The following is a 57,671-nucleotide window of genomic DNA, read 5'->3' as shown; positions in this document are numbered from 1 at the left end:
ATACTAGAATGATTTACAACAAATAAAACTGGCTCATTGGGGATTTTTTCTTTTCCTAAAATATTTACATCTATATCAACTAACTTTAGTGATTTTAGAGCATGTGATTTTAATACATCAAATTGTTCATTTGATGTATATTTATCAGGATTATTTTTATATTTGAGCAATTTAGGTAAAGTTCCTAGAAATCCAATTAACTGATAAATTGCAAATTTTATATAATTAAACAAAACTTTCATCTCCTTAAATATTATAATTAAAGATTTTAGCATAAAATTATTATAAACTCAAAACAAAAAATATGTTCAATTAGTAATAAAAAAAGTATGTATAAAATATAGATTAAGTATAAGTTTTTATATTACATAAAAATTATATTCCCTTAAAGTATTTTAATAAACATAATTTTGGAAATATGTAATTAAAAATTTTAAGAAAATATAGTAGTAAGGAGTATTTATATGGGGAAAAGTATAAAAAGAGTATATGATGAAAAGCTTTTAAGAGTAAAAGTCTTATCTCATAATGGAGATAAAATTCATATAAAATTACCCGTAAACTTTGTAAAAAAAATGATACAAAATAATGCACTAGACTTTTTTAATGATTTAGATGATATAATCGATGGTAAAAAACTTATAAGCTTAGTTACAAGAGCATTAGATGAAAATATAAGTGGTGAAGTTGCACACCTAGAAAGAAAGAATGGAGATATTATAAAAATAATATTAGATTAACACTAAGAATTTCTTAGTGTTTTATTTTTTTATAAAAAATAATATAGCAATAAAAGAATAAATATAATAAATAAAAAAGTTAGAAATAATACTATGAGTCGACAAGGATATGTACGAAATAGTAAAAAGAATTAATTAAAATTAAAAATCAAACAATATTATACCCATTTTTACTAAAAATAATGAAAAAAATATAAAAAAATATAAAAAATGTAAAAAAATTCATAACAAATTTACAAATAAAGTATATAATATATATAAGAATTATTTTGAGAATAAGAACTTTAAATTATATATTGTATAAGAAATAAAAATGGGAGGTTAAAAATGTTAGATAGAAAAGTGGCAGTAGCAGTTTGTGCTACTACAGTAGGACTAGCTATGGGGACTACAGGTGCGTTTGCAGATGGAAAAACAGGAACTGTAACAGTTAGTACATTAAATATAAGAAGTGGACCTAGTACAAGTTACTCAATAGTAACAAAAGTTCATCAAGGAGATAAACTTGAAATATTAGAAAGCTCAAATGGATGGCATAAAGTAAAACTATCAAATGGAAAAATAGGATGGGGAAGTGGAAACTATATAAGTGTATCTGGATCTAGCAGTAACAATAGTTCAAACCAAGTTACAGGAAAGATGGGTACAATAACAACTGCAGCTTTAAATATAAGAAGCGGTGCATCTACATCTCACTCTATAGTAACTAAAGCTTATCAAGGAGACAAAGTAAAGATATTAGATAGCTCAAATGGATGGCATAAAGTGCAACTTTCAAATGGAAAATCAGGATGGGGTCATGGTGGATACATAAGCCTATCTGATTCAAATGCAGGTTCAGGAAATAATGCAAATAACGGTGGAGAAACTTCTACACCAGTTACAGGAAAAACAGGAACAATATCAACAGCAGCTTTAAATATAAGAAGTGGCCCAAGTACTAGCTATGGAATAATAACTAAGGTATATGAAGGAAATAAGGTAGAAATATTAGAAAAAAGTTCAAATGGATGGTACAAAGTAAAATTATCAAATGGAAAAATAGGATGGGGAAGTGGAAGCTATATAAGCTTATCTGACTCAAGTGCAGGTTCAGGAAATAATGCAAATAATGGTGGAGAAATTTCTACTCCTGTTACAGGTAAAAAAGGAACAATAACAACAGCAGCTTTAAATATAAGAAGTGGCCCAAGCACTAGCTATGGTGTAATAACTAAAGCTTATCAAGGTGATAGAGTAGATATATTAGAAAGCTCAAATGGATGGTATAAAGTAAAATTATCAAATGGAAAAGTAGGATGGGGAAGTTCAAGCTACATAAGCTTATCTAACTCAAATACAGGTTCAGGAAGCAATAGTAGTTCAGACAATGGACAAACATCTCAAAGCAAAGTACAAAAGGTATTAAGCACAGCTATGGCACAACTAGGAAAGCCATATGTATGGGGAGCAGAAGGACCTAATAGCTTTGACTGTTCAGGATTAACTTACTATGTATATAAGCAAGTTGGAATAACATTACCTAGAGTTTCAACAGCTCAATATAGTGTAGGTAGATCTGTAAGTTGGAATAACTTACAACCAGGAGACTTAATGTTCTCTAGTACTGATGGAAGTGGAAGAATAACTCATGTTGGTATATATATAGGTAATGGACAAATGATACATGCTCCAAAACCAGGAGATGTAGTTCAAAAGACTAGTATAAACAATAGTTACTGGAAAAATGCTCACGTAGGAGCTAAGAGAGTTTTATAATAAAAAAAACACCATAGCAAAATTGCTATGGTGTTTTTATTTAAAGTTATAAAAAATAGTTAAATAAAGATATAATAAAGAAAAGTTAGTAATATATAGTTTTAAAGGATTGTACTAAAATGTAGTTAATTTTGGTATAATCCTTTTATAGTATAAATACTAAGGAGAAAAATATGAAATTATCAACTAAAGAATTAGTTATATGTTCTATATTTGCAAGTATAACAGCTATACTTGCTCAAATATCAATACCAATACCTTTTACAACTGTACCACTTACTATGCAGATGTTTTCTGTTATGATTTGTGGAATATTACTTGGTTCTAGGTTAGGTTTTTTATCTCAAATTATATATTTAAGCCTTGGACTAATAGGTATACCTGTATTTTCTCAAATGGGTGGAGGAATAGGTGTATTAGTTGGACCTACAGGAGGTTTCTTAATATCATTTCCTATAGTTTCATATATTGTTGGATATTTTTTTGAAAAATATAAAAATAATATATTACTTTTACTTTCAATGTTAATAGCACTTTTTATAAGCTATATAATAGGTACTTTTCAATTTAGCTTAATAGCAGGAGTAAGTTTTTTTAAAGGTCTACTAACTTGTGTAGTACCATTTTTAATTGTAGATTTTATAAAAGTAGGATTAGCGTATATACTTGGAAAATGTATAAGAAAAAGGATAAACTTTAAAAATATATAAACAGAGATAGTAAAATATATTAATGGGTATATAAGTGGTAAATACTTATAGGGGGAGATTTATTTGGAAAGAGTTTTAGAATTGATAGAAAGAAAATTTTTAAAAGATAGTGAGTTATTAGAATTAGAAGATAGTGAATTTGTAATAAACTTAAAATATAAACAGCCTTATAATGCACACTATAACGAGTATTTAATAACTATAAATATAAATGAAACAATAAAAGAATATAGTGTATATTTAAAACATAGATAAAAAGAGCCATTAGGCTCTTTTTATAATATAACGGCAAATATTACTTTAGTATCATTATTTGTTATATTTTCCCAACGATGTCTAGAACCAATAGGAACTTTAACGCTATCACCTTCATATAAAGTAAATTTATCTTCATCTATGTATAGGTTAGCTTCACCACTTAATATATAAGCTATCTCATATCCTTTATGTTCTATAAAATTAGTACAAGAGCTAGTGTTAGGAGATAGGTTAATTATAGCAAATTCAAAATTATCATTAATTTCTGGAGATAATACTTCATAGACTACATCATTATTTCCAGGAAGAATAACTTTTTTTCTATTATCTTTTCTGACTATTAAATTTCTTTTATCAACTTCAGACATAAAGAAAGTAAATAGTGGAACATTTAAAGCAGAGGCTATAGATTTTAATGAATTAACTGATGGATTAGCAAGCCCTCTTTCTATTTGGCTTAGCAAAGATGGTGTAACACCTGCTAGTTTAGCTAAGTCTCTTATGCTTAAATCTTGTTTTTTTCTTATTTCACAGATTTTAATACCAATATTTAAATCATTCATAATTAATCACCTTAGTTAAAATTTTTATAAAACTTAAACAATATACTTATTATAGCATAAAATGCATATTAATAAATGTTAAATAAAATTTAATTAATTAATATATAGTTGACAAAATAGTAGTAAAAACATAAAATTATATTAAACATATTAAATAAAATTTAATTAGTTTAATACAATTTAACAGGGGGATTTATATGCAGATAACAACTTTTGGGGCAATATTTGGACTTTTTACAGCTATAATTCTTATAATTAAGAAATTTCAACCTGTGTATAGTTTAATGTTAGGAGCTTTAGTTGGAGGATTGATTGGAGGTTGTCATTTATCGCAAACTGTAGAGTATATGATAAATGGAGCAAAAGATATATCACCATCTATATTAAGAGTTTTAGCATCAGGAGTATTAGCAGGATGTTTGATAAAAACAGGATCAGTAAATAAGATATCTGAAGAAATAATTAAGTTATTAGGAACAGATAAAGCCATTTTAGGAATAGCTATATCAACTATGGTTTTAGCAGGAGTTGGGGTTAACTTAGATGCAGCTATTATAACTGTTGCACCTATAGGTATGTACATAGGAAATAAGTTATCTTATTCTAAAATATCTATACTTTTAGCTTTAGCTGGAGGAGGAAAGGCTGGAAATATAATATCACCAAATCCAAACACTTTAGCAGTATCAGAAAATTTTAATATAACTTTATCAAATGTAATGGCATCAAATATAGTGCCTGCTATATGTGGAATATTTATAACTGTAATATTAACTAAGTTGATTATAGATAAAGGTAGCAAGTTTGAACAAAGTAATATATTACAAGAAAAAAAGGAAATGCCTACTTTATTTAGATCTTTGATAGGGCCTTTAGTATCTATATGGTTATTATTTCTAGGTAATATATCTAGTGTTTCCATAGATCCATTAATAGCACTACCTTTAGGAGGAATAGTTTGTGTAATTGCAACAGGAAATATTAAAAAGTTAAATAACTATTTAGCCTATGGAGTTAGCCAAATGCAAGGAGTATGTATATTATTAATAGGAACAGGAACACTTGCAGGTATTATACAAATGTCTAATCTTCAAAATAGTACAATAACTGTACTTGAAGTATTAAGCGTACCACAATTTTTATTAGCACCAACATCTGGGATGCTAATGTCTTTAGCAACGGCATCATCAACAGCAGGAGCAACTATAGCATCATCAACTTTTAAAGAAGCTATAATAAGTTCAGGATTTTCAGCTTTAAATGGAGCAAGCATTGTAAATGCAGGTTCTAGTGCTTTTGAGCAGTTACCTCATGGATCATTATTTCATACAAGTGCAAAGAGTGTAAATATGGGTATAAAAGAGAGATTTACATTACTTCCTTATGAGATTATGGTAGGGTTTAGTATGACAGTAGTATCGACTTTAATAAATATTATGTTTTTTAAATAAATATATTAATTAAATTGTCTAAATAAAAAAGGTGAATATAAATTCACCTTTTTTATCTAAAAAATGATAATATAAATAATAGCAATATATTACATAAGTATAAAAGTAATAAAGAAATATTTTTCAATTGGTAGAAAAAATAAAAATGGGGTATAAATATCAATAAAAATTATTGATTGTATCAACTAAAAAGGAGGAATATGTATGAATGTATTAGAAATGTTTGTAAAAAATTTATGTGGAGTATTTAATAATGATAAACAAATACATAAACAAAAACAAGAAGGTAATTTAACTCACCCAAAAGCTAAGCATATAAATGGTATAGCAAATGATAAAATAATAAATTTACCAAAAGACTTTAAAGGATATTTTATAATAGAAGAAAGCTATTATGAAATGGGAGAGAGAAAAAATATATTACCTCATTTATTTTTATTTGAATTAAATGAAAATAATCAAGTAGTATTAAAATCATATGAAATACCTAATAATATATCAAAAGAAGATTTTAGAAATGATAACTTAGATTTAAAATTAGATTATAATACTCTAGAAGAATCTAACAAATTTACACCTATGGTATACTTTGAAAAAGACGGAGTATTTGAAGGAGAAAGTGTTAGTTATTTTTCAAAAGAGGTAAAATTTGTGTTAAAAGAGAGAATAGAAAAAGATACATTATATGTAAGTGAAGTTTTTTACAAAAACTCAAAAATAACATTTGGATTTATAGATCCTATCATATATAATAGAGTGAACTAGTAATTTTATAGAGGTGAAAAGGTGGAAATTGAGTTAGTAAATAAGTATAAAATGGAAATAAATAAAGATTTTAGAAAGTATGCAGAAAATGCGTTAAAAGATTATGATTTTGCTATATCAAATTTAAGATACTTACTTTTAATAGAAAGACGTAGTGGAATAAGTTTAAATGAAATAGCTATAGAACTTAATATAGATAAGGCTATGGTAACAAGAGGAATAAAAAAACTTGTAGAACTTGGCTATGTAAATAAAGAACAAGATAAAATAGATACTAGAGTATATAGGCTGACACTAAGCAAAAAAGGTGAGGAAGCTTTAGGTTCATTAAGTGGTATATTTAAAGAATGGTTTGATAAAGTAACTCATGATTTTGATGAAGAAGAAAAAGATATATATATGAAATTAATTAAAAAAGTATATGAAAATAGAGTATATAAATAATTAAAAAGTGTTAAGGTAGATAAATACCTTAACACTTTTTTTGAAAATAACTAAAGTGACTTTAGATATATAAGCTTTTGATAAAATAAAAGGTTAGAAATATTAATATAATAAATTAAATTAATTTTTGTATAAAAAGGTTGACTGCATCAATTTGCGGTAATATAATTAGAATTGTCGACAAAAAACTTACAAAAACGACAAAGGGAGATGATATTATGGAAAATACATTAGAAGCAATTGCAACTAATAGATTGTTACTAATATTTGCTGCAATTGCAATAACAGGTATTGTACTTGGAAAAGTGAGTGAAATAATAAAAGTACCTGATGTTATATTATACTTAATAGCAGGGATAATAATAGGACCAGCAGTCTTAAACCTAATTAGTATAGAATCTTTTCCTATTGAAAATAATTTAATACTTACATTTGGATCTGCATTTATATTATATGAAGGTGGTAGAGAAGTTAAATTAAAAGTACTTAACAAGGTCAAGATAAGTGTAGGAATGCTTGCAACTATTGGAGTCTTAATATCTACTGTAGTTGTAGGAGTATTTGCAGGAAAAATATTTAATATAGAAATTATGACAGCTCTTTTAATGGGAGCAGTTATAGCATCAACAGACCCAGCAGCACTTATACCAGTATTTAAACAAGTTACTATAAAAAATAAAATAAAGCAAACTGTAGTTAGTGAATCAGCATTCAATGATGCTGTAGGGGCTATAATTGTTTCAACATTACTTGGAATAATAACTAGTGGAGAATTTTCTCTTGGTAAAAGTGCAGGTGAATTATTAATATCTGCATTAGGTGGAGTTGTTGTTGGTGTGGCAGTTGGGTATATATTCTCATTATTAATATCAGATAAAAAATGGGGAATATTCCATTCATATGCACCAATAATGTCAGTACTTAAAGTTGCATTAGCTTATGAAGTAGCTACATTATTACATGGTAGTGGATATATGGCAGTATTTATAGCAGGTCTTATAGCAGGAAATAAAAAAATATTTGGACTTTGGGTACCAGAACATGACTTCCATTCAGAGCACTTATTTAGAGAGAGTGTAGGAGCATTATGTCGTATGGCGATATTTGTAGTCCTAGGAACACAAGTTGATTTAACATCACTCTCTGCTTATTGGAAGGAATCTTTAATAGTTGTATTAGTATTAATGTTTATAGCAAGACCACTTGTAGTTTTAATATGTACAGCATTTGATAAAGAGGCTAAATGGAAATTTAAAGAAAGATTATTTATGATGTGGGTTAGAGAAACAGGAGTAATACCAGCAGCATTATCAGGGATAATAGTATCAATGAAACTTCCTGGATACGAAATAATATCTTCAGTAGTATTTATGACAATACTTGTAACTCTTATAGTTCAAGCAAGTACAACAAAACTAGTAGCTAAGAAACTAGGGGTACTAGAAGAAGTTGAAGAATTAAAACAAGTAGCATAAAAAAAGGGTAGATTGATAAAATCTATCCTTTTTTTACATTAAAGGAAATTACATTAAGCATAAAACTGTTGATGACTCATGAAAATAATATATATCAATAGGTTTGAAAATGTAAAAAATGATATTTTGAGCAACGGACAAAGTCGTTGGCGACATGAGCGAAGCGAATTTTGTTATTTTGTAATAAAAGTTTCGCAGTTAGCATTTTGTGGATTTATCTGAACAAAAGAAGCACTACATCCACCACTTATATTATATTTGCAGTTATCAGCACTGCATGAAATATTTTGAGTACTTGTTAAGGATATATTTCCACCATAATTTGACAAACTAAAAGAAGAAGAGTCTCTAAATGTATCACAATAAGTTTCAGGTGTTATGTAAGCATCATATCCTTCTACTTTTATATGAGAAGCATAGCAGCTACCAGATTTATTGAAAGCACATTCTTTTTCTAGACATAGTAAATTAGTTTCCATATTATTACCTCCTATAGCAAATTATATTTATAGTATGGCAATACTTAAAAATTTTTAATCATTTAAATAAATTTAAGAAAAGATATTTATAAAAAATAATATACAAGGCATAGTAAATACATCAAGTAAGAATGCAGCAACTAAAGGAACTATTAAAAATGCTTTTTTTGATTCACCATATATTTGACATACAGAACTCATATTAGCTAATGCATTTGGAGTAGCACCAAGCCCATGTCCTATAAGCCCACTTACCATAATAGCAGCATCTAAATTTTTACCTAAAACTTTATATACTACAAATATTGCAAATAACACTATAAAAATTGCTTGAGATACAACAATAATTATTATAGGGCCAAATAAACTAGATAGCTTAAATAAATCAATACTCATAAGTGCCATGGTCAAAAATATTCCCAAGGAAATATCACTAAGTAAATTTAAAATATCAAAATCAAGATTTAAAATTTTAAATTTATCATTAGAGTTTCTAAATATTACGGCAATAAATATGCATACACTTATAGTAGGGATTAATATATTAGTAGATGTATATATTATATTAGAAATAAGTTCACCAATATTTATACAAAGAAAAACAACTAAAATTTGTTCTAAGAATGAAGTAGAATTTAAAGTAGAAGTACTTCTAGTTAAAGATATGTTTTTTGTGTATGTTTTTATTAAAGAAGTATTAATATTATTATATTTTAGGTTATTTTTTTCTATAAGAAATTTTCCGACAGGTCCACCTAAAAGCCCTGCAAATATTAGACCAAAGGTAGCTGATGCTATTCCAACACTAGATGCATTTGAAATTCCAAGAGATTCTATAGTAAAGCCAAAGGATGCAGCATATCCATGTCCACCTTCCATTGATATAGTCCCACACATAAGGCCAAGTAAGGGATGTATACCAGTAAATTTAGCTAAAACTACTGCCAGTAGGTTTTGACAAAATGATAATATACCACAGAGTATCCAATATTTAAATAAGTCCTTGCCTCCTTTTTTTATTAATGAAAAGCTAAAAGAAAGACCAACTATAGTAAAGAAAAAAGAAATAAAAAAGCTCATTAAACTAGTATTCATAGTTATAGTACATATATTAAAGAATTTTAAAAGTAAGTTTAATATACAAAATAAAAGACCTCCAACAACGGGAGAAGGTATACAAAATTTATCTAAAATTCTTACTTTATCTTTAATAATACTACCCATTAAAAGCATAAAAACAGCTAATATTAATGTTTGTAAAATATTTAATTCTATAATAATAAAAAACACCCCCTAAATAGTACTAATATAGCTAAAAGATAAGCCATTTATTAAAATATATTAGTACTAGCTAGGAAATATAATAAAAATTATATATTACATATTATATCAAGCAAATCATTAACGCTATCTAGTATATATTTTCCTTTATAGTAATCAAGTTTTATATCATCAAAGTTTTTTACATCTTTAACAGCTTTTGGTCTTTCTTCAAAGTATCCTATAATATTAAAATTTTTATCTAAAACTACTATAGTAGGACCTTTAAAATTTTCTTTATCAATATTTAATATAGGAGATAGAAATTTTTTACCACGAGCCATAGTTATAACAGATATATTAAAGTTTGGATTTAAATCACAAAACTTTTTAAGTATTGTTGTATTTATTTGAAAATCAGGACACCATATTTCTCCTGAGATCAAAAAATTTAATTCTAAATCAATATTCATTATTTTTGATTCAATTTCTTTAGGTAAATTTATTCTAGCATAATTTTTCGGTATTCTAGCTCTTTCTGATTTAGTACCTTCCCCTACAGCACTTTCAAAACTTACTCCTACATCAAAAAGTTCCTTTATAGTCATTTCAATCATAACTAACCTCCCCTAGTAATAGTATATAAATATAGTATCACAACAAGTTAATATAAAAAATATATTAAACATTTAAACTAAAGATAATATAAAGTATTATAAAAACAATTTACTATAAAAACATTGTATGATATCATATATAAGTATTAATTAAATAGGCGATGGAGTTCGCCATTAAATGCGAAAGCTAATGACTCCTACTCTTTTTATAAGGGTAGGAGTCTATTTTTTTGCGAACTACAAAATAAAGGAGGAAGTTATGATTATATTAATTAGTTTGGTAATAATAGGGATATTAGCAAATATAAGTGGAAAACTAGTAGAAAAGGTAAAGCTACCATCTTTAATAGGAATGATGGTATTAGGGATGGTGATAGGTCCATCTATATTTAATTTAGTTCCAAAAGAAACACTAGAAGTATCTTCAGGTATAAAAGATATAGCATTAGTTACAGTATTATTTATAGGTGGACTTGGGATAAATGTATCTCAAATAAAGCAAATAGGAAGGCCAGCAGTACTACTTAGTATAATACCAGCAACACTAGAAGGATTTACAATAGCATTTTTGTGTACTATATTTTTAGATTTTACTTTTATACAAGGAGCTATACTTGGATTTATAATAGCAGCAGTAAGCCCTGCTGTACTTATTCCAGCTATGGTATCACTAATTGAGAGAAAGTTAGGCCAAGATAAAGCTATACCACAGATGTTACTTGTTGGAGCAAGCTGTGATGATACAGTTGCTATAACATTATTTACTACATTTTTAACACTATACACTAAAAGTTCTATAGGAGAAAGTGTATCTATATTTAATCAAATTATGATAATACCTCTTACTATAATAATAAGCTTAGTATTAAGTTTTTTAATATTTAAAATAAGTAAGCTTATAATATCTAAAGTTGATAATAAAAATATAAAAGTAATAATAGCATTTTCAACATGTATAGGTATGAGATTTATAGAAAAAAACTTACATGTAGAGGTATTTAACTCACTACTTGCTGTTATGGTATACGGATTTTTAATAAGAAACTATATGAAAGACATTTCTAAAGAAATCTTAGATACAATGAATAGACTTTGGAAAATAGGAAAGCTTTATTTATTTACATTTGTGGGAATAGCTATAAATCCTACATTAGTAGGAAAATATTTTATAGTAGGAGTTATAATACTTACAATATCATTAAATGTTCGTTCAATAGGAGTATTTATATCCTTAATAGGAACTAAATTAACAATAAAAGAAAAAGTATTTTGTATGATAGCATATCTTCCAAAAGCAACTGTTCAATCAGCAAAGGCCTCTATACCTTTAGAAATGGGAGTTGCAGGTGGTGATATTATGCAAGCTATTGCTATTTTAAGTGTACTTATAACTGCACCAATAGGATCTATAGGTATAAATATGACTTGCGATAAAATACTTCATAAAGGTGATAATAAAGATTTTTTTGAGGACATAAATATAAAAGAAAAAAATATACAAACTATATAATAAGTATGTATAGAAAGGAGATATTATATGGAAATTAGAAAAGCTTGGATAGAGGCTGTAGACAAAAGAATATCTAGAAGAACTTTTAGTGATAGAGAAATAAGTGATAGTGATATATTAACATTAATTAATTTGATAGATGAAATAAATAAGGAATCTTCACTTAATATACAATTTATAAAAAATGGATATGAAGGCTTAAATGGATTTAAGGCATCTTATGGACTTATAAGTGGTGCTAAATCTTATATAGGCTTAGTTGGAAATAGTAAAAATTTAAATTATAAGCAAAAAATAGGATATTATGGAGAAATGATAGTACTTCAAGCTGTAGCTATGGGACTTTCAACATGTTGGATTGGGGGAACATATGATAAAAAAGAATGTGAAAAACATATTAAATTTAATGATAAAGAAGAGCTAGTGTGTATAATAGCTATAGGTCATTCACCTAAAGAACTTTCTATAAAAGAGAAAGTTGTAAAATCTATAAGCAAAGGAAAAAATTCTGATATTATAATAGAAAAAGATGAAGAATTACCGGATTGGGTTTTAAATGGTATAAATCTTTCTAAAAAATCTCCAAGTGCTTTAAATAAAAAAGAAATAGGATATGAACTAAAAAATAAAAAAGTAAAAGCAGTAATAAAAGAAAAAAATCATAACTATGAAGATGTGGATTTAGGAATATCAATGCTTCATTTTGAAATAGGAGCATATGAAAAAGGCTATAAGGGAAATTGGCACTTTGAAAATGGAAGTTATTTATACTATTAATAATATATGAGACGAAAATATATTGCATATAATCTGGCTATGGCTATTTTATCTATAGTTATAGCTATAATATTAATATTAGAACTTACATTAGATTTAAGTTATCAAATTAGATTAGTATTTCAAATTATAGATTTCATAGTTTGGTCAATATTTGTAATAGATTATTTTACTAGACTTTATAAAAGTAAAAATAAGAAAAAATTCTTTAAGAAAAACTTAATAGATTTAATATCTATAATACCTCTTTACTCTATATTTAAAGTCTTTAGAGCTTTAGATATACTAAAAGTAGGAAGGGTAACAAGAGTATCAGAGATAACTCGAGTTATAAGACTACTTGCTATAATAAAACGTACTAATAATGAACTATCAGAATTTATGAAAACTAATAACTTTAATTACACTATAGGTATAGCAATAATTATTGTGCTAATAAGTGCAACCGTAATGTCATCTGTTGAAAATATGAGTTTAGGAGCTGCCCTTTGGTGGAGTATAGTTACATTTACAACAGTTGGATATGGAGATGTATATCCAATAAGTACATTAGGTAAATTAACTGCATCTATACTTATGATAATGGGAATTGGTTTTATAGGTTCTGTTACATCTACACTATCAACTTACTTTATAAAAAAAGAGGTAAGAAAAAGAAAAGCAGAAATGATTAAAAAAAATAGTAAATTGATTAAAAAAAGCCTTGGAAAATCTAAAATTATTTATACTGATAATGTAATATATAGTAAAGAAAATTATAAAAATGAGTTAATAAAAGATATTGTAAAAAGGTTATCTAAGTTTGATGATTTATCTAAAGAAGAGATAAATACAATGTGTAAGGTTTTATTATCATTAAAATGATATGGTGGCTAAAAATAACCCCTCTATAAATATAGAGGGGATTAAATTAGGGTATATAATTGATGCTTAAGGGTATAAGTTTAATGTTTTTTCCAAAAAATTTATACTAACATCTTTTAAAGATGAAGCTTGCGGATTAAAATTTAACTTTCTTAAATATCTATAAAAATCTAAATCATAAACATATATGTTTTCTTCATAAACCCCTTGAAAGTATCTATAGTTTAAGAATTTAGAAAAACCTTCTATTAAGTTTTCTGAGCAAAAGTCTTTATAATTATAAGCATATTTTCCTACTTTATCATACATTTTAGTTAGCTTTTTATCATCTTTTAATTTTTCATAAGCATCTAAAAACTCATCACTATTAACAAAGTATTCAAATATTATATGAGAAAACTCATGAAGAGGAATACTTATTATATCTTTATAAGGCGTATTTTTAGGTATTGTTGATATTAATTTTTTATTGCTTTTAAATCCTTGTGATTCAACAGGATTTAAAGAATAGTAAAATGTATATGAGTAACCATTATCAATATCTAATCCTGATGAACTTTCTATAAAATTTATAATATCTACTTCTTTAGATGCTAAAAGATTATTTATATCATTAGCTTTTTTTTCATAGGAAGCTTTGTTTTTATAAAAATAAGACTTAAAATAATCTTCATAAAAAGATGTAAAAAAATTATCAAACTCCTTACAAAAAGAAGGAGATAAATTTAAATAATCATCATTTAATATAGTTTTAATTATATCTTCTAAAGATGAATTATCATCTAAGCCTATAACGGCATTAGAGTAGCTCCAAGAATCATTTGTAGTAAATATATCATAAAGAGAATTTTTCAAATCATCATCCATATCATTATAAGTATCTTTTAACCATATATAATGCTTATAGGCATCGTAAGAAGTACCTTTATATAAATCTTCATTAAACTCTTTTGGATTTTTTACATTGACATTATATAACTCATAAGCTGTTTGAATAAGAGATACTTTAAGTGTTATTCCCTTGACAACTATATCAGACTTGTAATTAGAAGAAGTTGAGTTATTAAAGCCTAAAGCAAAAAAGCTAAAAAAGGTAATTATAGGAATTAGTATTTTTTTTATTAAAATCACCACACTTTATAAGAGTATATATAAGTATTAAATTTTATATTTTAAATTCCTTTTATAACAGTTCAACAGTAAATTATTATAAATTGTGTTAAAATATACCTAAAAATATCTAAATATAAAACAAAGTAAAGATAAAGATTATAAAAGGGTAAAATTAATTATATAAATACTTTATAATTTGTAAGAAATAGTACATAAATAAGTAAAATAAATTTTAAATATGTATACAAAAAAATACTTAAGTAGATTTTATAATTATTAAATATTTATATATAAAATATAAAAACATTATTAAAATAATTGTATTAAAAGAAAATAAATAATAAGAAAATTTAAGTTACACTAAAAAATATCAAAATTCCTCCGAATAATATAAAAAATCATATGAATATATAACATATGGAAAAAGGATACAAATGTTGATATAATTAAACATATAATATTAATAGCAGAATTTAGAAAGGGGGGGAATATGTGACTTTTATAGGCAATAGATATGAACTTTTAAACTGCGATGGGCAACTTGAATTAAATAAAATATATAAAGCAAGAGATGTATTTGACAATAAAAAAGTACTTATAAAGGTAGTTGAACATAATGAGTATATGGAAAGTAATTTTATAACTAACTTAATAGACGAAACTACTATGATAAATAACATACACTCAAAGTACATATCAAAAACCATCGATGTAGGTGTTCACTGTACAGAACTTACAACACTTTATTATATGGTAAGTGAATATTATAATGGAATAACCTTAGTAAATATGATAAATGGGAACTATTTACACCTAGAAGCTATAATAAATATAGCAACTCAGATTGTAAAAGCATTAGAAATACTTCACGAAAATAATGTGTATCATGGAAATTTAAACCCAACTAATATACTTGTAGATAAAGATTATAATATACGCTTATTAAACTTCCAAACAACAAAAGCTAATAATGGAATAAATATAAGGGCTGGGGGAGAGTTTAGATATTTATGTCCACATCAGCTATGCATAAATTTCACTGACTTAGATAGTGATTTATTTTCCTTAGGAATAATACTATTTGAATCTATATTTAAAAAGCTTCCTTTTGAAGAAGGTAAAAATGAGGAAGAAATGCTAAAAAACATAGATAAAGGTATTAATTGGAACCAAAATATAGCGATCAATGGCAATGATAAATTTATAAATATTATAAAAAAATTATTAAGTAGAAATGAAAAATATGAATATTTACAAGATATATTAATAGATTTAAGTAATGTAATGTATGAAAAAGCAGATATAATAGATACTGAGGAAATTAATGAAGATATAGAAGAAACAATAGAAAGGCCCAAAAAAATTAAAAAACGTAAAATATTATTAGCAGTATCAATGATTAGTTTAGTATTTATAACAATACTTAGTATATTATAAGACCACAAAAAGTGGTCTTTTTTATATGTTTAAATGCAAAACTAAAATTATATAAAAATTAAAATTATAAAAAATTAATTTGTAGTAAAAAAAGTAATAATAAAACAGAAAAAACGATGAAAAAGATGAACGAAACTATATTGTTGTAAAAAAAGGTAGATGATATACTTTCAAAGTGAATATAATAAAGTAGCAAATGAGGGGGCAAATAAAAATGAAACTAAGTGCACGTAACCAATTAAAAGGAATAGTAAAGGAAATAAAAATGGGCGCTATAAATGCCAAAGTAACAATAGATATAAATGGTCAAATGTTAACATCTGTTGTTACAATAGATGCTATTGAAGATCTAGGCATTAAAGTTGGAGATGAAGTAACAAGTGTTATAAAATCAAGTTCTGTTATGTTAATGGTTGATTAAGACAATTTAGATAATATGGAAGTAAATGATATAATTCAAATAATTAGCTTATCATTAATAGTAACAACAACCGCAACTATGATAGCTATGATAATTGCAATAGTATTAAGTATAGTTATATACTTAAAAAACTTTAGATTTAAAAAATATATAATAACATTTGTAAATGCACTAATGAGTACACCGCCAGTTATAATGGGGCTTTTAGTGTTTTTAATGTTATCAAGACAAGGACCTTTAGGAGAATTTAAATTATTATTTACACCTGTAGCTATGATAATAGCACAAGCTATGCTTTTGATACCTATGGCTATGAGTTTAATAATAGATTTACTAAATAAATTTGGAGGAGATATTTTAACAACGTGCAAGGTACTTCAAATAGAAGACAAAAATATACCAAAAATATTTTTAAAGGAAATAAAGTATCATCTATTAACAGTTTGTATAACTACATTTAGTAGAGGAATTTCAGAAGTTGGCGCTGTTATGTTAGTTGGTGGAAATATAAAGGGCTCAACTAGGGTTATGACAACATATATAGCACTTTCAACTTCTATGGGGGATTTTGATGAATCTTTGGTAATAGCATTTATACTATTAACAATATCCACAATATCTACAATTATTATAAAGAAATTGCAGTCGGTTATATAAGGAGTAAAGATGATAAGTATTTATGGATTAAAAAAACAAATAGAAAATCAAGGCGTATTAACTGTAGACAATATAAATTTTCAAAAAGGTAAGATATATTCCATAGTTGGACACAATGGAAGTGGGAAAAGTACATTAATAAAAATAATCTACAATATAGAAAATTTTCAAGATGGAAGTATAACTATAAATGATGAATATATAGATAATGAATGTATGAATAATAAAAATATATATAAATATTTATCATATACACCACAAGAAAGTAGATTTTTAAGTGGGAGCTTAATGGATAATTTTAATTACATATATGAATATGGTAAAGAACAATTTATAAAAGACAAATCCTATCTTTATAAATTGATAGATAAGTTTGACTTAAATAAAAAATTAAGTACCAATGTAAAAAAGTTATCTGGTGGAGAAATAGCAAAAGCTCAGTTTATAAGAAGCTTAATAATGAATAAAGAGTATAATTTGCTAGATGAACCTATGGCTAACATGGATTTAAACACTATAAAAAAAGCAGAAAAAGAGATACTAAAATTAAAAGAAGAAGGAAAAACTGTAATATTAGTAACACACGATTTTATGCAAGCAAAAAAAATAAGTGATTACATAGTATTTATGGAAAACTTAAAACATATAGACACTTATGAATCGGATGTATTTTTTAATGGGGTAATGAAATTTTAAAGATTAAGGGGAGCAAAAATGAATAAAAAAATAACCAAATTATTAATGGTAGGTATACTTAGTTTATCTATGGTAGCATGTTCATCTACAGACACAAAAGAAAGTGAAACTCCAAAAGATATAAAATTAGTTACAACAACAAGTTTAGATGATACAGGATTTTTAGAAGAAACTTTAAAAGATTTTGAAAAAGAAAATAATGTAGATGTTAAAGTTGTAGCAAAGGGAACTGGAGAAGCTTTAGAATTAGGAAAGAGAAAAGATGCAGATGTATTATTTGTACATGCTAAGTCTAAAGAAGAAGAGTTTATAAAGGAAGGTTATGGAGATTCTAGACATGAAATAATGTATAACTACTTTGTAGTAGTAGGTCCAAAAGATGGAAAACATAATGAAAAGATAAGCAAAATGAGCGTTGAAGATGCTTTTAAATATATTAAAGAAAATAATCTAAACTTTGTATCTAGAGGAGATAAATCAGGAACACATACAAAAGAATTATCTATATGGGAAAATATAGGACAAGAAAATTCATTTGAGAACTACAAAGAAGTAGGTAAGGGTATGGCATCTACTTTACAAACTGCTAGTGAAATGGGTGCATATACATTAACAGATATAGGAACTTACTTAGCAACTAAGGAAAATTTAGATTTAAGTTTAGTAAAAGATGCTGATGAAAGTTTAAAAAATGTATATAGTATAGTTACAATAAATGGGTTAGAAGAAAATATGAAAGAAATAACAGATAAATTAGTTGATTATTATAAGTCAGAAGATGTACAAAAATCTATAAAAGAGTATGGAAAAGATAAATATGGAAAGTCATTATTTTATACTTTTAAATAGATAAAAATAAAGCTATCTAAAATAGGTTTTAAACTATAAAATAGTTAATATTACCTAAGTTTTAGGTAGCTTTTAATTTATTATAAATAAAAATTTTTTATTAAGTAGACCTTTTTAAAATTCTAAAAATGTAACTTATTTGTAAATAATTTTCTAAAAATAGTTTACAAATGGATAATAGTTAGCTACTATATAAATATAAAGTTACAAAATAGTTACAAATTAATTTTATAAATGGGGGAATGCTTCTATGAAAAATAAAAAGATAATATTGGGTTTTCTATTTAGTATATGTATATTTGCACTAGGAATGACTAATACATTTGCAGATACACTAGGAGTAGTAACAACTTCAAGATTAAATGTAAGAAGTGGTCCATCAACAAAATATAGGGTAGTTGATAAAGTAGTAAGAAATGAAAAAGTAACAATACTTCAAAACAGCAATGGGTGGTATAAAGTAAAATTACATGATGGAAAAATAGGGTGGTCAAGTACTCGTTATATAAAAGCAAATCAAAATCAATCAAACAATAATCAAAACAACAACGCATCAACAGGAACAACAAATAAAAAAATGAATGTCGTAGCAACTGCTTATACAGGGTATGGTATAACATCAACAGGGCAAAAACCAGTATGGGGAACAATAGCAGTTGATCCTAAAGTAATACCATATGGAACAAAAGTATATATACCTTATTTTAATAAAACATTTATAGCAAATAATTGTGGTGGAGCTATAAAAGGAAATAAAATAGATATATATATGAATAGTAAAAGTGAATGTTATAACTGGGGAAGAAGAACAATTGAAATTCAAATACTAGGAAAATAAATACTACAAAAAAGCAAACAGAAAATTTTTAGTTTTCTGTTTGCTTTTTTTTTGAAAAATTTATTATGTAAAATAATAACTGATATATTATTTTCAAAATAGGAAAAAAATAATATAGACTTATTAATCAATATAAGAAGGTGAAGTTATTGAAAAAAGGAGTAAAAAAATTAATTGTAAGTATTGTCATCTGTGCATTTTTAACTCCTACTTTTAGTTATTCTGATGACAACAATAGAGTAGATAAGTTTTCAAAATCATCAATACTTATAGACCAGTTAACTGGAAGAGTATTGTATGAAAAAGAAGCAGATGCTAAAAGACCACTAGCAAGTTTAAGTAAGATGATGACCTTTTTACTAGCTATAGAAGCTATAGAAGAAGGAAAGGTTAAAAAAGATGATATTATAACTGTAGACAAATCTATAGCTAAAGTAAGAGGATCTAGTTATCATTTAAAAGAAGGTGAAAAAATACCTTTAATTGAACTTATGAAAGGTCTAATGATAGTATCAGGAAATGATGCAGCAGTGGCAATAGCAAAACATATAAAAGGAAGTGAAGAGGAATTTGTAAAGTCTATGAATGAAAAGTGTATAGAATTAGGTATGACAAATACTCACTTTGTAAATCCACATGGACTTCCTATATATGATCTTAATGATAAAACAAAGCCACCAAAAGAAAATATATCAAGCGCAAGAGACATTGCAAAGCTTGGAAAGTTTATGTTTGATAATTATGAAAAACAAGTTGTAAGTATAACTAATATGAGAACATATAGTTATCCAGAAAGAGATTTTTGCAAAAATAACACAAACTCAGCATTAATGAGTACATCACCAAATGTAGATGGAATTAAAACAGGATATACAGGAAATGCTGGATATTGTTTATCTTTTTCTATGATGGTAAAAGAAGATAACAATAATGAAAAAGAGCATAGGCTAATAGGAGTAACACTAGGTGCAAATCATAAGCAAAAAAGATTATCAGCAGCTATTAGTATGCTAAACTATGGAAAAGAAAATTTTAGCACCCAAAAGGTAATGGACAAAAATAAATTAATAGGTAAAAAGTATATAAAAGGTATAGATGAACTAGAAATTAAATTAGTAACAAACAAAGAATTATATACAATATTATCTAAAGAAGAAAAGCTAAAATCTCAAATAACTTTTAAAGAAATAAAATACCCAGTTAAAAAGGGAGATGTATTAGGGGTTATAAAATATTTTACAGATAGTGGTGAAGTATTAGGTAGTGTAAATATAGTAAGTGATAATGATATAGATAAAGTAAGCTTTAAAAATAGAATAAAGATGATATTTGCTGACTAATAAAATGTATAGAATATATAAAAATAAAGAATAATTTATAATAGAAGAAATAGAAATTTTCAAACAAAAACAAATGAAAAAAATAAACATAAAATCAATCATAAAATATATTGTATTTTAAAATTTGATATGATATACTACTAAAGGTAAAAAAATAAAATCACACACGGCAATGGGATCCTAAAAAGGTGCCTAATAGGTTTTTTTGGGAGTTGATCATGCCGGAGGTTAAAAACCAGGAGGAAAAAAATGTCAGTAATATCAATGAAACAATTACTTGAAGCTGGTGTTCACTTCGGACATCAAACAAGAAGATGGAACCCTAAAATGTCTAAATTTATATTCACAGAAAGAAACGGAATATATATAATAGACTTACAAAAAACTGTAAAGAAAGCTGAAGAAGCTTACAAAGCTATGAAAGAAATAGCTGAAAGCGGAAAGCCAGTTTTATTCGTAGGAACTAAGAAGCAAGCTCAAGATGCTATAAAAGAAGAAGCTGAAAGATGTGGAATGTTCTACGTTAACGAAAGATGGTTAGGTGGAATGTTAACAAACCACAAAACTATACAAACAAGAATAAACAAATTAAGAGAATTAGAAAAAATGGAAAACGAAGGTGTATTCGACGTTTTACCTAAAAAAGAAGTTATAAAATTAAGAGCTGAAAAAGAAAAGCTTGAAAAATACTTAAACGGTATGAAAGATATGCCTGAATTACCAGGAGCTATGTTCGTAGTAGACCCAAGAAAAGAAAACATAGCTATACAAGAAGCTCACAGATTAGGAATCCCAGTATTCGGTATAGTAGATACTAACTGTGATCCAGATGAATTAGATTACGCTATACCTGGTAACGATGATGCTATAAGAGCAGTTAAATTAATAACTGGAGCTATGGCTAACGCTATAATAGAAGGTAGACAAGGTGCTGAAGAAGAAGTAGAAGAAGAAGCACAAGATCAAGAATAATCTAAATCTAATCTACAAAATTAAAAGGTAAGGGTCACCCTTACCTTTACTAGTATATAGGAGGAACTCAAAATGGCTATAACTGCACAAATGGTTAAAGAATTAAGAGAATCTACAGGCGCAGGAATGATGGACTGTAAAAAAGCTTTACAAGAAGCTGAAGGAAATATGGAAAGAGCTATAGATATACTAAGAGAAAAAGGTTTATCTAAAGCTGCTAAGAAAGCTGATAGAATAGCTGCTGAAGGTTTAGTTGCTATAGAAATAAATGAAGATAACACTGTTGCTTCAATAGTAGAAGTAAACTCAGAAACTGACTTCGTTGCTAAAAACGAAGATTTCAAAACTTTCGTTAAAGATGTTGCTTTAATGGCTTTAGCTACAGAAAACACAGAAGTTGCTGAATTATTAGCTGAAAATCATGCTGAAGGTGTACTTTCTGAAGTATTAAACAACAGAATAGCTACAATAGGAGAAAAATTAGACGTAAGAAGATTCGCTAAGATATCTACTAACGGACAAGTTGCTGGATACATCCACGGTGGAGGAAAAATAGGTGTTTTAGTTGAAATGATAACTCCATGCAGAGATGCAGAAGTTATAGCAATGGGAAGAGATATAGCAATGCAAGCTGCTGCTATGAACCCAAAATACGTTTCAAGAGATGACGTAGATCCAGAATACATAGCACATGAAACAGAAATATTAACTCAACAAGCTTTAAACGAAGGAAAGCCAGCTAACATAGTTGAGAAGATGATAAAAGGAAGACTTGAAAAGCAATTAAAAGAAGTTTGCTTATTAGAGCAACCTTTCGTTAAAAACGGAGATTTAACTATAAAGCAATTAGTTGCTGAAACTGCTAAGAAGTTAGGAACTGAAATAGCTTTAGGAAACGTAGTTAGATTCGAAGTTGGAGAAGGTATAGAGAAGAAAGAAGAAAACTTTGCAGAAGAAGTTGCTAAGCAACTTAAGTAATGACCAAAGGAGAACACTTAAGTGTTCTCCTTTTTTTAAGGAAAAGACATTATATTAAGCTAAAAGCTTTATATAATGTTAAAAAAATACAAAAACAATAGCAAAATAAGATAAATGTAAATTTAGGGAGGATTTTCTAATGATCGAGCCAAAATACAAAAGAGTACTACTAAAACTTAGTGGAGAAGCATTATCTGGTGATAGAGGATTTGGAATAAATAACGATATAGTAAATGATATAGCACTTGCTATAAAGAAAATAAGAGAAATAGGTGTAGAGGTATCTGTAGTTGTAGGTGGAGGAAACTTCTGGAGAGGAAGAACTTCTGAAGGAATGGATAGAACTACTGCAGATTACATAGGAATGTTAGCTACAGTTATGAACTCTATGGCACTTCAAGATGCACTAGAAAATATGGATGTACAAACTAGAGTACAAACTGCTATAGAAATGAGACAAATAGCAGAACCATATATAAGAAGAAAAGCTGTTAGACACTTAGAAAAAGAAAGAGTAGTAATATTTGGTGCAGGAACTGGAAATCCATATTTCTCAACTGACACAGCAGCAGCACTTAGAGCAGCAGAAATGGAAGCTGAAGTAATATTACTTGCTAAAAATGTTGATGCAGTATATGATAAAGATCCAAAGGTTCATGCTGATGCAGTTAAATTTGATGAATTAACTTACTTAGATGTACTTCAAAAAGAATTAAAAGTAATGGACTCAACTGCTACATCTTTATGTATGGATAATCAAATACCTATAAAAGTATTTGAATTATCAACAGAAAACATAATGAAGGCAGTTATGGGAGAAAATATAGGTACAACAGTAAAATAGAAACTAAAATTATGGCTAAAGTATTTTATATAATGTAAAATTAGCATATAATGTTTATATAGATAAAAATATTTAGGAGGAAAAATATGAAATTAGATATACATAAGAACTTAGAAGCTAAAATGGCTAAGACAATAGAAGCATTAAAATATGAATACACTACAATAAGAACAGGAAGAGCTAATGCTCAAATGTTAGATAAAATAAGAGTTGACTACTATGGAACACCAACTCCAATAAACCAAATGGCAGCAGTATCTGTTCCAGAAGCTAGAACTTTAATGATAAATGCTTGGGACAAATCTTCTATGGCTGAAATAGAAAAAGCTATAAGAAACTCTGATTTAGGACTTAACCCAACAAATGATGGTGAAGTTATAAGAATATCAGTACCAGCATTAACAGAAGAAAGAAGAAAAGAGTTAGCTAAAAAAGCTCATAAAACAGCTGAAGATTTCAAAGTAAGACTTAGAAATGAAAGAAGAGATGCTAACGATAATTTAAAGAAAATGGAAAAAGATGGAGAATTAACTGCTGATGAACTTAAAAAAGCACAAGATGAAGTTCAAAAGATAACAGATAAATTCATAAAAGAAGTAGATGTTGTTGCAGCTGCTAAAGAAAAGGATATAATGGAGGTATAATATTGGAAAAATATTATAACCTATTAGGCCTTCACTTAAATGATGTTTTAGACACATTTAAAGACAAAAACATAAAATATACCATAGAAGAGATAAAGGGTAAAAAAGATCAAGAAGCTTTAATCGTTCCTAAGGTCATAAAAATATCTGAGACTTCTGAAGGTGTAAAAATATTAGTAACATACTTTTCTGACTCCTTAAAATAGGAGTCAGATTCGTATTTAGGAGGTACAATATGCATTATGATATAGATTTAGACAGAGTACCTAATCATATAGCTATAATAATGGATGGAAATGGAAGATGGGCAAAGGCTAGATTTCTACCAAGAACAGCAGGACATAAAGCTGGTGTAGAAACTATTAGAAAAGTGCTAAAAGAATGTAATAGACTAGGGGTAAAAACTTTAACATTATATGCATTTTCAACTGAAAATTGGAAAAGACCAAAGCTTGAAGTTGATACTTTAATGACCCTACTTTCAACATATCTAAAAAATGAAGTAAGGGAACTTCACAAAAATAATGTTAAAATAACAACAATAGGTGATACATCTAAACTTCCAAAGGCATGCATAGATGAATTAGAAAGAGCATATGAATTAACTAAGTACAATACTGGAGTTAATCTAAACTTAGCACTTAATTATGGTGCAAGAAATGATATAAAAGATGCTTTAGTAAATATACTAAAAGATGAAAAATGTGGTAAACTAAGTATAGATGAAATAACAGAAGATACAATATCTAGTTATTTAAGTACAAAGTCTATAAGTGATCCAGATCTTATAATAAGAACTAGTGGAGAAGAGAGATTAAGTAACTTCTTATTATGGGAAGCAGCATATTCTGAATTTTACTTTACAGATGTTCACTGGCCAGACTTTAACGAAAAACAACTACAAAAAGCCATATATGAGTACCAAAAAAGAGACAGAAGATTTGGTGGCCTAAAGTAAGGAGATTAATTTATGCGTACAAGAATTATTGCAGGTTTAGCATTAGTACCATTATTTATATTCATTATAATTGGGGGAATACCACTATATTTAGCAGAACTTTTAGTAGTATCTATTGCACTTAATGAATTTTATAAAGCTTTTAAATCAAAGGAAATACATCCAATTTATTATATAGGATATATATTTTCTATATACTTGACATTTAAAAATATATTTAATTTAAGATTAGAGTATACATATGCAGTAGCATTTATATTATTTTTAATATCAATAATTAGTTTATTAAGATGTAAAAATAACATTATAGATATAGCTATAACTTTTATGGGTATTATATACATAGCAATATTTTTAGATTTTATAGTATTAACATTTAAAGATTTTGAATTTGGACATTTATATGTATGGTTAATATTTATAATATCATTTGCAACAGATACATTTGCATACTTCAGTGGATATTTATTTGGTAAGCACAAGCTTATACCAAAAGTAAGTCCTAAAAAAACCATAGAAGGAAGCATAGGTGGAATACTTGGAAGCACAATTTGTTGTATAGTATTTGGATATATATTTAATATAAATATATTACCATTAGTTATAATTGGGAGTGTAGGAAGTATAGTAGCACAATTTGGAGATTTATTTGCATCTTCAATAAAAAGATACGTAGGAATAAAAGACTATGGTAAACTAATACCAGGTCATGGTGGAGTATTAGATAGATTTGATAGTGTTATACTAGTAGCACCATTTATATACTATGCAATATCATTCTTTATAATATAATGAATTTTAGCAAAGCGAATTTTTTATAATATAAGTCTTAGTTAAATACTAAGGCTTATTTTTTATAGTTGAAAATATATTCAAATTAGATAAAAATTATATAAATAGTGTTATAATATAATAATGAATAAAGTAAATTATAGAAAGGGAAGCAAAATGAAGAAAATATCAATACTAGGGTCAACTGGATCAATAGGTAAACAAACACTAGACGTAGTAAGACAACATAAAGATAAATTTGAAGTAGTAGCAATAAGTGCAAATAGTAGTGTAGACTTATTACTAGAACAAATAAAAGAATTTAAACCAAAATACGTAGCAGTATACAACGAAAGTTCTTACATAAAATTAAAATCAATGATACCATCAGACATAAATATAGAAGTATTATGTGGTATGGAAGGACTAAAAACTATATCATCACTTCCTGAAATAGATGTATTATTAACTGCGATAGTAGGAATGGTAGGACTAGTTCCTACACTAGAAGCAATAAAAGCTGGAAAAGATATAGCACTAGCTAACAAAGAAACATTAGTATGTGCAGGAGATTTAGTAATGAGTGAAGCTAAAAAAATGGGAGTAAGTATACTTCCAGTAGATAGCGAGCACAGTGCAATATTCCAATGCTTAAATGGAGAAAATAACAAAGAAATAGAAAAAATAATACTAACAGCATCAGGTGGACCATTTAGAGGAAAAACTAAAGAAGAACTTGTAAATGTAACTAAAAATCAAGCACTAAAACATCCTAACTGGTCAATGGGTAGAAAGATAAGTATAGACTCATCAACACTAATGAACAAAGGACTTGAAGTAATAGAAGCAAAATGGCTATTTGGTGTAGAACATGACAAAATAGATGTAGTAGTACATCCACAAAGTATAATACATTCAATGGTACAATTTATAGATAGTTCAGTAATAGCACAACTAGGATGCCCTGATATGAGACTACCTATACAATATGCACTATCATATCCAAATAGAATAGAATGTGACTTTGAAAGATTAGATTTAGCAAAAATAGCTACATTAACATTTGAAAATCCAGACATGGATACATTCCCATGCTTAAAACTAGCATATGAAACATTAAAAATGGGTGGAACATATTCAGCTGTATTAAATAGTGCTAATGAAATATTAGTTAGTGAATTTTTAGAAGACAAAATAGGGTTTTACGATATACCAAAATACATAGAAAAGACCTTAGAAGCACACACTAGCATAGAAAAGCCAACTCTAGAACAAATATTAGATATAGATAAATGGGCTAGAGAATATGTAAGTGGCTTAATAAAATAAGCTTTACAGATTAAGTTAATTAAATATAAAAAAGAGGTGGTAAATTGACTATAATAGCAGCAATACTATTATTTGGTGTAATAGTATTTATACACGAATTAGGACATTTCCTGTTTGCTAAAAAAGCAGGGGTAACAATACATGAATTTTCAATAGGTATGGGACCTAAAATATATAGTAAAACTAAAAACAATACAATGTATTCAATAAGATTACTTCCATTAGGTGGATATGTAAGTATGGAAGGGGAAGATGGAGAAACAAATGACCCTAATGCCTTTGGTAGAAAATCATTACTACAAAGGGCAAGTATATTATTTGCAGGGCCATTTTTTAACATAATATTTACAGTAATATTATTAATACCAGTATTTATGTTTATAGGGACACCAACTAATTCAAATGTATTAGGAGAAATATCTCAAAATAGTCCAGCACAAAAGGCAGGACTTATGGTTAATGATAAAATATTAGACATAAATGGTAAAAAGATAAATTCATGGGAAGACATATTAAATACACTTCAAACTACAGATGGTAAAAAGATAAATATAACAGTAGATAGAGATGGTAAGACTAAAGAGTTTAATGTACAATCCCAAAAAAATGAACAAGGAAGATATGTAATAGGAATAGCAGCACAAAGAGATAAAAGCATACTAAATGCAATACCAAGTGCATTTAAAGGAACATATGAAATGCTAAGACAAATGGTACTATTTTTAGGACAATTAGTAACAAATTCAGTACCTGGAGGAGCTGCAAATGCTGTAGCAGGACCAGTTGGAGTAATAGGAATAGTTTCAGATGCAGCAAAAATGGGTATACCAAATCTTATGTACATAGGAGCAATGATAAGTCTAAACTTAGGAGTGCTTAATCTACTTCCAATACCAGCACTAGATGGAGGAAGATTAGTAATGCTAGGAATAGAGGGTCTAAGAGGCGGGAAAAAATTAGACCCAAACAAAGAAGCTATGATACATACAGCAGGATTTATGTTACTAATGGGACTTATGCTATTTGTAACATACAAAGACATACTTAGATTATTCTAAAATAAATAGTATAATAAATAGGAGGTGGGTGGATAGATATAAATCTATAATCCACCTCTTTAATACTATATATGGCTAAATAATACATAAAATACTAAAGAGGTGAAGACATGTATAAAAGAAGACAATGTAGAGAAGTAAGCGTTGGAAATGTAAAAATAGGTGGGAATAACCCAATAAGTATACAATCAATGACAAACAGTGATACAAGAGATGCAAATGCTACAATAGCACAAATAAAAAGACTAGAAGAAGTAGGATGCGATATAGTAAGGGTAGCAGTACCTGATATGATTGCAGCAAAAAACATAGGTGAAATAAAGAGAAATGTAAACATACCAGTAATAGCAGATATACACTTTGACCATAGATTAGCTATAGAAGCAATAGACCAAGGAGTAGATGGAGTTAGAATAAACCCAGGTAATATTGGTAGCATAGAAAAAGTAAAAGAAGTAGTAAATAAATGTAAAGAGAAAAACTTAAAAATAAGAATCGGCGTAAATGGTGGTTCACTTGAAAAAGAACTACTTCAAAAATACGGTAGTGCAACAGCAGAAGCACTAGTTGAAAGTGCAATGGGCCATGTTAAAATACTAGAAGACTTAGATTTTAGAAATATAGTAATATCATTAAAATCATCAGATATATACAAAACACTAGAAGCATATGAATTAATATCTAAAAAAGTAGACTATCCACTTCATATAGGTATAACAGAATCAGGAAGTGTTAAAAAAGGAACTATAAAATCATCAATAGGAGTAGGAGCATTACTTCTTAAAGGTATAGGAGATACTGTTAGAATATCACTAACAGGAGATCCATGTGAAGAAGTAGTAGTTGGAAAAGAAATACTAAGAAGCTTAGACTTATTAAATGACAAGATAAAAGTAGTATCTTGCCCAACATGTGGAAGATGTAATATAGACTTAATAAGCGTGGTAAATGAAGTAGAAGAAAAAATAAGCAAAATGGATAAAGATATAACAGTAGCTATAATGGGATGTGCAGTAAATGGTCCAGGAGAAGCAAGAGAAGCTGATATTGGAATAGCTGGTGGAAAAGGTGAAGGACTATTATTTAAAAAAGGTGAAATAGTTAGAAAAATAAAAGGCGATGATTTAGTAAAAGAGCTAATGGATGAAATAGACAAATACTAATAAAAAAGAGTACTTGAAAAAGTACTCTTTTTTATTAGTATTATTAGTTTTATTTTTAATCTTTTAAGTATACTTTTTATATGCTATCATATAACTATTATTTTATAGATTGGAGGAGGTTATGAGGAAGAAAATATTTTTAATCTTAGCTATATTATGGATGTGTGTAATCTTTTACATGTCTAATCAACCATCTCACATATCATCAGCTCAGTCTAGTGGTGTTATAAACGTCCTTAGTAATGTACCTGTAATAGGCGCTGCTATAGATATTATGATGGTCAATGGTATTGCTCAGTTTGTTATTAGAAAAAGTGCCCATATGTTTTCATATGCAATTCTTGCTATACTTTGGTTTATGAGTATATATGAAAGTAATAAATATATTAAAAAGACATTTATTACATCTTTATTTTTTACTTTTATATATGCCTGTACTGATGAAGTTCATCAATTATTTATACCAGGTAGAAGTGGCGAGATTAGAGATGTTTTAGTAGATTCTACAGGGGCTATTATTGGACTTTGTGTTTTAGTAATAATTATAAAATTTGTTAATAAAAAAAGCTATAAATTATTATAGTCTTTTATTTTATACGTATAAGCTCATTAGGAAACTTATTTTCCAAAAGAAATTGATACCATATACTATCATATAACTCTACAGCCATTTTAATTTCCTACTATCTATTTTTTTAGCAATTTCTTTTACTTATATCTATATAGTAATTAAAACTTTAGATTATTATGGGATACATAAGTGCATAAATTATGATTTTTATAAAAATAATTTTTAAGTTAAAGATTAGTTAAATTGGAATATTTGTATAAATATAATAAAATTATTTTCAAATCATTAAACTAGTGATATACTAGGAATATTGACGATGAAAAATGATTTAATATCATTTTCAATATAAGCTTCATGGAGGATTTTATGAGTAATAATTTAGCAAAATCGGCATTTTGGCTTATGGTAGTTACTATGCTATCAAAGATACTAGGATTTACAAGAGATATAGTCCTAATGTATTTTTATGGAACTAGTGCTTATAGTGATGTATATATAACAGCTATGAATATACCTGTTGTGGTGTTTGCTGCTGTTGGGGTAGCACTTTCTACTACATTTATACCACTATATCAAGAAGCACTTGAAAATGGCGGAGAAAAAAGAGCGCAAAATTTTGCAAACAATATATTATGTATAGTTAGTATAATAAGTATAATTTTAAGTATATTTGGTTATATATTTGCTGAGCCTATAGTAAAATTATTTGCTATTAGTTTTACAGGTGAAAAATTAGCACTAACTGTAGATTTTGTAAGAATAATAATAGTTGGTGTTTTATTTATAGGTCTTAGTAATATAATGACAGCTTACTTACAAATACAAGGAAACTTCACTATACCAGGTATGGTGCAACTTCCAAATAATATTATAATAATTATATCTATGATAATAGGTGCAGTTACTGATAACTTTGATATATTAGCAATAGGGGCACTTATTGGTATGGCTTCACAGTTTTTATTCCAAGTACCTTTTGCTATAAAGCATGGATATAAGTTTAAGCCTATTGTTAATTTTAAAGATAAATATCTTAAAAAGATGATATGGTTAATACTTCCTGTTTTAATAGGGGTTGCAGTCAACCAAGTAAATGCTATGGCAGATAGAAGTTTAGCTTCAAGTTTAGGTGATGGTGTTATAGCAGCTTTAAATAGTGCTAACAAGCTTAATTTCTTTGTTTTAGGATTATTTATAACTACTATAGGTTCTGTTATATATCCTACACTTGCAAAGCTATCCACTACTAATGATCAGAAAAAGTTTGCAGAAGCAGTATCAACTAGCGTAAACTGTGTAAGTTTAATAATATTACCTATAACTGTTGGGGCAATAGTACTTGCTACTCCTATAGTTAGAATATTATTTCAAAGAGGAGCTTTTGATGAAACATCAACTCAAATGACAGCTATTGCTCTTATGTGTTATTCTGTTGGTATGATTGCTTATGGACTTAGAGATATATTAGGTAAGGTATACTATTCATTAAAGGATACTAAAACTCCTATGATAAATGGTATAATAGCAGTTATTGCTAATATATTCTTTGATGTTACTTTAATGCAAGTATTTGGACTTGGTGGACTAGCACTTGCTACTAGTTTATCTTCTATAATATGTATATTATTATTATTTAGAGGATTAAAGAAAAAGATAAGTTACTATGGACAAGATAGAATATTAAGAACTTTTGTAAAGTCTTTAATAGCTTCTGCTGTAATGGGTGTTGCCACATACTTTGTGTACAAGTTATCTAGTGGTATATTAGGTAGTGGATTTGTACAAGAAGTTATAGCTACAGGTGTATCAGTATTAGTAGGTGCTATTGTTTATGGTATACTTGTTAGTAAATTTAGAGTTAGAGAAGTTAAGATGCTTAAGAAAATGGTTATGAAAAAATTAAATAGAGCATAAAATACATTAAATAAAAAGAGAGCATAAGCTCTCTTTTTTTATTTTTATAATATTTTTTATAAAAAATATATATATTTACAAATTTTGTGATAAATTTATGATAAAATTATTTCAGCGATTATGTAACATATTACTAAATTATATACAAAAAATACAAACACATGGAGGAGTATTTATGAGTTACAAGGAAAAATACAATGAGTGGATAAACAATCCATATTTTGATGAAAAAACTAGACAAGAATTACTAAGCATAAATGATGAAAAAGAAATAGAAGATAGATTTTATACGGATTTAGAGTTTGGTACTGCTGGGCTTAGAGGAGTTATAGCTGCTGGTAGTAACAGAATTAATATATATACAGTAAGAAGAGCTACTTTTGGACTTGCTAATTACATATTAAAAAATGCAAACAGCGAAAAAGATAGAGGAGTTGTTATAGCACATGATAATAGACATATGTCTAGAGAATTTTGTATAGAAACTGCAAACACACTAGCAGCTTGTGGTATAAAGGCTTATATATTTGATTCTTTAAGAACTACACCAGAATTATCTTTTGCAGTTAGAAATTTAAATGCTATAGCAGGAGTTGTTATAACTGCTAGTCACAATCCACCAGAATATAATGGATACAAAGTATACTGGGAAGATGGAGCACAAGTTATGCCCCATATTGCAAGTGCTATAACTGATGAAATAAACTCTATAGTAGATTATAGTACTATACCAACACTTACTGATGAAAATAAAGATTTAGTTATTAAGCTTGATGAAAAAGAAGATACTGATTTTATAGAAGCTGTAAAAACTCAAGTTATAAGAAAAGATTTAATAGATAAGTTTGGAAAAGACTTTAAAATAGTATACACTCCACTTTGTGGAACAGGAAATGTTCCTATAAGAAGAGCTTTAAAAGAAATTGGATTTGAAAATGTAATAGTAGTTAGTGAAGAAGAAAATCCAGACCCTAATTTTTCTGGTATAGAGTATCCTAATCCAGAAGATAAAAAAGCATTAGTTAGAGGAATCAACTTAGCTAAAGAAGTAGGAGCTGACTTAGTAATAGCTACTGACCCTGATTGTGATAGAGTTGGTGTTGCAGTTAAGACTGTAAATGGTGATTATCAAATGCTTACAGGAAATCAAATTGGTGGAATGCTTACAAACTACATAATAGAAGGAAGAAAAGAAGCTAATAGACTAGAAGAAAATCCAGTACTTATAAAGACTATAGTTACATCTGAATTTGGTGCAGACATTGCTAAAGATAACAATATAGACGTTTTAAATGTACTTACAGGATTTAAGTTTATAGGAGAGAAGATAAAATCATTTGAAGAGACTAAGTCTAATTCATACTTATTTGGATATGAAGAAAGCTATGGATATTTAGTAGGAACTCATGCTAGAGATAAGGATGCTGTTGTTACATCACTTTTAATAGCAGAAATGGCAGTTTATTATGCTTCTAAAAATATGAGTCTATATGAAGGATTAATTAAGCTTTATGAAAAGTATGGATACTTTAAAGAAGAAACTAAATCTTTAACTTTAAAAGGTATAGAAGGTATAGCAAAGATTAAGGATATAATGACATACTTTAGAGAAAATGATATAAATGAAATAAATAACTCTAAGGTTGTTGATTTTAAAGATTACTTAAAAGGAATAGATAATCTTCCAAGTGCTAATGTAATTAAGTACTTCTTAGAAGATGGATCTTGGCTTGCTATTAGACCATCTGGTACGGAGCCTAAGTTAAAGTTTTATATAGCTACTAAGGGCAACACTGAAAGTGATGCTATTAAAAATGTAGACGGTATAAAAGCTTTTGTAGATAGTGTTTTAGAAAAATTAGTGTAATATATAATTTAGTAAAAATAATAAATTTTAATGAAAGATAATGGTCTTAGAACATGCTCTAAGGCCATTATTTTTTTATTGTACATAAAAATATTTTGTAATATAATTATTTAATGATAAAATATTGAATATTTGGGAATAAATGGAATATATTATTAAAATTTGAAATGAAAGGAGGTAAAATATGTGTCTAATCAGCTTATAGTAATGAGGACTGAAAAAAAATATGAGATTTCACATTTTACAGTTTTAAAATTAAAGAATATGCTACAAGCTTCTTTGAAAGAGGATAAATTCAATAATATTGATGGATATTTAGTTAGATCTTTATATTTTGATACAGTATATGATAATGATTACTGGGATAAAGAAAATGGACTTGAAAATAGAAGAAAGATAAGATTAAGGACTTATAATCCTGCATCTGAAAAACTTAAATTAGAGTTGAAAGAAAAAAAGGGAGAAAATCAAATCAAGCGTTCTTTAATTATAGACAAATGTAGTTCAAAAAGACTCATAAATGGAGATTACAGTGTTTTAAGAGAGATAGATACTGAATTTTCCAATGAATTATTTTATATCATGCAAACTAATTTATATAGGCCTAAGTGTATTGTTGAATATAATAGATTAGCGTATATGGTTCCTGAAAATAACATACGTATAACAATAGATACGAATATAAAGTCAACAGAATCAAGCTACGATATATTTTCTACTTCATTAGGTCTATATAATGTTACAGAGCAAAATGTATTAGAAGTAAAATACAACAATTTTTTATTAAGTTATGTAAAAGACATTATAGATATAGCTGATAAGTCAGAAATATCAGCGAGTAAATACTGTATTTCTAGAAGTATTAGTTATATTTAGGGGAGGATTTATGAAAGAAACATTATTAAAGTATTTACAAGAAAACAATGGAGTAGTACCAATAGAACAAGTTGGTATGAATTTTTTAGTGGCAATTATATTAAGTATAGTTATTTATCTATCGTATAGATATTCACACTCAAGAGCAGTATATAGTGCTAGATTTAATGTATCTTTGGTTATGCTTACAATTATAACTACTATGGTTATGGGGGTTATAGGCAATAACATAGCTTTATCACTTGGTATGGTAGGGGCATTGTCTATAGTACGTTTTAGAACTGCTATAAAAGACCCAAGAGATACTGTTTATATATTTTGGTGTATTGTTGTAGGGATATGTTGCGGAGTATCTGAATATGTAATACCATCTATGGGAAGCGGAATTATATTCTTATTCCTTCTTATATTTGGTTATGTTAAGTCAAATGATAGATTTTTACTTATAATTCACGCAAAAAATGATGCTGAGGAAGATATAGAAAAAAAAGTATTAATTGCTTATGATGGAAAGGCTAATATGAGAGTAAAAAATACTACATCTAGTAGGATAGAGTATATATATGAGTTATCACAAAAACTCATAGAAATATCTAATAAAAAAGGAATTAATATTACTAAAGGGCTTTATGAAATAGATGGTGTAGACGCTGTAAATTTAGTATGCCAAAATGAGGATATTAATCGATGAAGCTAGATAAATTATCTAAAAGAAGTATAGCACTTATATTTGGAGTGGTATTAATATTAGGATCTTTATTATATGGAAAGTTTCTTGAAAATAATATATCAAATAGATATCACCATCATAAAATGGATAATGTAGATGAAAAACCTAATTATGATATGGTCAATAAAGACAATACTATAAAAGATAATTTTAGTACTAATTTACCATTAGTTATAATTGATACTAATGGAGAAAAACCAAAGCCAGATAGTAGGTGGGATGATGAGAAGGGTTACTATGTTCCAATAAACCATGATGCATATGTAAAAGGAAAAATATCTATAATTGATAACAAAAAAAAGGCAAATTACATAAATGATAAACCTTCGATAAAATCAGATATGCGTATTAGGCTAAGAGGAAATACATCTTTAAGATTTGATAAAAAACAGTATCTTATGAAATTTATAAATTCAGATGGAAGTAACAATAAAGAAGATGTATTAGGTATGGGAAAAGATCACGAATGGATTTTAAACATTTCATTTATAGATAAGTCTTTACTTAGAAACTATATTGGATTAAATATTGCTGGTGAGATAATGCCATATACTCCTGATGTAAGGTATTGTGAAGTAGTTATGAAAGATGGAGAAAAATATACATATGAAGGTGTATACCTTTTAATGGAAAATGTAAAACAAGGTGAAGATAGAGTCAATATATCAGAATATGATAAAAATAAGGCAACTTCTTCATATCTTTTAAGAAGAGATAGATTTGATGAAACAGGTGTTATACTAGATAACTATGGAATGAATAATAAATTAACTACAGGATATTTGGAAGTGAAGTATCCATCTAAAAAAGATATAACTGACAATACTATAGATTACATAACAAAAGATATCAATAATATTGAAAAGTCTCTATTTTCATATAAACCAGATGAGTTTTATAAATATAGGGATTATATAGATGAAGAATCATTTATAGACTATTTTATTATTAATGAATTTTTTGCAAATTATGATGCAGGATACCATTCAACATATATGTATAAAGATGTTAATGAGAAGTTAAAAATTGGACCTGTTTGGGATTTTGATATGATGCTAGATAATAGTAAAAGATATGAACTAAAAATAAATTCAACAGCAATGCATGATACGCCTTGGTTTAGGCAACTACTTAGAAGTAGTGATTTTACAACAAAACTAATAAAAAGATATCATGAACTTCGAAAAAAAGTTCTATCAGAAGAGAATTTATTAAAATACATAGATGAAACTATAGCATTTATAGGGCCAGCACAAATGAGAGACTGGAATAGATGGGGATACTTTTATAAAGGAAAATACCTATTTGATTCAGTAGATAAAGAAGGAAATATAATAGATAGAAATACAAAAACATATGTAGAAGAAATAGAAAAGATGAAAAATATTTTAATCGAACATGGAAGATGGTTAGATGAAAATATAGACTCGCTTTATCAATTTAGTGAAAAAGGCTTAGAAGAAAATACAAAAATTACAACACAAAAGGTAAGTGATTTTATATTTGGAGAAAAAGGTAAAATAGCAACATCCACAATTTTATCCGTAATATTTATAGGTGTGTTTATAATATCTATTATATTAGTTGAAAGATACTAATAAATAGGGGGGAGTTATGAAAAAAAGTACCAAACTAAAAAGAAAAATATTATTAGTAGGAGCAGGTGTGTCATCCTTAATATATATAGGATGGCGTATGTTTTTTACAATTCCCGTAGACTATGGTTTAATATCTTTTATAGCGGGATTATTATTAGTTACATCTGAAGCTGTTGGAATTATTGAAGCTTTCTCACACTACAGAAACTTAAGCTCAGATAAATGCCCAGAAAAACCAGATATACCAAACTATTGGTATCCGCACGTAGATGTATTTATAGCCACTCACAGTGAGTCAACAGAACTTTTATATAAGACGATAAATGGATGTATACATATGGACTATCCAGATAAAAGTAAAGTTCATGTATACATATGTGATGATAGTGATAGATTAGAAATGAAGCTTTTAGCGAAAAAAATGGGAATAGGATATATAGGAATAAAGCCAGAAGATAATAAGCATGCCAAAGCTGGAAATATAAATAATGCATTATCAAAGACAGATTCTCCGCTTATAGTAACTTTTGATGCTGATATGATTCCAAGAAGTGATTTTTTAATGGAAACTATTCCTTACTTTTACTTACCACTAATGAAAAAAGACGAAAATAAAAATTGGGTAAAGCGTGAAAAAGATGAAATAGATGAAGACTATAAGATAGGGTTTATACAAACACCACAAAGTTTTTATAATCCAGATTTATTTCAATATAATTTATTCGCAGAACAAAATATACCAAATGAACAAGACTATTTCTTTAAGGAAGTAAATGTAGGTAGAAACCGTACAAATTCGCCAATATATGCAGGATCAAATACTGTTATCTCAAGACAAGCCCTTGAAGAGGCTGGAGGGATAACTGTAGGAACTATAACCGAAGATTTTGCAACGGGTATGAAAATACAAGCTAATGGGTATAGATGTTATGCAATACCTAAAGTATTAGCAAATGGCCTTGCTCCGACAGATTTCAAAAGTCTTTTAAAACAACGTCAAAGATGGGGACGTGGGTGTGTACAAACTTTAAGGAGTTTTAAATTTTTATTTAGTAACTTACCTATAAGATCTAAATTAAGCTATATAACATGTCTTTTATATTGGGGAACATTTTTTAGACGTTTTGTATATATAATGTCACCAATACTTTATACAGTATTTGGTCTTGTAGTAGTAGAATGTTCCTTTAAAGAACTCTTATTTATATGGATGCCTTCTTATATACTTTATAATTATGCACTTAGGGTATTATCAGGGAAGATTAGAAATCAAAAATGGAGTAATATTGTAGATACTATAATATTTCCGTATATGATTATACCTATATTTCTAGAGACTATAGGTATAAAGCTTAAGAAGTTTGCTGTAACACCTAAAAATAGAGTTTCATCTAAAAATACTGAGATACATTATGCAATACCACATATTATTTTAATAATAGCGACACTTATAGGACTAATTTTCAGCATTGAAGATATCATAAAATATAAAGCTATAGGTGGACTTGTATTAGTATATTGGTCTATAATGAATCTATATTTTTTAATAATGGCTGTGTTTTTTATGTGTAGTCGTGTAAATTATAGAAATGAAGAAAGATACTACACTAAACTTAATGTAGAAATACATACTAAAAATGATATTTTAAAAGGTGTTACTTCAGATATATCAGAAGGAGGTATGGCAATAATATTAGATACACCAGAGTATATACCATATGATGAGGATATAGATATACGTATATATTATTTAGGATATAAGGCATCTGTTAAAGGTAGTATTGCTCATGTAGCTAATGTTAAAGATAAATGGAAGTATAGTGTTAAGATAAACCATACAGATGAAAAAAATAAAAGAGAGTATTATCAGATAGTTTATGACAGAGATCATACACTACCTACAAAAATGAAATCAAACACAATAAAAGAATTATTTAATAATACTGTAAAAAGAGTTAAAAGTACAACATTTTCAAATAGGAAGCTTCCTAGAATACCACTTGGAGTTTTGGTTAGAACAAGTGAAGGGCAAAGTGTTGAAATTATTAATTTTAACTATGAGTATATATTGATTAGAAATAACAATTATAACCAAGATATTATGGACATAAACCTTAGTGAAGACTTAACACTTAAGTGTAAAATTAAGAGTATAAATGAAGAGAATGGAAATAGATTATACCATATAGAAAATTGGAAAGATATATCTAATAATATAGAGCTAAAAGCTATATTACTAGGATGGATAAATAAAACAGAAAAAACTACAACATATAAAGAAGAGGCTGCCAATGTATAGATACAATAAAAGAGGAGTTGAATAACAATAAAGAACAATAAGAGAATATATTTATTAATATTATTGTTAGTTTTATGTATATTAAGTATATTATTAAATCTAAAATTTATAGTAAATAAGGATAAGGACAAATATAGTATAGGTGTAAGCGAAAATGGAAAGCTTTCTGTAAAAGATGGCCAATTGGTAAATGAAGATGGAAAAATTATGAGACTAAAAGGTATGAGTAGTCATGGGCTTATGTGGTATCCAGAATATACTAATTATAGATCTCTAAAAACTATAAGAGATTATGGGGCTAATGTATTTAGAATAGCTATGTATACGGAACAAAACAAAGGATATATATATAACTCTGAAGAGTCTAAAAAAATACTTCTTAATACAATAGAAAATGTATTAGGGGCAGATATGTATGCTATAGTAGATTGGCATACATTAAAAGACAATAATCCAAATGCAAATATAGAAAAAGCAAAGGAATTTTTTGATGAGGTTTCTAGAAGATACAAGGATGAACCTGGAGTGATATATGAAATATTTAATGAACCAAGTGGAGATACAAGTTGGCAAGATATTAAAGACTATGCAAATACAATAATACCTATTATAAGAAAAAATTCACCTAATTCAATTATACTTGTTGGCACGCCAAATTATTGTGTAGACCTTAAAAGTCTTATAAATGATCCTTTAGAATATGATAATATAATGTATACATACCATTTATATACAGGAAGTTGTGAAGGCGGTTATAAGTATTTGATAGAAGAAGCTATAAAAAATAATATCGCTGTATTTGTTTCTGAATGGGGATTAAGTCCAGAAAAAGGAACAAATAATATAGATTTTAATAAAGCTACAGAGTTTTTAGATTACTTGAAAAAAAATAATATAAGTTGGGTAAACTGGTCATTAAGTAATAAAGATGAGCCATATTCAGCTATAGATCCAAATGTTGAAAAGCTAAGTGGATGGAATTTAAATGATTTAACGGAGAGTGGAAAATTTATATTTGATTCATTATCAAAAAAATAAGATACCTATCTTAGATAGGTATCTTATTTTTTTATTAAATAGATATATGCTATATTTGTTTTAATTAAATACTATGAGGTTATTCAAGAATCTAATAGAACTAACAAAGTAATATTTAGAATATTAATACAAATTTGTAGATTATATAAAGATTTTGATATATATTAAAATATATAAGTAAATATTGGGGGAATAAAAAATGATAGATATACATTGTCACATATTACCTGGAGTGGATGATGGAGCTAAGAGTCTTGAAGAAGCTTTAGAAATGGCAAAAATAGCTCAGTCTGAAGGTATAAAAACTATAATAAATACATCACATTATCATCCAGCGTTTGAAGATTATATAGTGGGAGATAAACTTTTAGATATAGCCGCAGATTTTAATAATGAATTAATAAAAAATAATATAGATGTAAATGTGCTAGTTGGAAATGAAATATATTACAATGAAAATATATTAGAATATATAGATAAAAAAGAATTTAAAAGTATAAACAATAGTAAATATGTATTAGTTGAATTTTCTCCTAGCAATTTTCCTAAAAATCTAAGTGATGTTATATTTGAGTTTAAAATAAGGGGATATATACCTATACTTGCACATGTAGAAAGATATAAAGAAATACAAAAAAATTATAGTATTTTAAAAGATGCTATAAATGAAGGGGCACTTATTCAAATCAATAGTTCAAGTGTATTAAAAAAAGGTTCTAAGTCATTTGAAGTTTGTAAATATTTATTAGATCGCAATTTAGTACAGTTTATAGCTAGTGATGCACATGATAAAGAAAGAAGAAAACCATATATCAAAGAAGTTTTCACATATATAAGTAAATACTATGGTGAAGATAGAGCTAAAACATTACTAATAGAAAATCCATTAAAAATAATAAATGATGAAGATATTTCATTTAAAGAAATAGAGCCAAAAAATAGAAAAAAAGTAGGATTTATAAAAAAAATATTTAATAGAAAATAAATAATATAATTATATTACATCTATAATTATGTATTAAATGAAATAATACTTAAGAGTATATTATTCTTTAAATATTCATACATATTATTAAGACTTTAATATCTTAATAAGGAGAATTATCTATGAAGTTTGAAGAATTACTCACTGAGCTTTATCCAATAAATGACAAGAATAATAAGATAAGAAAATTTATAAAAGAAAATTTTACAAAAGAATTGTTAATACTTTACATAACGGAATTAGCAATATATATGATAACATCTACAAAAGTATCTAGTGCTAGTATTATAGAAAAGGTAGTATATGACCAAAATATACTTTGCTTATCTGAAAAATTAAAAGAAGAAAAAGAAGGCTTATATAAAGATGACATAGAATTTCAGCTAGAAGAAGATAAAGAAGTAATAGGAGTTTATTTCTTAAAAGCTAATGAAGAAGTTATAGCTATAGTTAAGGAAGATATAGAATTATATGATGAATTAGAAAAATTTTTATTAAATTAAATGAGTAGCACTCAAGCTACTCATTTTTTATTTTTAAATACAAATATTGATTATTTAAATAATATAAAAAGCTAGATAATAAAATTAATTAACTAGCTTTAAGATTATTTCTATATTCAATAGGTGTTATACCATTTAGTTTTTTAAAAAGTATTGTATAGTAGTTATGGTTATTATATCCAACCAATAAAGCAACATCTAATATTGTAAAATTTTTATTTTTCAAAAACTCTTTGCTTTTTTCTATTCTAAATTTATTTAAAAAATTAGTAAAAGTATATCCAGTTTCTTTTTTAAATATAGAACAAAAATAGCTTTTATTTATGCTTAGATAATTGCAAATATCATCCATATTAGTAGAAGCGTAATTTTTATGTATGTAATCAATACTATCTTTAATGTATGGATTAAATTTATTATCTTTATTAATTTGACCTTTTATAATGCTTTTTAGCATAGTTAATATGTAGTTAATGCAAGAATAAGGTTTAAATGGAATATTTAACTCACTACATATATATTTTGATTTAAATGGTCCAACTATAAAGTATCCATCAAATCTAGTATCCGTTAAAGGTGTTACTATAAAGTGTATATTTTCAAAATATGTAAGGTTTATACTTGAAATAGTACTTTCTTTTAAATTATTATATATGTTTGTTTTTTCTAATACCAAATCAATATCCTTTGAAAATCCCATTTTATAAATAGGGATAAACTTTTCATTGACAAACTGTATAGGAATATCTAGACAGTCATAAAAATCTTTCAATATACTTTCCAAATTACTCATGATCTCCTCCAAAACTTGATTAAAACTAGTTAATATAATCAAATTATTTTAACTTTAAAATTTAGAATTGAAATATTTTAAACTAAAAATATTTATAAAAATAGCAAATATAATTAAAGAACTATAAAAATTTTTATAATATACTTAAAGAGTAAATGATAATCAATATCATCAATATTATCTATTAAAACGAGGAGAAAGTCAATGAGAAAAATAGCGATATATGGTAAAGGAGGCATAGGTAAATCTACGACAACGTCGAATTTATCAGTGGCTCTTTCACAATTAGGATATAAGGTAATGCAAATAGGGTGTGACCCAAAAGCAGATTCAACTAAAAATCTAATGAAAGGAAAGTTTATACCTACAGTATTAGATGTAATGAATGAAAAAGGTGACGATATAGACCTTAAAGATATTGTATTTGAAGGATATAATGGAGTGCTTTGTGTTGAAGCTGGAGGACCAACTCCTGGTGTTGGATGTGCTGGTAGAGGTATAATAGCAGCTTTTGAAAAGTTAGAAGAATTAGAGGCTTTTGAAGTTTATAAGCCAGATATAGTCATATACGACGTACTTGGAGATGTTGTATGTGGAGGATTTTCAATGCCAATAAGAAATGGATACGCTAAGGATGTTTATATAGTAACATCTGGTGAGATGATGTCTATGTATGCAGCGAGTAATATATCTACAGCAGTTAATCAATTTAAAAGTAGAGGATATGCATCATTAAAAGGTATTATATTAAATGCCAAAAATGTAGATGGTGAAGTTGAATTAGTAGAAAATTTATGTAATGAAATAAATAGTAATGTTTTTCACTATATACCTAGAAATCAAATAGTTCAAATATCTGAAAATGATGGGAAAACAGTTATAGAAAAAGATAAAGAGAGCGAGATGGCAAGTATATATATGAATTTGGCTAGAAAAATAGTTAGTGAATAACTAGCCTGTAAAACAGCAATTTAGCTTATAAAAATTATATAAAAATAAACACATTAAATATAAAATTAAAACAAAATGGAGGAAATATTATGAAATTTAGAAAATTAGCATCAGTATTTTTAGTATCAGCATTATTTATAACAGGGTGTACTAATAATAGTAGTCAAAGTGAAAAAGAAAGTGATACAGCCGTTAAAGGTGCTCAAGTTGAGGAATTAGACGTAGTAGCTGCGACAGTTTCAGCTACACAAGTATTAGATAAATTAGATGCAAATGTTATAGGAATACCTACAACTAAAATGGAAATACCAGAAAAGTTTAAAGGATTACCAGAAGTAGGTCAAGCAATGAATCCTGATTTAGAAATAGTAGCATCTCTAGAGCCTGATGTATTTATAATGGATAGTATGTTTAAAGAAAATGTAAAAGATAGTATGAAAGAGTATGATTTAAATACTTTCTACTTTAATACAGGAACATATACAGAATTTGTAAAAAGTATTGAAGAGCTGGGAAAAGAAATAAATAAAGAAGAAGAAGCGACTAAAGTAATAAACGAATTAAAAGAAGTTGAAAAAGAAGCTACAGCTAATAAAAGTGAAAAAGCACCGACAGTAGCAATAATATTTGGTGGAGGAGAAAACTTCATGTTAGCCACAGAAACTTCTTATTTAGGGGATTTAGCAAAAACTGTGGGAGCAGAAAATATAACTAATAAATTAGAGGGAGATATGAGTTCACCTTATGTTCAATTTAGTTTAGAGCAAATAATAAAAGAAAATCCTGATTATATACTTAGATTTGCACATGGAAATATAGAAGAAACTAAAAAAGCTTTTGATGATGCTTTTGATAAAAATCCAGCATACAAAGAGTTAGATGCATATAAAAATGGAAAAGTGATAGATTTAGACCCTGCTATATTTAACGTATCTGCAAACCTACAAGTAAAAGAAGCTATAAAAACTTTAGGGAATGTACTTTACGGTAACTAGGTATGAAGCTAAATAAAAAATATTTAACTATAGGTATAAGTTTTATAATGTTAGCAGTACTTTTAGTACTGCTTTCTACTATAGGTAGTGTAGATTTAAGTTTTAATGAAATAATTAAAGCTCTTATAAATGATGATAATAAAGTAGTAACTACTATTGTCTATAAGATGAGGTTACCAAGAAATATACTAGCAGCATTAGTTGGAGCAAACTTAGCAGTAGCAGGAATATTACTTCAATCAGTTATGAAAAATCCACTAGCAGACCCTGGTATAACAGGAGTATCAACAGGTGCTAGTGTAGCTGCTATTATAATACTTTTATTAGCTCCAAAGTATACGAATATACTACCTATAGTTGCATTTGTAGGTGGGGCTATAGCATGTATATTAGTATTTTTAATGGCTTATAAAAATGGAATAAAGCCAGGAAGAATAGTATTAGCAGGGGTTGCTGTAAATACTATATTAGGAGGAGTTATATCATTTTTATCAACAATGTATAGTGATAGGATACAAAGTGCTATGCTTTGGTTAAATGGAAGCTTAGCTACTAAAACTTGGGTAGATGTTAATATGTTATTTGGATATTCTATAATAGCACTTATAGTATCACTACTTCTTATAAGAAGTGCAAATGTTTTACAACTTGGAGATGAAGCAGCAACAAATCTTGGATTTAATGTTAACTTAACTAGACTATTAATTTCAGGTGTAGCAGTATTTTTAGCTGCTATATCAACATCAGTTGTAGGAGTTATAAGCTTTGTTGGACTTATTGTTCCTCATATATCTAGAATGATTATGGGAAGTGATCATAAATACACTATACCTTTTAGTATGGTACTAGGGAGTATAGTATTATTAGTTGCAGATACTTTAGGAAGAACCATAGGTGGAGCTATAGAAATACCAGTTGGAGTTATTATGTCTATAGTTGGAGGTCCGTTTTTCTTATACTTACTAAGAAAGAGAGGAGATTATTAATGATAAGTGCTAGTAATTTAAAAGTTGGATATGAAGATAAAGTTATAATAGAGAATTTAAACTTAGAAATAAATAAAGGAGAAGTTGTATCCATAATAGGTCCAAATGGATGTGGAAAATCAACTTTATTAAAGAGTTTATCTAGGATGATAAAACCTTTAAGTGGAGAAGTTTTTTTAGAAGGAAAAAGAATAAAAGACTTAAAGGGAAAATTAATAGCTCAAAAGGTGTGCTTATTATCTCAACACAACAATGCACCTATGGATTTAACAGTTGAAGAACTTGTTTATTTTGGAAGAATCCCTCACAAAAAATGGTTTGAAACTAAGACAAATAGTGACAAAGAAATAGTAGATTGGGCAATAGAAAATACAGGGCTTAGTAAATATAAAAAGACTCCAATAGGGGCATTATCTGGAGGCGAAAGACAAAGGGCGTATATTGCACAAGCGCTATGTCAAAAGCCCGATATATTACTTCTTGATGAGCCTACTACATATTTAGATATATCATATCAACTAGAGCTTATGGAGTTAGTTAGAGAAATAAATGAAAAGTTTAAAATAACAATAGTAATGGTACTACATGAGTTAAATCAAGCTAGTAAGTATAGCGATAGGCTTATAATTATGAAAGATGGTCAAATTATAAGTGATGGTAGACCAAATGATGTTGTAAATAAGGATGTTATAAAAAAAGTTTATAAAATAGAGTGTGATATAGATAATGATCCACAAAGTAATAAACCTAGAATACACCCTATAAAAACTATAAAGGCACAAAGACTAGTGTCTTAAAGCTAATGATTAAATAAGTCAATAAATATAAGAAAGAGTCAAAATCAAAATTCACATAATAAGAGGAGAAGTATGTATACTTTAGATATTTTAAATAGATTAGATGAAATAAATGAAGATAAAGATATAAAAAGTTTATCTCATGCAATATTTCCAGGGACACATTGTCCATTATTTGGGGTAGCCCTTACTGCAAGTTATATAAAAAATATGCCACTAGTTGTAGTAGGAACTAGTGAATGTACTTACTACACTAAAAACTTTGCATATCATAGACAAAAAGGAAATGATAGTGTCTATTCAGTAGTTTTAAAAGACAAAGATATAGTATTTGGTGGGCAAAAGAAGGTAGAAGAAGCTATAAAACAAATAATAGAAATAGAAGAACCTGATGCCATAATGATAGTAACAACTTGTGTACCAGAGCTTATAGGAGAAGATTATTCTTCAATAGAGTATAGCTTAGATGGTGAAGTTGATATACCTATATTTGTAGTAAACACAGAACATTTTAAGTGCAACTCTCATATACCAGGAATGTCTAGAAGCTTAAAAGCACTAAGTACTTGTATGAAAAAATCAAAAGAAAAAGAAGGAATTAACATACTAGGACATAGGCAAGAAAATGTTGAATCTACAGAACTTGTGAAACTTCTTAAAAGCGAAGGAGTTAGCATTAATACTGTGATACCATCAAAGTGCGATATAGATGCTATAAAAAATGCATCAAAATCAAAAGTAAATATAGTAACAGATATGATAGCACTAGATTTGGCTAAAGCTATGAAGAAAAAGTTTGATATAGACTATATATACTTTGATAAGCATATGGATAAAAGTACAATATATAAAAACTACAAGAGATTAGAAGAATTATTAAATGTAGATTTATTAAATAAATTAGAAGATAAGATAAATGAATATGATGAGCTTTTTAGAAAGTGTAGTGATATTTTAAAAGGAAAAAAACTTATATATGGAAATACACCTATGATGGCTTTTGAAACTGTAGACTTTTTAAGTGATTTAGGTATGATACCAGTGTTTGTACAAATTAGAGAGTTATATGAACAAGATATAAAGTACAAGGAAAATATATCTAAAAAAGGATATAACCCATACATAAGTAGAATAGCAAATATAGCACCACTTAGACATTTATATGAAACAATAGGAGCAGATGTATATATAGGTCACGAAAGCCCTATAATACTTAGAGAAAAAGGGTTAATGCAAATAACACTAGACTCTCATGCACAAAAAATAGGATATGAACTACCTATAGATATGATGAAAGACTTAATAAAGCTATATGAATTAGAAACTAGCAAAATGGGAGGAATGATGTATGCAGGTATGTAAATATTTCCCCGTAGCAAATGATAGAATGGGAACAATATGGACACTGTCATCAATAAATAATGCATGTATTATAGAATTTGGACCAGCAGGAACAACACACTATTCAATAGAGGCAATAGGAAGCTTAAATGGAGAAGAAAGAGCAAAAATATATTCAACTCATATGGATCAAAGTGATGTTACATTTGGAAAGTACGATAGAATTGAAAATGCAATAATAGAATTAGATGAAAATATAAAGCCTAAATACATATTTGTAATGGCATCATCTATATCATCTATAATAGGTGCAGATATTAAAAGTGTATGTAGAGTACTTAAAGATAAAGTAAAAGCAAAATTAATACCTATAACTACAGGTGGGCTTAAGGACGACTACAACATAGGTGTTGAAAATATATTAGAATTATTAGTAAAAGAAATAACTAAAGACAACACTAAAGATATAAATAAGTACAACATTATAGGATATAACATAGATAAATACAACTTCTTAAGTGATAGCTATGAATTAAAAAGAATTATGAAAGAGCTATTTAATAAAGACTTAAATACAATGTTTACTTGTGATACTTCTATAGAAGACATAGAAAACGCAGCGAAAGCATCTCTTAATGTAGTAGTTAGAAAAGAAGGATTAAAAGCTGCTAAATATATGAAAGAAAAGTACAATATACCATATGTATATAAAAGTTTATATGGTCTTAAAAATACTATGGAATTTATAGAAGCAGTAAATGAAATAGAAGGGTATGAGCTAAACAAAGAATTATACAATAAAGAAATAAGCTTTGTTAAAAATAACATGTTTAGTGTAAAGCGTAAGTTCTTCTTCTACAAAGAAATTAAAAAATGTGCACTATTTGGAGATTATGATACTGTACTAGGAATAAGTGATATGCTTAGTGAATTAAATTTATGTGTAGATAGAAAAGAAGTGCTACATAAAATAGACAGTGAAGAAGATTTAGTTTCTACAGGAAGTGAATTGGATAGAATGAAATATCTAAAAAATACACAACTTCTAGGATTATTTGGTGATGGACCAAGTTTAGACATGAAAAGTAACGCTAAGATGAAATTACAAGTTAGTAATCCAAACTTAAATAAAGTAAATATATATCCATACACTCCATATATAGGTTTTAGAGGGTGTGTATATATAATAGAAAGAATACTTAACGTAAAGTTATAGACAGGAGACAATTAATATGGAAAATATAATAAACAATCAAAAAAGCTTAATGATAAGTTCATTAAATGAAAATAAATTACCAGAAATAAGTTATGCACCATTTGTTATGATAGATAAAGATATATATTTATATTTAAGTAAAGCAGCAAGTCATTATTATAATTTAACAAATGATAAAAATTGTTCAGTTATGATAATAGAAGATGAAAAAGATTCAAAAACTATATTTGCAAGAAAAAGAGTGTCATTTGAATGTGAAGCTACTAAATTAGAAAATGCAGATGAGGCTATATACAATAAGTTTGATGAAGTACATGACCCATCTATGATGATGGTATTAAAAACTTTAGACTTTGATATATTTAAGTTAAATATAAAAAATGGAAGATTAGTAAAAGGATTTGGGCAAGCTTTTGATATAAATATAAAAAATAAAGAATTTGAATTAATTCAAGTAAAAGAAATAAATCATAAGGGTAAATAGAAAAAACACTTAGCATAATATTATGCTAAGTGTTTTATTTTATAATATTATGAACTTACTTTGAGAATATAAAACATATATGTTATAATTTGATATATATACAAAAATAGGGGGAAAATATATGAAATTAAAGAAAAGTGTATATTTATCATTAGCTATAAGTGGCTTAATGTTGGGAAATGTTTCTTATGCTAACTCTAATGAATATGAAACATATACAAAACCAATGCCAAAATCACATAGCATATCTAATTACATGTCAGAGATGCCTACAGAAGTCAAACAAGATATAGAAGAACTTAATAATTTCAAATATCTAAAAACCAAAACAAATTCAAACTATGAAGTAGCACTAGCTAGCCAAGATGGAAAATATATATTTTATAAAGAAGCTAATACTTATGATGAAGCTGTAAATATAGCAAAAAATATACAAAATGAGTATAGTGATGAAAATATAATACCATCAGTTATAAATAAAGAAGGTTTAGTAGTATATAGTACAAATTCTATAGGCCGTATTGTAAAATTAGGAGATGGTATATCTGAAAGTTCTATAAACTATACTGCAAAGTTGTATAAAAATGCAAACGACACTAATGAATACACATATATAAATCATGGATATATAGAGGATGTGCCAGTTATAGAAGAAACTGAAACTATGGCAAAGATAGAAGTTGCTGGATTTAGCGGATGGATTAAAAAGCAAGATGATAAAGGTACAAATATAGTAGTACTTCCTATAAATCAAGCTCAAAACTTAAGTTACTACAAAAATGTAAATGGAAAACTAAGTCATTATATAAGTTCAAATGTACAAGGAAATACAGGAACTTATAGAACAATAGGACAAGCACCTTCATTTATGAAAAATGAAGTAAAGTATTATAGCTATGATGGAAATTATTTTTATGATGATATAAACAAACTTATAAGCGATGCAAAAGAAAATAATCATAACAATGCAGTAAATACTAATGAACCATACTATAACTACTATCAATATTTACCAGGTAGAAGTAAAAGTTCATATGATGCTAATGATATAAATGAGTATTTTAAAGCTAAAACACCAAGTGACAGTGTTCTTAGAAATACAGGAAAATATTTTATAAAAGCTCAAAATAAATATGGAGTAAATGCATCAGTTATGGTTGGAATAGCTATGAATGAATCAGCTAAGGGAACGTCTACTTTAGCTAAACAAAAAAATAATATATTTGGAATAAATGCAAAGGATAGCAATCCAAATAATGCAAATTATTTTAAAAGCATAGAAAATTGTATAAATGAGTTTGCAAAAGAATGGATGTCAAATGAATATTTAAATCCAAATAGTTGGAAATATAATGGTAATAATCTTGGAAATAAAGAAATTGGATGTAATGTTAGATATGCATCAGATCCATATTGGTCAGAAAAAGCATCAAGTTATATGAATGAAATGGATGTAGAATTATCATCTAGAGGTTTAGGAGATGACTATAATAGATATAAAATAGGAATGCTTAATAAGTCATCAAATATAAATGATAAAAGTGGAAATAGATTATATACATCAGATAAAGGTGAAGTAGTTTTAATATCTGATGATAGAAACTCAAATATTGAGATAAATCCTGATAGAATAACTCCATCTAATGTAGCTAATCCTATACCAGGAAGTTATGACTATACATTTAAAGGATATGTAAACAAAAATGATGTAAATATTATAAATAATCAAAAGGATAAAGTAATACTAGAAACTATAATGGGAAATGATAGATATGAGACAGCAGCTATGATATCTGATAACCAAAACTATACTAGTGCAATACTTGTTAATGGAGATAAAACATTAGCAGATGGACTTAGTGCAAGTGGATTATCAGGAATAACTAAATCACCAATACTTTTAACAAAAGTAGATTCTATACCAAATGAAACAACAGAAAGATTAAATGGAGTTAATAAAGTATATTTAATAGGTGGAAAAAGTGTTATATCACCAAAAATAGAAAGTGATTTAAAATCACAAGGAAAAGAAGTTATAAGACTTTCTGGAAATAGCAGAGAAGAAACAAGTTATAAAGTTGCAGATGAAATAAAAAAAATAAATCCAAATATAGATAAAGTATTTTTAGTAAATGGATATAAAGGAGAACCAGATGCTATGAGTGTATCTCCAATTGCAAGTCGTGATGGAGTACCAATAATATTAACAAATGGAAAAGACATACCATTTAACACTAATAACAAAAGTACTTATGTTATAGGATCTAGTATATCAATGAGTGATAATATAGTAAATAAAACAAATGCAACTAGACTTGGAGGAAGTGATAGATTTGCTACTAATAAGCTAGTTGTAGAAAAGTTTTATCCTAATGCTAATGAGTTTTATATATCTAAAGGATATACATTAGTAGATGCCTTAACAGTATCTCCACTTGCTAAGAATTATCCTGTTGTATTAGTTCATAACAACAGTGATAAGTCAGTAATAAAAAATGCTACAAAACTTATACAAGTAGGCGGTATAGACAAGTCTATAGTTAATGAATGTATAAATGCAATAAAATAAATTATTAAAAAATAGAGTGTAAGATTAAAAAAATCTTTCGCTCTATTTTTTTATGTATTTAGTATCTACATATTTATATTGTATGAATATAAAATTAATATATTATTTATACTAAGTACATATAAAGAAAGAAAGGATGTATTTTATGAAAACTACAATAATAGTAGCAAGTCCAAGTGAAAAATCTTTTAGTAAAAAAATCGTAGAAAAATTATCAAAAAAGCTGATTGAAAATAGAGCAGAATATGAAATAATAGATTTGTACAAAGATAACTTCAATCCTGTAATGACTGAAAAAGAAGAGAAGTTATATAATGAAGGTAAGACTGATGATGAATTAGTTAAAAAATATCAACAAAGTATAAGAAATAGTGATGAGATAATTCTAGTTTTTCCAGTTTGGTTTAACAATGTACCTGCAATACTAAAAGGTTTTTTTGATAAGGTATTTATAAAAAACTTTGCATTTAGTGAAGAAGATAATAAAACAAAGGGACTTTTAACTAATATAAAATCAGGTATGGTTATAACTACATCAGAATCAAACACAAGCTATTTAAAAGATAAATTAAATAACCCAATAGAAACAGTAATAATAAAAGGAACATTAGAAGTTTGCGGAATGAAAAATATAAAATATATAAATTTAAATGTAGAAGATAAAGAAAAAGAAGATGTATTTGAAAGCTACTTCAAATAATAAAAGTTATTTAGAAATTTATTTTAAATTACAAAAAAGCTATCTATAAACAAGATAGCTTTTTTTATTAAAGGGAAATTTATTTTTTAGAGGTTTTGTAAACTATTTTACTTCTTTAGCTTGATTAACAAAATCGTCAAATGAAGATGCTGTTATTAGTTCATCTCCTACGTATGCTGTAAACTCAGCACCACATTCACCTATACATTCATTTTCTATTTCTCTACCTAGTAAAGCCTCTCTTAAATCATCTATACTCATTCCAGAACATGCTGAACAAACTCTTATCATAATTATATCCTCCTAATTTATATTAAAATAATTTGAAATTATTATATTTTATATATACACACTATTTAGAAATTTTAAACAAAAAAAATATAAAAATACCATTTTAATTTAAAATATACTATAATCTATCATAGGATAATGTCTAACGGGGGAGGAAATTATGTTAAATAAAGAAGAATACTTGAAAATGATTTCTTACATCCCTATACCATATGTATATATAGAGATGGATGAAATAAACAAAATTAAAGTAATAGATATAAATAAAAGATTTAATGAATTAATAGGGGATAAGATAATTAAAGGAAATATTTATAGTATTGACAATATAGGATACAAAGAAGCTTTTCTAGAAATAGATAGGCATATAGAAGACAAAATTAAAAAAATATATATAAAAGATATAAAGTCATTTTATGAAATAGAGATAATAAAAATATCAGAAAATAGATATTTAATATGGTTTAAAAGAAAAATTGATATAGATAAAAATATAAAAGAACTTATGAATGCATTAGGTGGAGTTATATGGCTAAAAGATAGAGATGGCAGGTATGTATATACAAATAAAGAAATAACAGAAGGTAAATATACAACAACTGAAAATATGATAGGAAAAACAGATGAAGAGATATATCCAGAGGAAATAGCAAAATTATTCTCAAAAGGAGAAGAATATATTATTAAACAAAGTAAAGAATCTAAATATGGGCTATTTTCTTATGATGGAAAATTTTATAATGGATTTATAAAACTTATAAAAAATGAAAATAAAGAAATATTAGGAACCATAGGAATATGCTTAGAGGTTATAGAAAATATTGAATATAATAATCAATTGTCAGCTATTAAAATGTTAAATTTAATTAGTGATAATATTCCAGATAGTATATTTTTAAAAGACAAACATGGAGTATTTAGACATTGTAATAAAGTATTTGCAGAAAATAGAAATATGACTAAAGAAGATATCATAGGAAAAACTGAAAAAGATATAAATACACCTCATGATAAAATAAAGAAATATGAGATAGAAGAAAAAAATATAATGAAAACTAAAAGTAAGCTTATATCTAATAATTCATCTATATCAGATGATGGAAGAGTTAGATATTTTGAAACAGTAAAGGTACCAATGTTAGATAGCAATAAAGTTGTATCTGGGGTGCTTGGAATATCTCGAGATATATCTCATAGAAAAGAGGCAGAGCTTGAATTTGAAAGCCTTAGAATGGAATTTTTTGCTAATTTATCTCATGAATTTAAGACACCATTAAATCTTATATTTAGTTCTATACAGTTAATGGAAGCTATTACAAAACGAAATAACCATGATGAAGAATATAAAAAATATACAAATATAATAAGACAAAATAGCTATAGGTTATTAAAAATGGTAAATAATTTAATTGACAGTACAAGGCTAAATGCAGGCTGCTTAGAATATAATCCGCAAAATTATAATATAGTAGAGTTTATAGAAAATATATGTGACTCTGTACAAAGCTATGCAAAAGAAGAGGGGATAAAATTAATCTTTGATACAAATGTAGAAGAAAAAATAATGGCGTTTGACTTAGAAAAAATGGATAGGATTATATTAAACTTACTATCTAATGCAATAAAATATAATACAGAAAATGGAATTATATACGTAAAATTAGATATAGATGATAAAAATTTAAATATGAGTATTAAAGATAGTGGAATAGGTATACCAAAAGATAAATTAGAAGAGGTATTTACTCTATTTAAGCAAGTAAATAATAGAATAACAAAACCTAGCGAAGGAAGTGGAATAGGTTTATCAATAGTTAAATCTTTAGTGGATTTACATGGAGGTACTATAAAAGTAGATAGTGAAGAAAAGGTAGGAAGTGAGTTTAAGATAGTTATACCAATAAGGTTATGTGAAGAAAACTATGTAAGCCAGAATGCATTTAAATATAATAAATATGTAGAGAATATAGATATAGAGTTTTCTGATATATATACTTCTGTAAGATAGACATATATTAAAATTTTATTATATATAATTAAAAAATTAACTAAGTATTAATTATATATAATATATTAATTTTATTTTCGTAGAATTTTTAGCTAAAATTCTACGAAAGTAAAATTTATTTATAATTTATAAAGAATTATATAGTATTATCACCACATAGTTGTTACAATAAAAGTGAGGAATTATTTTATTTTTGTCAATAATCAATAATTATGGTAAAATTTTATTTTATAATCTTAGAGTTTTTTGATTTATATTGTGAATTTACTAATATACTAATATACAACACTAATAAAAAGTAACCAATTGGAGGAAATAATGATACTTTACGAAAAGAAATACAAAGAAACAGGTAAAGAATATGCATATAGAATTTTAAAAGACAATATAATGTCTTTAGAACTAAAGCCAGGAGAACTACTTAGCGAGTCTGACTTATCAGAAAAACTAAATATATCAAGAACACCTATTAGAGAAGTTTTAATGAAATTAAAAAATGAGCACTTGATAGAGGTTAAGCCGCAATCAGGTACTTATGTTTCTTTAATGGATAGTAAAATAATAGACGAAGCTATATTTATGAGATCTACTATAGAAAAAGAAGTTTTAAAAGAAGCTTGCGAATATTTTCCAGAGGATTTATTTATAGAATTAGAAAAAAATCTATTTGCACAAAAGTTATTATGTGATATAGAAGGAAAAGAAATAGAGTTTCATAATTTAGATAAAAAATTTCATAGGTTAATATTTTTAGGATGTAATAAAATAAACATATGGGATAGTATAATGAATATAAGTACTCATTATAATAGAATGAGATTATTATCTGAAATGAAAACTAATAGAAATAAAATAATAAGTCAACATGAAGAAATGCTAAACATAATAAAAAACAAAGAAGTAGATAAGATAGATGATTATATACAAAAACATATAGTATTACCAGCTAAAGAATGGAGAACATTGATAAAAGACAATGATGATGTAAGTATTTATTTTAAATAAGTATCTGTAATTACAGATGCTTATTTTTTTACATATAAGGAAATTATATCAAGTATAAAACTGTTCATAACTTATAAAATAAGATATTTCAATAGGCTTGAAAATGTAAATGGATTCGCCCACACAGTGGCTTAAAAAATGACATTTTGAGCAACGGACGAAGTCGTTGGGGACATGAAGCATTTCGCCGACACGTCGCTTAGGTGAAGAGAATTTTTTTATGAACTAAAACCTACTAAGTAAATGTTAAATTATATTAATTGTAATGTAAACTAAATAAATTTAGTAAAAAATAATTATTTTATGTAGAAAATAAACGGAATATAAAATATTTTATAAAAAAATGAAAAAGATATTGTTTTCCTGGAGAGGATATGCTAGTATACAAGTATAGAAGACTAAAGGGGAGGCAATAACATGAAATTACCATTTAATGTTGATCTAAAAGATAAAGTAGTTGTAGTAACAGGTGGAACAGGAGTACTTTGCGGAGCTATGGTTGAAGCTTTAGCTAAATGTGGAGCTAAAGTAGCTATACTTGCACTTGGAAAAGAAGCTTGTGAAGCTAAAGCTAAGGAAATAATAGATAATGGTGGATGTGCCATAGGAATAGAAGCTAACGTATTAGATAAAGAGAGTTTAAAAAGAGCTCATGATATAATTTTAGAAAAATTAGGACCATGCGATATATTAATAAATGGAGCTGGAGGAAATCATCCAAAGGGAACAACAACTAAAGAATACTTATTTGAAGAAGATTTAAATAATGAAGAATTAACAACATTCTTTGACTTAGATCCAAAAGGAGTAGAATTTGTATTTAACTTAAACTTCTTAGGAACATTACTTCCATCTCAAGAATTTAGTAAAGATATGATAAACAGAGAAGGATGTACAATAATAAACATATCTTCAATGAATGCATATACACCGCTTACAAAAATACCAGCATACTCAGGGGCAAAGGCTGCAGTAAGTAACTTTACTCAATGGTTAGCTGTACACATGTCTAAAGTAGGAGTAAGAGTAAATGCTATAGCACCAGGTTTCTTTGTAACAGCACAAAATGAAAAGTTATTATTCAATGAAGATGGAACACCAACAGAAAGAAGCAACAAGATATTAAATAGCACACCAATGGGAAGATTTGGAGAAGCCCAAGAATTAATAGGTACATTATTATATCTAGTAAGTGAAGATGCATCAGGATTTGTAAATGGTGTTGTTATACCAGTAGATGGAGCATTTTCAGCATACTCAGGAGTATAGGGGGATATTATGCTAGAAAGTATAAAAAAAGAAGGAATAGTAGCAGTAATTAGAGCAAAAGACCATAAGGAAGCTAAAGGATATATAAATGCTTGTGTAAATGGCGGAATAAGAGCGGTAGAATTAACATACTCAATACCTAATGT

At 27.0% G+C, this 57,671-nt stretch carries 58 protein-coding genes and 1 riboswitch (1 of these 59 running past the window's edge); of the genes, 50 read left to right on the top strand and 8 right to left on the bottom strand.

Features of this window, described 5'->3' with window-relative positions:
• A protein-coding gene (locus tag ABCP60_RS11075; protein ID WP_092925016.1) for a lysophospholipid acyltransferase family protein crosses the window boundary here: on the bottom strand, nucleotides 1–233 show its 5' end (the start). The gene continues 529 nt to the left of window position 1, outside the view; 233 of the gene's 762 nt are visible here — the first part of the coding sequence; the start codon lies at nucleotides 231–233; its stop codon lies beyond the left edge, outside the window.
• A 231-nt stretch (nucleotides 234–464) separates the two neighbouring features.
• Here ABCP60_RS11075 and ABCP60_RS11070 point away from each other — a divergent pair, with 231 nt between their 5' ends.
• From ABCP60_RS11070 to ABCP60_RS11055, 4 genes are all read left to right on the top strand, one after another.
• The gene (locus ABCP60_RS11070; RefSeq protein WP_343101767.1) at nucleotides 465–740 is read left to right on the top strand and encodes a hypothetical protein; all 276 of its coding nucleotides are present in this window, start codon (nucleotides 465–467) and stop codon (nucleotides 738–740) included.
• 327 nt (nucleotides 741–1,067) lie between these two features.
• Nucleotides 1,068–2,498, top strand: a complete 1,431-nt coding sequence (locus ABCP60_RS11065) for an SH3 domain-containing protein (protein WP_343101766.1) — start codon at nucleotides 1,068–1,070, stop codon at nucleotides 2,496–2,498.
• Nucleotides 2,499–2,671: 173 nt separating this feature from the next.
• Entirely contained in the window at nucleotides 2,672–3,208 is a 537-nt protein-coding gene (locus tag ABCP60_RS11060; protein WP_195928689.1) for a biotin transporter BioY, read from the top strand.
• 63 nt (nucleotides 3,209–3,271) lie between these two features.
• The gene (locus tag ABCP60_RS11055; RefSeq protein WP_092925024.1) at nucleotides 3,272–3,463 is read left to right on the top strand and encodes a hypothetical protein; all 192 of its coding nucleotides are present in this window, start codon (nucleotides 3,272–3,274) and stop codon (nucleotides 3,461–3,463) included.
• 20 nt (nucleotides 3,464–3,483) lie between these two features.
• Here ABCP60_RS11055 and ABCP60_RS11050 read toward each other — a convergent pair whose 3' ends face one another.
• Complete coding sequence (locus ABCP60_RS11050) at nucleotides 3,484–4,029, bottom strand: helix-turn-helix domain-containing protein (RefSeq protein WP_343101765.1); 546 nt, start codon at nucleotides 4,027–4,029, stop codon at nucleotides 3,484–3,486.
• 197 nt (nucleotides 4,030–4,226) lie between these two features.
• On the opposite strand from ABCP60_RS11050, the gene ABCP60_RS11045 reads away from it, so the two are divergent.
• From ABCP60_RS11045 to ABCP60_RS11030, 4 genes are all read left to right on the top strand, one after another.
• Nucleotides 4,227–5,480, top strand: coding sequence for a GntP family permease (locus tag ABCP60_RS11045; protein ID WP_343101764.1), 1,254 nt, complete (start codon nucleotides 4,227–4,229; stop codon nucleotides 5,478–5,480).
• A 204-nt stretch (nucleotides 5,481–5,684) separates the two neighbouring features.
• Nucleotides 5,685–6,245 carry a hypothetical protein gene (locus ABCP60_RS11040; RefSeq protein ID WP_092925030.1) on the top strand — a complete coding sequence of 187 codons (561 nt, stop codon included), beginning with the start codon at nucleotides 5,685–5,687 and terminating at the stop codon, nucleotides 6,243–6,245.
• 21 nt (nucleotides 6,246–6,266) lie between these two features.
• Nucleotides 6,267–6,689, top strand: a complete 423-nt coding sequence (locus ABCP60_RS11035) for a MarR family transcriptional regulator (RefSeq protein WP_092925032.1) — start codon at nucleotides 6,267–6,269, stop codon at nucleotides 6,687–6,689.
• Nucleotides 6,690–6,907: 218 nt separating this feature from the next.
• Nucleotides 6,908–8,164, top strand: a complete 1,257-nt coding sequence (locus ABCP60_RS11030) for a cation:proton antiporter (RefSeq protein WP_166505707.1) — start codon at nucleotides 6,908–6,910, stop codon at nucleotides 8,162–8,164.
• A 173-nt stretch (nucleotides 8,165–8,337) separates the two neighbouring features.
• On the opposite strand, the gene ABCP60_RS11025 is transcribed toward ABCP60_RS11030, so the two are convergent.
• The 3 genes from ABCP60_RS11025 to ABCP60_RS11015 all read right to left on the bottom strand — a co-directional run bounded on the left by ABCP60_RS11025 (nucleotide 8,338) and on the right by ABCP60_RS11015 (nucleotide 10,520).
• Nucleotides 8,338–8,643 carry a DUF1540 domain-containing protein gene (locus tag ABCP60_RS11025; protein ID WP_166505706.1) on the bottom strand — a complete coding sequence of 102 codons (306 nt, stop codon included), beginning with the start codon at nucleotides 8,641–8,643 and terminating at the stop codon, nucleotides 8,338–8,340.
• Nucleotides 8,644–8,715: 72 nt separating this feature from the next.
• Complete coding sequence (gltS, locus tag ABCP60_RS11020; RefSeq protein ID WP_240275690.1) at nucleotides 8,716–9,933, bottom strand: sodium/glutamate symporter; 1,218 nt, start codon at nucleotides 9,931–9,933, stop codon at nucleotides 8,716–8,718.
• A gap of 80 nt (nucleotides 9,934–10,013) precedes the next feature.
• Nucleotides 10,014–10,520: a thioredoxin family protein gene (locus ABCP60_RS11015; protein WP_195237459.1), complete on the bottom strand. Its 507-nt coding sequence runs from the start codon at nucleotides 10,518–10,520 to the stop codon at nucleotides 10,014–10,016.
• Nucleotides 10,521–10,668: 148 nt separating this feature from the next.
• A riboswitch (Fluoride riboswitch) is annotated at nucleotides 10,669–10,727 on the top strand.
• Between the two features lie 52 nt (nucleotides 10,728–10,779).
• On the opposite strand from ABCP60_RS11015, the gene ABCP60_RS11010 reads away from it, so the two are divergent.
• Genes ABCP60_RS11010 through ABCP60_RS11000 form a run of 3 tightly spaced genes read left to right on the top strand, consistent with a single transcriptional unit; the run spans nucleotide 10,780 to nucleotide 13,671 of the window.
• Nucleotides 10,780–12,030 carry a cation:proton antiporter gene (locus tag ABCP60_RS11010; protein ID WP_092925040.1) on the top strand — a complete coding sequence of 417 codons (1,251 nt, stop codon included), beginning with the start codon at nucleotides 10,780–10,782 and terminating at the stop codon, nucleotides 12,028–12,030.
• Between the two features lie 27 nt (nucleotides 12,031–12,057).
• Nucleotides 12,058–12,807: a nitroreductase family protein gene (locus ABCP60_RS11005; RefSeq protein WP_343101763.1), complete on the top strand. Its 750-nt coding sequence runs from the start codon at nucleotides 12,058–12,060 to the stop codon at nucleotides 12,805–12,807.
• Between the two features lie 6 nt (nucleotides 12,808–12,813).
• Nucleotides 12,814–13,671 carry a potassium channel family protein gene (locus tag ABCP60_RS11000; RefSeq protein ID WP_092925044.1) on the top strand — a complete coding sequence of 286 codons (858 nt, stop codon included), beginning with the start codon at nucleotides 12,814–12,816 and terminating at the stop codon, nucleotides 13,669–13,671.
• A 66-nt stretch (nucleotides 13,672–13,737) separates the two neighbouring features.
• Here ABCP60_RS11000 and ABCP60_RS10995 read toward each other — a convergent pair whose 3' ends face one another.
• On the bottom strand, nucleotides 13,738–14,802 hold the full coding sequence (locus tag ABCP60_RS10995) for a hypothetical protein (protein ID WP_343101762.1): 1,065 nt from the start codon (nucleotides 14,800–14,802) through the stop codon (nucleotides 13,738–13,740).
• Nucleotides 14,803–15,276: 474 nt separating this feature from the next.
• On the opposite strand from ABCP60_RS10995, the gene ABCP60_RS10990 reads away from it, so the two are divergent.
• The 27 genes from ABCP60_RS10990 (at nucleotide 15,277) to ABCP60_RS10860 (ending at nucleotide 42,120) form a co-directional block, all read left to right on the top strand.
• Nucleotides 15,277–16,221 (top strand): protein kinase, encoded by a 945-nt coding sequence (locus ABCP60_RS10990; RefSeq protein ID WP_092925048.1) that lies wholly within the window; start codon nucleotides 15,277–15,279, stop codon nucleotides 16,219–16,221.
• 214 nt (nucleotides 16,222–16,435) lie between these two features.
• Nucleotides 16,436–16,642, top strand: coding sequence for a TOBE domain-containing protein (locus ABCP60_RS10985; protein WP_092925050.1), 207 nt, complete (start codon nucleotides 16,436–16,438; stop codon nucleotides 16,640–16,642).
• A gap of 15 nt (nucleotides 16,643–16,657) precedes the next feature.
• Nucleotides 16,658–17,299 (top strand): ABC transporter permease, encoded by a 642-nt coding sequence (locus ABCP60_RS10980; protein WP_092925052.1) that lies wholly within the window; start codon nucleotides 16,658–16,660, stop codon nucleotides 17,297–17,299.
• 9 nt (nucleotides 17,300–17,308) lie between these two features.
• A complete protein-coding gene (locus ABCP60_RS10975; protein ID WP_166505700.1) occupies nucleotides 17,309–17,995 on the top strand; it encodes an ATP-binding cassette domain-containing protein in 687 nt (228 codons plus the stop codon).
• Nucleotides 17,996–18,013: 18 nt separating this feature from the next.
• Nucleotides 18,014–18,844 carry a substrate-binding domain-containing protein gene (locus ABCP60_RS10970; protein ID WP_242871307.1) on the top strand — a complete coding sequence of 277 codons (831 nt, stop codon included), beginning with the start codon at nucleotides 18,014–18,016 and terminating at the stop codon, nucleotides 18,842–18,844.
• Between the two features lie 250 nt (nucleotides 18,845–19,094).
• On the top strand, nucleotides 19,095–19,682 hold the full coding sequence (locus tag ABCP60_RS10965) for a 3D domain-containing protein (RefSeq protein WP_092925056.1): 588 nt from the start codon (nucleotides 19,095–19,097) through the stop codon (nucleotides 19,680–19,682).
• 140 nt (nucleotides 19,683–19,822) lie between these two features.
• A complete protein-coding gene (locus ABCP60_RS10960) occupies nucleotides 19,823–21,022 on the top strand; it encodes a D-alanyl-D-alanine carboxypeptidase family protein (RefSeq protein WP_092925058.1) in 1,200 nt (399 codons plus the stop codon).
• Between the two features lie 249 nt (nucleotides 21,023–21,271).
• On the top strand, nucleotides 21,272–21,994 hold the full coding sequence (gene rpsB / locus ABCP60_RS10955; RefSeq protein WP_092925060.1) for a 30S ribosomal protein S2: 723 nt from the start codon (nucleotides 21,272–21,274) through the stop codon (nucleotides 21,992–21,994).
• Between the two features lie 72 nt (nucleotides 21,995–22,066).
• A complete protein-coding gene (gene tsf, locus ABCP60_RS10950; RefSeq protein ID WP_092925062.1) occupies nucleotides 22,067–22,972 on the top strand; it encodes a translation elongation factor Ts in 906 nt (301 codons plus the stop codon).
• Nucleotides 22,973–23,111: 139 nt separating this feature from the next.
• Nucleotides 23,112–23,816 carry a UMP kinase gene (gene pyrH, locus ABCP60_RS10945; RefSeq protein WP_092925064.1) on the top strand — a complete coding sequence of 235 codons (705 nt, stop codon included), beginning with the start codon at nucleotides 23,112–23,114 and terminating at the stop codon, nucleotides 23,814–23,816.
• A gap of 86 nt (nucleotides 23,817–23,902) precedes the next feature.
• Entirely contained in the window at nucleotides 23,903–24,460 is a 558-nt protein-coding gene (gene frr, locus ABCP60_RS10940; RefSeq protein WP_092925066.1) for a ribosome recycling factor, read from the top strand.
• A 2-nt stretch (nucleotides 24,461–24,462) separates the two neighbouring features.
• Nucleotides 24,463–24,666 (top strand): hypothetical protein, encoded by a 204-nt coding sequence (locus tag ABCP60_RS10935; RefSeq protein WP_092925068.1) that lies wholly within the window; start codon nucleotides 24,463–24,465, stop codon nucleotides 24,664–24,666.
• Between the two features lie 29 nt (nucleotides 24,667–24,695).
• Entirely contained in the window at nucleotides 24,696–25,418 is a 723-nt protein-coding gene (locus ABCP60_RS10930) for an isoprenyl transferase (protein WP_092925070.1), read from the top strand.
• Nucleotides 25,419–25,430: 12 nt separating this feature from the next.
• Nucleotides 25,431–26,210, top strand: a complete 780-nt coding sequence (locus ABCP60_RS10925; protein ID WP_092925072.1) for a phosphatidate cytidylyltransferase — start codon at nucleotides 25,431–25,433, stop codon at nucleotides 26,208–26,210.
• Nucleotides 26,211–26,366: 156 nt separating this feature from the next.
• On the top strand, nucleotides 26,367–27,518 hold the full coding sequence (locus ABCP60_RS10920) for a 1-deoxy-D-xylulose-5-phosphate reductoisomerase (RefSeq protein WP_343101761.1): 1,152 nt from the start codon (nucleotides 26,367–26,369) through the stop codon (nucleotides 27,516–27,518).
• A gap of 44 nt (nucleotides 27,519–27,562) precedes the next feature.
• Nucleotides 27,563–28,576, top strand: coding sequence for an RIP metalloprotease RseP (gene rseP / locus ABCP60_RS10915; protein ID WP_343101760.1), 1,014 nt, complete (start codon nucleotides 27,563–27,565; stop codon nucleotides 28,574–28,576).
• 110 nt (nucleotides 28,577–28,686) lie between these two features.
• A complete protein-coding gene (gene ispG / locus ABCP60_RS10910; protein ID WP_195237489.1) occupies nucleotides 28,687–29,739 on the top strand; it encodes a flavodoxin-dependent (E)-4-hydroxy-3-methylbut-2-enyl-diphosphate synthase in 1,053 nt (350 codons plus the stop codon).
• A 121-nt stretch (nucleotides 29,740–29,860) separates the two neighbouring features.
• The gene (locus tag ABCP60_RS10905; RefSeq protein WP_343101759.1) at nucleotides 29,861–30,322 is read left to right on the top strand and encodes a VanZ family protein; all 462 of its coding nucleotides are present in this window, start codon (nucleotides 29,861–29,863) and stop codon (nucleotides 30,320–30,322) included.
• A gap of 354 nt (nucleotides 30,323–30,676) precedes the next feature.
• Nucleotides 30,677–32,224: a murein biosynthesis integral membrane protein MurJ gene (murJ, locus tag ABCP60_RS10900; RefSeq protein WP_343101758.1), complete on the top strand. Its 1,548-nt coding sequence runs from the start codon at nucleotides 30,677–30,679 to the stop codon at nucleotides 32,222–32,224.
• A 175-nt stretch (nucleotides 32,225–32,399) separates the two neighbouring features.
• Nucleotides 32,400–34,091, top strand: a complete 1,692-nt coding sequence (locus ABCP60_RS10895) for a phospho-sugar mutase (RefSeq protein WP_343101757.1) — start codon at nucleotides 32,400–32,402, stop codon at nucleotides 34,089–34,091.
• A 186-nt stretch (nucleotides 34,092–34,277) separates the two neighbouring features.
• On the top strand, nucleotides 34,278–34,967 hold the full coding sequence (locus tag ABCP60_RS10890) for a polyphosphate polymerase domain-containing protein (protein ID WP_207744137.1): 690 nt from the start codon (nucleotides 34,278–34,280) through the stop codon (nucleotides 34,965–34,967).
• A gap of 10 nt (nucleotides 34,968–34,977) precedes the next feature.
• Nucleotides 34,978–35,658, top strand: coding sequence for a DUF4956 domain-containing protein (locus tag ABCP60_RS10885; RefSeq protein ID WP_195939292.1), 681 nt, complete (start codon nucleotides 34,978–34,980; stop codon nucleotides 35,656–35,658).
• A complete protein-coding gene (locus ABCP60_RS10880) occupies nucleotides 35,655–37,295 on the top strand; it encodes a CotH kinase family protein (RefSeq protein ID WP_343101756.1) in 1,641 nt (546 codons plus the stop codon). The genes ABCP60_RS10885 and ABCP60_RS10880 overlap by 4 nt, the downstream gene beginning before the upstream one ends.
• Nucleotides 37,296–37,311: 16 nt before the next feature.
• Nucleotides 37,312–39,594: a glycosyltransferase family 2 protein gene (locus ABCP60_RS10875; protein ID WP_343101755.1), complete on the top strand. Its 2,283-nt coding sequence runs from the start codon at nucleotides 37,312–37,314 to the stop codon at nucleotides 39,592–39,594.
• Nucleotides 39,595–39,657: 63 nt separating this feature from the next.
• On the top strand, nucleotides 39,658–40,632 hold the full coding sequence (locus ABCP60_RS10870) for a glycoside hydrolase family 5 protein (RefSeq protein ID WP_343101754.1): 975 nt from the start codon (nucleotides 39,658–39,660) through the stop codon (nucleotides 40,630–40,632).
• Between the two features lie 199 nt (nucleotides 40,633–40,831).
• On the top strand, nucleotides 40,832–41,617 hold the full coding sequence (locus ABCP60_RS10865) for a CpsB/CapC family capsule biosynthesis tyrosine phosphatase (RefSeq protein WP_343101753.1): 786 nt from the start codon (nucleotides 40,832–40,834) through the stop codon (nucleotides 41,615–41,617).
• Between the two features lie 122 nt (nucleotides 41,618–41,739).
• The gene (locus tag ABCP60_RS10860; protein ID WP_092925098.1) at nucleotides 41,740–42,120 is read left to right on the top strand and encodes a hypothetical protein; all 381 of its coding nucleotides are present in this window, start codon (nucleotides 41,740–41,742) and stop codon (nucleotides 42,118–42,120) included.
• 88 nt (nucleotides 42,121–42,208) lie between these two features.
• On the opposite strand, the gene ABCP60_RS10855 is transcribed toward ABCP60_RS10860, so the two are convergent.
• A complete protein-coding gene (locus ABCP60_RS10855) occupies nucleotides 42,209–42,913 on the bottom strand; it encodes a helix-turn-helix domain-containing protein (protein WP_343101752.1) in 705 nt (234 codons plus the stop codon).
• A 204-nt stretch (nucleotides 42,914–43,117) separates the two neighbouring features.
• Between ABCP60_RS10855 and ABCP60_RS10850 the strand changes: the two genes are divergently transcribed.
• The 9 genes from ABCP60_RS10850 (at nucleotide 43,118) to ABCP60_RS10810 (ending at nucleotide 52,952) form a co-directional block, all read left to right on the top strand.
• Nucleotides 43,118–43,864, top strand: a complete 747-nt coding sequence (locus tag ABCP60_RS10850) for a nitrogenase iron protein NifH (RefSeq protein ID WP_343101751.1) — start codon at nucleotides 43,118–43,120, stop codon at nucleotides 43,862–43,864.
• 89 nt (nucleotides 43,865–43,953) lie between these two features.
• A complete protein-coding gene (locus ABCP60_RS10845) occupies nucleotides 43,954–44,859 on the top strand; it encodes an ABC transporter substrate-binding protein (RefSeq protein ID WP_092925108.1) in 906 nt (301 codons plus the stop codon).
• A 2-nt stretch (nucleotides 44,860–44,861) separates the two neighbouring features.
• Nucleotides 44,862–45,845: an iron ABC transporter permease gene (locus ABCP60_RS10840; protein ID WP_092925110.1), complete on the top strand. Its 984-nt coding sequence runs from the start codon at nucleotides 44,862–44,864 to the stop codon at nucleotides 45,843–45,845.
• Nucleotides 45,845–46,642 (top strand): ABC transporter ATP-binding protein, encoded by a 798-nt coding sequence (locus ABCP60_RS10835; RefSeq protein ID WP_343101750.1) that lies wholly within the window; start codon nucleotides 45,845–45,847, stop codon nucleotides 46,640–46,642. The genes ABCP60_RS10840 and ABCP60_RS10835 overlap by 1 nt, the downstream gene beginning before the upstream one ends.
• A gap of 72 nt (nucleotides 46,643–46,714) precedes the next feature.
• Nucleotides 46,715–48,004 carry a nitrogenase component 1 gene (locus ABCP60_RS10830; RefSeq protein WP_343101749.1) on the top strand — a complete coding sequence of 430 codons (1,290 nt, stop codon included), beginning with the start codon at nucleotides 46,715–46,717 and terminating at the stop codon, nucleotides 48,002–48,004.
• The gene (locus ABCP60_RS10825; protein WP_343101748.1) at nucleotides 47,991–49,199 is read left to right on the top strand and encodes a nitrogenase component 1; all 1,209 of its coding nucleotides are present in this window, start codon (nucleotides 47,991–47,993) and stop codon (nucleotides 49,197–49,199) included. Before ABCP60_RS10830 ends, ABCP60_RS10825 begins: the two co-directional genes overlap by 14 nt.
• A gap of 16 nt (nucleotides 49,200–49,215) precedes the next feature.
• Entirely contained in the window at nucleotides 49,216–49,683 is a 468-nt protein-coding gene (locus ABCP60_RS10820) for a pyridoxamine 5'-phosphate oxidase family protein (RefSeq protein ID WP_092925117.1), read from the top strand.
• Nucleotides 49,684–49,804: 121 nt separating this feature from the next.
• The gene (locus tag ABCP60_RS10815) at nucleotides 49,805–52,252 is read left to right on the top strand and encodes a cell wall-binding repeat-containing protein (protein WP_195237511.1); all 2,448 of its coding nucleotides are present in this window, start codon (nucleotides 49,805–49,807) and stop codon (nucleotides 52,250–52,252) included.
• A gap of 145 nt (nucleotides 52,253–52,397) precedes the next feature.
• On the top strand, nucleotides 52,398–52,952 hold the full coding sequence (locus tag ABCP60_RS10810) for an NAD(P)H-dependent oxidoreductase (RefSeq protein WP_195237513.1): 555 nt from the start codon (nucleotides 52,398–52,400) through the stop codon (nucleotides 52,950–52,952).
• A 102-nt stretch (nucleotides 52,953–53,054) separates the two neighbouring features.
• Here the strand turns inward: ABCP60_RS10810 and ABCP60_RS10805 are convergent, their stop codons facing one another.
• Complete coding sequence (locus ABCP60_RS10805; RefSeq protein WP_092925122.1) at nucleotides 53,055–53,243, bottom strand: hypothetical protein; 189 nt, start codon at nucleotides 53,241–53,243, stop codon at nucleotides 53,055–53,057.
• A gap of 160 nt (nucleotides 53,244–53,403) precedes the next feature.
• Between ABCP60_RS10805 and ABCP60_RS10800 the strand changes: the two genes are divergently transcribed.
• From ABCP60_RS10800 to ABCP60_RS10790, 3 genes are all read left to right on the top strand, one after another.
• Nucleotides 53,404–55,251 (top strand): ATP-binding protein, encoded by a 1,848-nt coding sequence (locus ABCP60_RS10800; protein ID WP_195237516.1) that lies wholly within the window; start codon nucleotides 53,404–53,406, stop codon nucleotides 55,249–55,251.
• Between the two features lie 318 nt (nucleotides 55,252–55,569).
• Nucleotides 55,570–56,256, top strand: a complete 687-nt coding sequence (locus ABCP60_RS10795; RefSeq protein WP_092925126.1) for a GntR family transcriptional regulator — start codon at nucleotides 55,570–55,572, stop codon at nucleotides 56,254–56,256.
• Nucleotides 56,257–56,673: 417 nt separating this feature from the next.
• Nucleotides 56,674–57,525, top strand: a complete 852-nt coding sequence (locus tag ABCP60_RS10790; protein ID WP_092925128.1) for an SDR family oxidoreductase — start codon at nucleotides 56,674–56,676, stop codon at nucleotides 57,523–57,525.
• Nucleotides 57,526–57,671 lie beyond the last annotated feature (146 nt).

It is taken from the genome of Romboutsia sp. MSSM.1001216sp_RTP31141st1_G3_RTP31141_220114 (assembly GCF_039031195.1).
Taxonomy (GTDB): domain Bacteria; phylum Bacillota; class Clostridia; order Peptostreptococcales; family Peptostreptococcaceae; genus Romboutsia_C; species Romboutsia_C hominis.
This window is presented reverse-complemented; position numbering and strand designations above follow the sequence as displayed.

Bases quoted from the DNA above. Each gene is read 5' to 3' on its own strand.
- ABCP60_RS11070 (WP_343101767.1), top strand. From the start codon at position 465: ATGGGGAAAAGTATAAAAAGAGTATATGATGAAAAGCTTTTAAGAGTA.
- ABCP60_RS11065 (WP_343101766.1), top strand. From the start codon at position 1,068: ATGTTAGATAGAAAAGTGGCAGTAGCAGTTTGTGCTACTACAGTAGGA.
- ABCP60_RS11060 (WP_195928689.1), top strand. From the start codon at position 2,672: ATGAAATTATCAACTAAAGAATTAGTTATATGTTCTATATTTGCAAGT.
- ABCP60_RS11050 (WP_343101765.1), bottom strand. From the start codon at position 4,029: ATGAATGATTTAAATATTGGTATTAAAATCTGTGAAATAAGAAAAAAA.
- ABCP60_RS11045 (WP_343101764.1), top strand. From the start codon at position 4,227: ATGCAGATAACAACTTTTGGGGCAATATTTGGACTTTTTACAGCTATA.
- ABCP60_RS11040 (WP_092925030.1), top strand. From the start codon at position 5,685: ATGAATGTATTAGAAATGTTTGTAAAAAATTTATGTGGAGTATTTAAT.
- ABCP60_RS11030 (WP_166505707.1), top strand. From the start codon at position 6,908: ATGGAAAATACATTAGAAGCAATTGCAACTAATAGATTGTTACTAATA.
- ABCP60_RS11025 (WP_166505706.1), bottom strand. From the start codon at position 8,643: ATGGAAACTAATTTACTATGTCTAGAAAAAGAATGTGCTTTCAATAAA.
- ABCP60_RS11015 (WP_195237459.1), bottom strand. From the start codon at position 10,520: ATGATTGAAATGACTATAAAGGAACTTTTTGATGTAGGAGTAAGTTTT.
- ABCP60_RS11010 (WP_092925040.1), top strand. From the start codon at position 10,780: ATGATTATATTAATTAGTTTGGTAATAATAGGGATATTAGCAAATATA.
- ABCP60_RS11005 (WP_343101763.1), top strand. From the start codon at position 12,058: ATGGAAATTAGAAAAGCTTGGATAGAGGCTGTAGACAAAAGAATATCT.
- ABCP60_RS11000 (WP_092925044.1), top strand. From the start codon at position 12,814: ATGAGACGAAAATATATTGCATATAATCTGGCTATGGCTATTTTATCT.
- ABCP60_RS10985 (WP_092925050.1), top strand. From the start codon at position 16,436: ATGAAACTAAGTGCACGTAACCAATTAAAAGGAATAGTAAAGGAAATA.
- ABCP60_RS10980 (WP_092925052.1), top strand. From the start codon at position 16,658: ATGGAAGTAAATGATATAATTCAAATAATTAGCTTATCATTAATAGTA.
- ABCP60_RS10975 (WP_166505700.1), top strand. From the start codon at position 17,309: ATGATAAGTATTTATGGATTAAAAAAACAAATAGAAAATCAAGGCGTA.
- ABCP60_RS10970 (WP_242871307.1), top strand. From the start codon at position 18,014: ATGAATAAAAAAATAACCAAATTATTAATGGTAGGTATACTTAGTTTA.
- ABCP60_RS10965 (WP_092925056.1), top strand. From the start codon at position 19,095: ATGAAAAATAAAAAGATAATATTGGGTTTTCTATTTAGTATATGTATA.
- rpsB (WP_092925060.1), top strand. From the start codon at position 21,272: ATGTCAGTAATATCAATGAAACAATTACTTGAAGCTGGTGTTCACTTC.
- tsf (WP_092925062.1), top strand. From the start codon at position 22,067: ATGGCTATAACTGCACAAATGGTTAAAGAATTAAGAGAATCTACAGGC.
- pyrH (WP_092925064.1), top strand. From the start codon at position 23,112: ATGATCGAGCCAAAATACAAAAGAGTACTACTAAAACTTAGTGGAGAA.
- frr (WP_092925066.1), top strand. From the start codon at position 23,903: ATGAAATTAGATATACATAAGAACTTAGAAGCTAAAATGGCTAAGACA.
- ABCP60_RS10930 (WP_092925070.1), top strand. From the start codon at position 24,696: ATGCATTATGATATAGATTTAGACAGAGTACCTAATCATATAGCTATA.
- ABCP60_RS10925 (WP_092925072.1), top strand. From the start codon at position 25,431: ATGCGTACAAGAATTATTGCAGGTTTAGCATTAGTACCATTATTTATA.
- ABCP60_RS10920 (WP_343101761.1), top strand. From the start codon at position 26,367: ATGAAGAAAATATCAATACTAGGGTCAACTGGATCAATAGGTAAACAA.
- ispG (WP_195237489.1), top strand. From the start codon at position 28,687: ATGTATAAAAGAAGACAATGTAGAGAAGTAAGCGTTGGAAATGTAAAA.
- ABCP60_RS10905 (WP_343101759.1), top strand. From the start codon at position 29,861: ATGAGGAAGAAAATATTTTTAATCTTAGCTATATTATGGATGTGTGTA.
- murJ (WP_343101758.1), top strand. From the start codon at position 30,677: ATGAGTAATAATTTAGCAAAATCGGCATTTTGGCTTATGGTAGTTACT.
- ABCP60_RS10895 (WP_343101757.1), top strand. From the start codon at position 32,400: ATGAGTTACAAGGAAAAATACAATGAGTGGATAAACAATCCATATTTT.
- ABCP60_RS10885 (WP_195939292.1), top strand. From the start codon at position 34,978: ATGAAAGAAACATTATTAAAGTATTTACAAGAAAACAATGGAGTAGTA.
- ABCP60_RS10880 (WP_343101756.1), top strand. From the start codon at position 35,655: ATGAAGCTAGATAAATTATCTAAAAGAAGTATAGCACTTATATTTGGA.
- ABCP60_RS10875 (WP_343101755.1), top strand. From the start codon at position 37,312: ATGAAAAAAAGTACCAAACTAAAAAGAAAAATATTATTAGTAGGAGCA.
- ABCP60_RS10865 (WP_343101753.1), top strand. From the start codon at position 40,832: ATGATAGATATACATTGTCACATATTACCTGGAGTGGATGATGGAGCT.
- ABCP60_RS10860 (WP_092925098.1), top strand. From the start codon at position 41,740: ATGAAGTTTGAAGAATTACTCACTGAGCTTTATCCAATAAATGACAAG.
- ABCP60_RS10855 (WP_343101752.1), bottom strand. From the start codon at position 42,913: ATGAGTAATTTGGAAAGTATATTGAAAGATTTTTATGACTGTCTAGAT.
- ABCP60_RS10850 (WP_343101751.1), top strand. From the start codon at position 43,118: ATGAGAAAAATAGCGATATATGGTAAAGGAGGCATAGGTAAATCTACG.
- ABCP60_RS10845 (WP_092925108.1), top strand. From the start codon at position 43,954: ATGAAATTTAGAAAATTAGCATCAGTATTTTTAGTATCAGCATTATTT.
- ABCP60_RS10840 (WP_092925110.1), top strand. From the start codon at position 44,862: ATGAAGCTAAATAAAAAATATTTAACTATAGGTATAAGTTTTATAATG.
- ABCP60_RS10835 (WP_343101750.1), top strand. From the start codon at position 45,845: ATGATAAGTGCTAGTAATTTAAAAGTTGGATATGAAGATAAAGTTATA.
- ABCP60_RS10830 (WP_343101749.1), top strand. From the start codon at position 46,715: ATGTATACTTTAGATATTTTAAATAGATTAGATGAAATAAATGAAGAT.
- ABCP60_RS10825 (WP_343101748.1), top strand. From the start codon at position 47,991: ATGCAGGTATGTAAATATTTCCCCGTAGCAAATGATAGAATGGGAACA.
- ABCP60_RS10820 (WP_092925117.1), top strand. From the start codon at position 49,216: ATGGAAAATATAATAAACAATCAAAAAAGCTTAATGATAAGTTCATTA.
- ABCP60_RS10815 (WP_195237511.1), top strand. From the start codon at position 49,805: ATGAAATTAAAGAAAAGTGTATATTTATCATTAGCTATAAGTGGCTTA.
- ABCP60_RS10810 (WP_195237513.1), top strand. From the start codon at position 52,398: ATGAAAACTACAATAATAGTAGCAAGTCCAAGTGAAAAATCTTTTAGT.
- ABCP60_RS10805 (WP_092925122.1), bottom strand. From the start codon at position 53,243: ATGATAAGAGTTTGTTCAGCATGTTCTGGAATGAGTATAGATGATTTA.
- ABCP60_RS10800 (WP_195237516.1), top strand. From the start codon at position 53,404: ATGTTAAATAAAGAAGAATACTTGAAAATGATTTCTTACATCCCTATA.
- ABCP60_RS10795 (WP_092925126.1), top strand. From the start codon at position 55,570: ATGATACTTTACGAAAAGAAATACAAAGAAACAGGTAAAGAATATGCA.
- ABCP60_RS10790 (WP_092925128.1), top strand. From the start codon at position 56,674: ATGAAATTACCATTTAATGTTGATCTAAAAGATAAAGTAGTTGTAGTA.